General features: G+C 44.5%; 48 protein-coding genes and 1 pseudogene (2 of these 49 only partly in view). 12 read left to right on the top strand and 37 right to left on the bottom strand.

What is annotated here, in order from left to right; translation table 11 throughout:
* From ACIPK1_RS00280 to ACIPK1_RS00330, 11 genes are all read right to left on the bottom strand, one after another.
* A protein-coding gene (locus ACIPK1_RS00280; protein ID WP_400449641.1) for an ABC transporter permease crosses the window boundary here: on the bottom strand, positions 1–136 show its 5' end (the start). 824 nt of this gene lie to the left of the window's left edge; only the first 136 of its 960 coding nucleotides appear in the window; the start codon lies at positions 134–136; its stop codon lies off the left edge, out of view.
* A 72-nt stretch (positions 137–208) separates the two neighbouring features.
* Positions 209–1,789 carry an ABC transporter substrate-binding protein gene (locus ACIPK1_RS00285; RefSeq protein WP_016613557.1) on the bottom strand — a complete coding sequence of 527 codons (1,581 nt, stop codon included), beginning with the start codon at positions 1,787–1,789 and terminating at the stop codon, positions 209–211.
* 50 nt (positions 1,790–1,839) lie between these two features.
* Entirely contained in the window at positions 1,840–2,670 is an 831-nt protein-coding gene (locus ACIPK1_RS00290; RefSeq protein ID WP_005234826.1) for a MetQ/NlpA family ABC transporter substrate-binding protein, read from the bottom strand.
* A 255-nt stretch (positions 2,671–2,925) separates the two neighbouring features.
* The gene (locus ACIPK1_RS00295; RefSeq protein WP_400449644.1) at positions 2,926–4,020 is read right to left on the bottom strand and encodes an aminotransferase class I/II-fold pyridoxal phosphate-dependent enzyme; all 1,095 of its coding nucleotides are present in this window, start codon (positions 4,018–4,020) and stop codon (positions 2,926–2,928) included.
* Positions 4,010–5,209 (bottom strand): MalY/PatB family protein, encoded by a 1,200-nt coding sequence (locus ACIPK1_RS00300; RefSeq protein ID WP_400449646.1) that lies wholly within the window; start codon positions 5,207–5,209, stop codon positions 4,010–4,012. The genes ACIPK1_RS00295 and ACIPK1_RS00300 overlap by 11 nt, the downstream gene beginning before the upstream one ends.
* Positions 5,199–6,167, bottom strand: a complete 969-nt coding sequence (gene metA, locus ACIPK1_RS00305) for a homoserine O-succinyltransferase (protein ID WP_244732169.1) — start codon at positions 6,165–6,167, stop codon at positions 5,199–5,201. Before metA ends, ACIPK1_RS00300 begins: the two co-directional genes overlap by 11 nt.
* A 399-nt stretch (positions 6,168–6,566) precedes the next feature.
* Positions 6,567–7,337 (bottom strand): C39 family peptidase, encoded by a 771-nt coding sequence (locus ACIPK1_RS00310; protein WP_005234818.1) that lies wholly within the window; start codon positions 7,335–7,337, stop codon positions 6,567–6,569.
* Between the two features lie 138 nt (positions 7,338–7,475).
* Positions 7,476–8,087 (bottom strand): hypothetical protein, encoded by a 612-nt coding sequence (locus ACIPK1_RS00315; RefSeq protein WP_005225537.1) that lies wholly within the window; start codon positions 8,085–8,087, stop codon positions 7,476–7,478.
* Positions 8,088–8,205: 118 nt separating this feature from the next.
* Positions 8,206–9,093, bottom strand: a complete 888-nt coding sequence (gene rsmA, locus ACIPK1_RS00320; protein ID WP_008378923.1) for a 16S rRNA (adenine(1518)-N(6)/adenine(1519)-N(6))-dimethyltransferase RsmA — start codon at positions 9,091–9,093, stop codon at positions 8,206–8,208.
* Positions 9,090–9,662, bottom strand: coding sequence for a ribonuclease M5 (rnmV, locus tag ACIPK1_RS00325; protein WP_005234813.1), 573 nt, complete (start codon positions 9,660–9,662; stop codon positions 9,090–9,092). Before rnmV ends, rsmA begins: the two co-directional genes overlap by 4 nt.
* Positions 9,655–10,425 (bottom strand): TatD family hydrolase, encoded by a 771-nt coding sequence (locus tag ACIPK1_RS00330; protein ID WP_061054395.1) that lies wholly within the window; start codon positions 10,423–10,425, stop codon positions 9,655–9,657. Before ACIPK1_RS00330 ends, rnmV begins: the two co-directional genes overlap by 8 nt.
* Positions 10,426–10,610: 185 nt before the next feature.
* Here ACIPK1_RS00330 and ACIPK1_RS00335 point away from each other — a divergent pair, with 185 nt between their 5' ends.
* The 3 genes from ACIPK1_RS00335 (at position 10,611) to ACIPK1_RS00345 (ending at position 12,669) form a co-directional block, all read left to right on the top strand.
* Positions 10,611–11,327, top strand: coding sequence for a hypothetical protein (locus tag ACIPK1_RS00335; RefSeq protein WP_005234809.1), 717 nt, complete (start codon positions 10,611–10,613; stop codon positions 11,325–11,327).
* 173 nt (positions 11,328–11,500) lie between these two features.
* On the top strand, positions 11,501–12,361 hold the full coding sequence (locus tag ACIPK1_RS00340; protein ID WP_005234806.1) for a metallophosphoesterase: 861 nt from the start codon (positions 11,501–11,503) through the stop codon (positions 12,359–12,361).
* A 134-nt stretch (positions 12,362–12,495) separates the two neighbouring features.
* Positions 12,496–12,669 (top strand): hypothetical protein, encoded by a 174-nt coding sequence (locus ACIPK1_RS00345; protein WP_005234804.1) that lies wholly within the window; start codon positions 12,496–12,498, stop codon positions 12,667–12,669.
* Positions 12,670–12,696: 27 nt separating this feature from the next.
* On the opposite strand, the gene ACIPK1_RS00350 is transcribed toward ACIPK1_RS00345, so the two are convergent.
* From ACIPK1_RS00350 to ACIPK1_RS00360, 3 genes and pseudogenes are all read right to left on the bottom strand, one after another.
* Positions 12,697–13,572, bottom strand: coding sequence for a metal ABC transporter substrate-binding protein (locus ACIPK1_RS00350; RefSeq protein ID WP_050790983.1), 876 nt, complete (start codon positions 13,570–13,572; stop codon positions 12,697–12,699).
* Between the two features lie 129 nt (positions 13,573–13,701).
* Positions 13,702–14,454, bottom strand: a pseudogene (locus ACIPK1_RS00355) (iron chelate uptake ABC transporter family permease subunit); the annotation flags it as partial.
* A gap of 1 nt (position 14,455) precedes the next feature.
* Positions 14,456–15,178: a metal ABC transporter ATP-binding protein gene (locus ACIPK1_RS00360; protein ID WP_005234801.1), complete on the bottom strand. Its 723-nt coding sequence runs from the start codon at positions 15,176–15,178 to the stop codon at positions 14,456–14,458.
* A 572-nt stretch (positions 15,179–15,750) separates the two neighbouring features.
* Between ACIPK1_RS00360 and ACIPK1_RS00365 the strand changes: the two genes are divergently transcribed.
* The gene (locus ACIPK1_RS00365; RefSeq protein ID WP_008378933.1) at positions 15,751–17,265 is read left to right on the top strand and encodes a flavocytochrome c; all 1,515 of its coding nucleotides are present in this window, start codon (positions 15,751–15,753) and stop codon (positions 17,263–17,265) included.
* Between the two features lie 91 nt (positions 17,266–17,356).
* Here the strand turns inward: ACIPK1_RS00365 and ACIPK1_RS00370 are convergent, their stop codons facing one another.
* The 4 genes from ACIPK1_RS00370 to ACIPK1_RS00385 all read right to left on the bottom strand — a co-directional run bounded on the left by ACIPK1_RS00370 (position 17,357) and on the right by ACIPK1_RS00385 (position 22,926).
* On the bottom strand, positions 17,357–19,414 hold the full coding sequence (locus tag ACIPK1_RS00370) for a beta-galactosidase (RefSeq protein WP_016621566.1): 2,058 nt from the start codon (positions 19,412–19,414) through the stop codon (positions 17,357–17,359).
* A gap of 9 nt (positions 19,415–19,423) precedes the next feature.
* Complete coding sequence (locus ACIPK1_RS00375; protein ID WP_016621567.1) at positions 19,424–20,278, bottom strand: sugar ABC transporter permease; 855 nt, start codon at positions 20,276–20,278, stop codon at positions 19,424–19,426.
* A 1-nt stretch (position 20,279) separates the two neighbouring features.
* Positions 20,280–21,515 carry a carbohydrate ABC transporter permease gene (locus ACIPK1_RS00380; protein WP_016613570.1) on the bottom strand — a complete coding sequence of 412 codons (1,236 nt, stop codon included), beginning with the start codon at positions 21,513–21,515 and terminating at the stop codon, positions 20,280–20,282.
* A 139-nt stretch (positions 21,516–21,654) separates the two neighbouring features.
* The gene (locus ACIPK1_RS00385; protein WP_081343845.1) at positions 21,655–22,926 is read right to left on the bottom strand and encodes an extracellular solute-binding protein; all 1,272 of its coding nucleotides are present in this window, start codon (positions 22,924–22,926) and stop codon (positions 21,655–21,657) included.
* 254 nt (positions 22,927–23,180) lie between these two features.
* Here ACIPK1_RS00385 and ACIPK1_RS00390 point away from each other — a divergent pair, with 254 nt between their 5' ends.
* Positions 23,181–24,179, top strand: a complete 999-nt coding sequence (locus ACIPK1_RS00390) for a LacI family DNA-binding transcriptional regulator (protein WP_400449651.1) — start codon at positions 23,181–23,183, stop codon at positions 24,177–24,179.
* A gap of 82 nt (positions 24,180–24,261) precedes the next feature.
* Here the strand turns inward: ACIPK1_RS00390 and ACIPK1_RS00395 are convergent, their stop codons facing one another.
* The 17 genes from ACIPK1_RS00395 to ACIPK1_RS00475 form a co-directional block, all read right to left on the bottom strand.
* Positions 24,262–24,783: a GNAT family N-acetyltransferase gene (locus ACIPK1_RS00395; protein ID WP_074535022.1), complete on the bottom strand. Its 522-nt coding sequence runs from the start codon at positions 24,781–24,783 to the stop codon at positions 24,262–24,264.
* Positions 24,784–24,800: 17 nt separating this feature from the next.
* Positions 24,801–25,562: a YibE/F family protein gene (locus tag ACIPK1_RS00400; RefSeq protein ID WP_121261909.1), complete on the bottom strand. Its 762-nt coding sequence runs from the start codon at positions 25,560–25,562 to the stop codon at positions 24,801–24,803.
* On the bottom strand, positions 25,559–26,590 hold the full coding sequence (locus ACIPK1_RS00405; protein WP_400449653.1) for a YibE/F family protein: 1,032 nt from the start codon (positions 26,588–26,590) through the stop codon (positions 25,559–25,561). Before ACIPK1_RS00405 ends, ACIPK1_RS00400 begins: the two co-directional genes overlap by 4 nt.
* Before the next feature lie 170 nt (positions 26,591–26,760).
* Positions 26,761–27,720: a D-2-hydroxyacid dehydrogenase gene (locus ACIPK1_RS00410; RefSeq protein WP_400449655.1), complete on the bottom strand. Its 960-nt coding sequence runs from the start codon at positions 27,718–27,720 to the stop codon at positions 26,761–26,763.
* A complete protein-coding gene (locus ACIPK1_RS00415) occupies positions 27,717–29,048 on the bottom strand; it encodes an APC family permease (RefSeq protein WP_008378950.1) in 1,332 nt (443 codons plus the stop codon). The genes ACIPK1_RS00410 and ACIPK1_RS00415 overlap by 4 nt, the downstream gene beginning before the upstream one ends.
* 123 nt (positions 29,049–29,171) lie before the next feature.
* Complete coding sequence (locus ACIPK1_RS00420) at positions 29,172–30,392, bottom strand: MFS transporter (RefSeq protein ID WP_400449656.1); 1,221 nt, start codon at positions 30,390–30,392, stop codon at positions 29,172–29,174.
* A 187-nt stretch (positions 30,393–30,579) separates the two neighbouring features.
* Positions 30,580–31,179: a YitT family protein gene (locus ACIPK1_RS00425; RefSeq protein WP_005234774.1), complete on the bottom strand. Its 600-nt coding sequence runs from the start codon at positions 31,177–31,179 to the stop codon at positions 30,580–30,582.
* Between the two features lie 107 nt (positions 31,180–31,286).
* Positions 31,287–32,771: a response regulator gene (locus tag ACIPK1_RS00430; RefSeq protein WP_400449658.1), complete on the bottom strand. Its 1,485-nt coding sequence runs from the start codon at positions 32,769–32,771 to the stop codon at positions 31,287–31,289.
* The gene (locus ACIPK1_RS00435; RefSeq protein ID WP_400449660.1) at positions 32,764–34,512 is read right to left on the bottom strand and encodes a sensor histidine kinase; all 1,749 of its coding nucleotides are present in this window, start codon (positions 34,510–34,512) and stop codon (positions 32,764–32,766) included. The genes ACIPK1_RS00430 and ACIPK1_RS00435 overlap by 8 nt, the downstream gene beginning before the upstream one ends.
* Entirely contained in the window at positions 34,505–35,125 is a 621-nt protein-coding gene (locus ACIPK1_RS00440) for a DUF624 domain-containing protein (RefSeq protein WP_008378954.1), read from the bottom strand. Before ACIPK1_RS00440 ends, ACIPK1_RS00435 begins: the two co-directional genes overlap by 8 nt.
* A 274-nt stretch (positions 35,126–35,399) precedes the next feature.
* Complete coding sequence (locus ACIPK1_RS00445) at positions 35,400–36,869, bottom strand: ABC transporter substrate-binding protein (protein WP_400449661.1); 1,470 nt, start codon at positions 36,867–36,869, stop codon at positions 35,400–35,402.
* A gap of 27 nt (positions 36,870–36,896) precedes the next feature.
* Positions 36,897–37,817, bottom strand: a complete 921-nt coding sequence (locus tag ACIPK1_RS00450; protein ID WP_005225516.1) for a carbohydrate ABC transporter permease — start codon at positions 37,815–37,817, stop codon at positions 36,897–36,899.
* A gap of 13 nt (positions 37,818–37,830) precedes the next feature.
* Positions 37,831–38,712, bottom strand: a complete 882-nt coding sequence (locus ACIPK1_RS00455) for a sugar ABC transporter permease (protein WP_086294872.1) — start codon at positions 38,710–38,712, stop codon at positions 37,831–37,833.
* A gap of 240 nt (positions 38,713–38,952) precedes the next feature.
* The gene (locus tag ACIPK1_RS00460) at positions 38,953–40,344 is read right to left on the bottom strand and encodes a glycoside hydrolase family 1 protein (RefSeq protein ID WP_400449663.1); all 1,392 of its coding nucleotides are present in this window, start codon (positions 40,342–40,344) and stop codon (positions 38,953–38,955) included.
* Positions 40,337–41,212, bottom strand: coding sequence for an ROK family protein (locus ACIPK1_RS00465; RefSeq protein WP_005234751.1), 876 nt, complete (start codon positions 41,210–41,212; stop codon positions 40,337–40,339). The genes ACIPK1_RS00460 and ACIPK1_RS00465 overlap by 8 nt, the downstream gene beginning before the upstream one ends.
* A 3-nt stretch (positions 41,213–41,215) precedes the next feature.
* A complete protein-coding gene (locus tag ACIPK1_RS00470) occupies positions 41,216–43,894 on the bottom strand; it encodes an alpha-mannosidase (RefSeq protein ID WP_400449665.1) in 2,679 nt (892 codons plus the stop codon).
* A gap of 73 nt (positions 43,895–43,967) precedes the next feature.
* Positions 43,968–45,257, bottom strand: a complete 1,290-nt coding sequence (locus ACIPK1_RS00475) for a glycoside hydrolase family 125 protein (RefSeq protein WP_400449667.1) — start codon at positions 45,255–45,257, stop codon at positions 43,968–43,970.
* Between the two features lie 155 nt (positions 45,258–45,412).
* Between ACIPK1_RS00475 and ACIPK1_RS00480 the strand changes: the two genes are divergently transcribed.
* A complete protein-coding gene (locus ACIPK1_RS00480) occupies positions 45,413–46,465 on the top strand; it encodes a GntR family transcriptional regulator (protein WP_400449669.1) in 1,053 nt (350 codons plus the stop codon).
* Positions 46,466–46,470: 5 nt separating this feature from the next.
* The gene (locus tag ACIPK1_RS00485) at positions 46,471–48,621 is read left to right on the top strand and encodes a GH92 family glycosyl hydrolase (RefSeq protein ID WP_087664951.1); all 2,151 of its coding nucleotides are present in this window, start codon (positions 46,471–46,473) and stop codon (positions 48,619–48,621) included.
* 85 nt (positions 48,622–48,706) lie between these two features.
* Here ACIPK1_RS00485 and ACIPK1_RS00490 read toward each other — a convergent pair whose 3' ends face one another.
* Positions 48,707–49,513, bottom strand: coding sequence for a Cof-type HAD-IIB family hydrolase (locus tag ACIPK1_RS00490; protein WP_042890481.1), 807 nt, complete (start codon positions 49,511–49,513; stop codon positions 48,707–48,709).
* 172 nt (positions 49,514–49,685) lie between these two features.
* On the opposite strand from ACIPK1_RS00490, the gene ACIPK1_RS00495 reads away from it, so the two are divergent.
* The 5 genes from ACIPK1_RS00495 (at position 49,686) to ACIPK1_RS00515 (ending at position 56,872) form a co-directional block, all read left to right on the top strand.
* Positions 49,686–50,681, top strand: a complete 996-nt coding sequence (locus tag ACIPK1_RS00495) for an ROK family protein (protein WP_400449673.1) — start codon at positions 49,686–49,688, stop codon at positions 50,679–50,681.
* 37 nt (positions 50,682–50,718) lie between these two features.
* Positions 50,719–52,560, top strand: coding sequence for an FAD/NAD(P)-binding protein (locus tag ACIPK1_RS00500; RefSeq protein WP_400449675.1), 1,842 nt, complete (start codon positions 50,719–50,721; stop codon positions 52,558–52,560).
* A gap of 192 nt (positions 52,561–52,752) precedes the next feature.
* Complete coding sequence (locus tag ACIPK1_RS00505) at positions 52,753–53,691, top strand: MoxR family ATPase (protein WP_005234736.1); 939 nt, start codon at positions 52,753–52,755, stop codon at positions 53,689–53,691.
* 2 nt (positions 53,692–53,693) lie between these two features.
* Positions 53,694–54,737 carry a DUF58 domain-containing protein gene (locus tag ACIPK1_RS00510; RefSeq protein ID WP_005234735.1) on the top strand — a complete coding sequence of 348 codons (1,044 nt, stop codon included), beginning with the start codon at positions 53,694–53,696 and terminating at the stop codon, positions 54,735–54,737.
* Positions 54,734–56,872, top strand: coding sequence for a transglutaminase family protein (locus ACIPK1_RS00515; protein WP_400449677.1), 2,139 nt, complete (start codon positions 54,734–54,736; stop codon positions 56,870–56,872). Before ACIPK1_RS00510 ends, ACIPK1_RS00515 begins: the two co-directional genes overlap by 4 nt.
* A 58-nt stretch (positions 56,873–56,930) precedes the next feature.
* Here the strand turns inward: ACIPK1_RS00515 and ACIPK1_RS00520 are convergent, their stop codons facing one another.
* Positions 56,931–57,671: the 3' end of a cation-translocating P-type ATPase gene (locus tag ACIPK1_RS00520; RefSeq protein ID WP_016613591.1), read on the bottom strand. Its footprint extends 1,911 nt past the window's final position; only the last 741 of its 2,652 coding nucleotides appear in the window; its start codon lies beyond the right edge, outside the window; the stop codon is at positions 56,931–56,933.

Below are 57,671 nucleotides of genomic sequence, written 5' to 3' on the forward strand. Positions count from 1 at the left end.
CTTGCGACATATTGGGTGTCGTGATGGAGTCGATCACATCATACGGTGCGATATGTATAAGTGAAAAAACGATAAAAGAGATCACAAACAGCAAAGGGATTGCTTGCAATACTCGTTTTGCAATGTATCGAAACATAACTGACCTACTTTCTTTTTCATAGAAAAAAGCTGTGATAAAAAAGATTCCTCTTTATCACAGCCAATGGATTTACTTGATTGTCAATTTAGACATATCTTCGAATGTATAGATTGGGATCAAACCTGCATCTTCTACATTACCAATTCGGTTATTGACCGCTAGGATTTTCTTGTTGTCAACGATTGGGTAAATGATCGCTTCGTCAGCAATGGCCTTTTGCAAATCATCATACAATGCTTCACGTTTGTCCGTGTCTAATTCAACTGCTGCTTGGGCAAACAAATTGTCAATGGTTTCGCTATTGCTTTGGAAGTAGTTGGCACTACCGCCAGTTTCAAATAGACTGCCGTATAAGTCAGGGTCATTTCCCATGATATACCCGCCAAGGAATAAGTTGTACTTCGTTGAATCAGGTTTCTTCAACTCGGTAAAGATCGCTGTACCATCGCCACCTTCAAGTGTAACCGTTATGCCTGCTTGTTGCAATTGTTGTTGGATCAACGTAGCTTGGATCGTTTGGGCTGGATCGGTTGAGTTGAAAGCCAAATTCAATGACAAATCAGTCACACCAGCTTCTTGTAAAAGTTCTTTTGCTTTTTCAGCATTCGTCTCATATTTTTCAACATCATCAGTGACGTATGGGTTGTTCGGTGGCAAGAATGAATATGGTGTTGCATAATACTCTTCATCTAAATATGCTGCTTGATTTAATTCATCTTTGTTCAACGCATAGAGAACTGCTTGTCGAACTTTCACATCTTGCAAAGCATCTGAGTGAGTGTTCAAGCCTAGATAACCAACACGGTTTTCAGTATAAGGATAAACAGAGATCTGCTCATCATCTAAGTCTTCAATATCTGAAGGCAAGACAACGGCTGCATCCACTTCCCCTTTTTGCAAAGCGACTTTCGCAGTATCGGTACTTTCGATGATGCGCAACGTCACATTTTGAATCGAAGGCTTGCCGCCATAATAGTTTTCATTGGCTTCAAAAGTAAAGTACTCACCACGTTTGTATTCTTTCAGTTGATACGGACCAGTGCCGACTGGTTTTTCAGGCAGTTCACTGACAGAGAAGTCGGTAACATCTTTAAAGATATGCTCGGGAATGATGTATGTTTCGGTTGCAATATTGCTGATCGCTGCCGCACTCGGTGTCGGCAACACGAATTTGACGGTGTATTCATCCACTTTTTCGATCGCGATTGGTTGGTCGTCGACCCAAAGGGAATCGGCATTGCCATTTTCTTTTTTGACTTTTTGTTCATATGTGAAAACAACGTCATCGGCGGTAAAGTCTTCGCCATCTGACCATTTCACATCTTGTTTCAAATGTACTGTCAATGAAAGGCCGTCTTCAGCTGGTTCCACTGATTCTGCCAACGCATTTTGTGTTGTTCCGTCTGCTTCCACTGTAACTAGTGGAGAATAGATCATGTTTGTCACTGTCAATCCCCAACGATCACTGGTGTTGATCGGGTTAGTGGACGATGGGTCCCCGCTGATCGCATAAGTGAATGTTGAATCATCCCCAGCTCCAGCTGCACTACTGGTTGACGTTTCTTCTGTATTTGATCCACCGCAGGCTGCTAGAACAAATCCTAGTCCAACGACGGCAACACTTGCTAAACCTTTTTTCCAATTTATCATTTTTCCATCCTACTTCCTGTTCCTATATAGTAATAGTCGTTTTTAACTTTCTATTCCCATACAGGTATACTAGATTTCTTTGTTACTTCCTCGATGATTGCTTTTACTTCATCGGTCTGATAATATCGAACGACCGTTTGGTAAACGTCATTGTCTGCTTCGTCTGCTCGCGCAGCGATCACATTATAATAAGGCTTGGAGGAATCAGCCACAGGTTCTAAGAAAATCGCATCTTCTGTAGGAACCAAACCAGCATCGACGGCCATGCCATTATTGATCAAAGAAATGTCGACATCGGTCATTGCCCGAGCAGTTTGATTGGAGTCAAGTAGCTCAAATTTCAGGGCTTTGGGATTGTCAATGACATCACTGGTTGTTGGCAGTAAACCTTTTGATTCATCCAAAGTGATCAAACCGGCGGTCTGTAAGAGTAATAGTGCACGGCTCTCATTTGAGACATCATTGGGTAAAGCCACCGTAGCACCATCTGCCAATTCGTTGACATCGGTGATTTTATCGGAATAAATACCAAGTGGGTTTAATGTCGTATAGGCAATCGTCGTGTTGGAATAACCACTTTCTTCGTTGACATTGTCCATAAAAATCTCCGTCAATGCTGCGTGAAGGTCAATTGAGCCATCCTCAAGCGCCACGATTGGCTGACGATAATCGGTGAATTTCACCAATTGCAAGTCGATATTTTCGTTTTCCTTCAATTCTTCCTGCACATGTTCCCAGGCTTCGTTTTGCTCACCCACGACACCCAATTTGACAACGGTGGCTTCCTCATCTGCTTGACTGCTGCCGCAAGCGGCGAAGCTGAACAATGCCAGCAATCCAAGAGCCCCTGTTGCCAATCCCTTTACTACGTTTCTTTTCATCCCTTTTTCCCCTTTTGTTCCCTCCTCAGATCAATCGTCCCGTTTTCTTGACGTATTGCTCAACTAGACCAATTTCACCTCTGTTTCTCAAAACAAATTGTTTTTTCAAAGGAGAAATGGCAAATGCCTGTTGCCGTCAACCGAAAACATCGGACTCACTATTCATATGTAGTGTAACTTTATCCTATACAACTAAAACTGTCAATAAAATTACTCTACAAAAGTAAGTTTTTAACTAGCTGATCTGTGGTCGGGTTATTTGAATATCTTCAGTGCATTTTCTAAGTCATCGATCAAATCTTTACTACTTTCGATCCCAATGGAGATCCGTAAAAGATCCGGCGTCAATCCATAAGATTCTCGTACCTCTTGAGGAATATCGGCGTGAGTCTGTGTCGTTGGATACGTGATAAGACTTTCCACACCACCTAGGCTTTCTGCAAAGGTAAAAACCTTTAATGCCGCTAAGAAGCCGCTGATTTTGGTTTCATCAAGCACCCGAATACTGATCATCGCGCCGGCATTCGGGTACAGCACCTCTTTGATCGCCGGATGGGCTCGTAAAAAACGGCCGACTTCCTTGGCGTTGGCTTCCTGTCGTTCAAAGCGCAACGGCAGCGTCTTTAAACTTCGGATAAATAACCACGTATCAAAGCTGCTCAAAGTCGGGCCTGAAGTATTGGCTAAATAATTCAAACGCTCCCCTACTTGCGCATCTTTGGCGATCACGACACCAGCCAAAATATCATTGTGGCCAGATAAGAATTTGGTGCCTGAATGGATCACTAGATCCGCGCCTTCTTCTAATGGCAACTGCCGTAACGGCGTCAAAAAGGTATTATCCACGATCAATAGTGCCCCATGATTGTGAGCAAGCTTGGCGGTTTCAGCAATATCCGTCACGGTCATCAAAGGATTCGTTGGGGTCTCTAAGAAGACAGCCGTTACCTCGTCAGTTAATTTTTCACTTAATTCGGCTAAAGTACTGAAGGTATCGAAAAAGGCCCGCTGGCTATTTTCCAGTTCCGCAAAATAGCGAAAGCTACCGCCGTACAAGTCACGAGAAACCAAAAAGCGGCTGCCGCTGGCAAATAAATCAAAAATCAAAGCGATCGCACTCATGCCAGAGCTGGTCACTACTGCCCGAGCCCCTTTTTCTAATTCGGCAAGGCCTGCTTCTAAAATATCCCGGGTCGGATTTTTGGTCCTAGTATAATCATAGCCGGTACTTTGCCCCAATTCAGGATGTGCAAAGGTCGTGGAAAGATAAATTGGCGGGCTGATCGCCCCGGTTTGCTGATCCGAATGATTGCCTAATTGGGCCAGAAAAGTTGCTGTATCAATGGTCATGTCGTTCCTCCTTTTTGATTGCCTCAATCAAACGATCAAGGGCTTTTTGAATGATCGTTGGTGTTGTCGCAAGATTCAGACGAATCATGCCCTGACCGTCTTGTGAAAACCATTCCCCATAGTCGACTGCCAGACCGGCAGTATCTTGGATCACGTGCTTGGTTCGTTCTTTGGCGATGACTTGCCGCAGATCGACCCAGAGAAGATAGGTTCCTTCTAATGGCAGGAGCTCAATTTTGGGAAATGCTTCTTGCAGTTGCTGGCGGACCATTTGTTCATTGGCAGCAATCACCATAAGCAGGTCATCTAGCCATTGATCCCCCGATTCATACGCGGCTTTCGCAGCCACCAATCCCAAACGATTGACTTCCGTCTGCTTGTATTGTCGGCACCAAGCCTGATAGGCTCTGCGCATCTCTAAATCAGGAATCCAAACATGAGAGAGTAACAATCCTGCTAAGTTGAAGGTTTTTGAGGGCGAATCCAGAACGATCAGCTTCTCAAAGCCGAACCCCTGTGCCACTGTCACGGCTGAAACAAATTGCTGCTCACCGAGTATCAGTTCACGATGGATCTCGTCGGCGATCACGACAACCTCATGTTTTTGGCAAATGGCCAATAACTGATGCAGTTCTTTCTCTTGCCATACCCGCCCTACTGGATTGTGGGGGGAGCAGAGAATAAATAGTTTCACTTTTTCTTCAATGATTTTGGCTTCAAAAGCAGCAAAATCGATTTGATAGGAATTCTTCACCTTTTGCAAGGGTGCTTCTATCAAGCGCCTTTTCGTCTCTTTGATGCTGTCAAAAAAGGGATAATAGACGGGCGGTTGGATCAAGATGCCATCGTCAGGTTCTGTGAAACAATGAAGCAAATCAACCAAAGATTGGACGACCCCTGTGGAAAACGAGAGCCATTTTTCTTCGAATTTCGTCCCCCAGTGGCGATCTTGCCAAGCTTGATAGGCTAAAAAATAGCCTGAGGGGGGAATCGCATAGCCAAAGGTTCCTTGAGCAACCAGTTGCTGCAAGGCTTCTTCCACTGCCTTTGGCGCCGCAAAATCCATATCAGCTACCCATAAAGGCAAAAGCTTTTCTCCTTGGAACCGTTGATCCACAAGATCCCATTTTAAAGAATTGGTGCCTTTTCGCTGCCTGGCATAGTGGGAGAGAAAATGCTCAATCGTCATTGATACTCACCCGACCTTCTGGCTCACTGCCAATTCGGTAACCTTCTTTCGTTGGCATGACGGACAGGTCATACGGCGTTCGCAAATAGGTTTCATTGATCCAATTGCTGAAAAACAAAGAGGCATGTCCCCGCCAACGGTTGGTGATTTTTCCCCCTAAGCGGTCATAAGCAAAGTAATTTTTGGGCAACGCGGTATCTAAGCCCCGTTCCATGTCTCGCAAGTACTCTTCATTCAAGGTCGCTGAATGGTATTCAAAATGTCCTAGCAAGAAGGCATTTTTATGATCTTCTGATACGAAGATGGAAGGCCCTGTTTCAACGCCCGCTGCCAATATTTCTAAAGGCGCTTGGGCCAGCTGGACATCATCGATGCCAGTATAGCGCGAATGCGGTGTATAAAAGACGTCGTCAAAGCCCCGAACCAGTGGATGAAAATGCGTGACTGTTTGTTCGAAGACACCGAACAATTTGCTTTGGTACAACACTTTGTCGATACCGTAATGGTAATAAAGCCCCGCTTGTGCCCCCCAGCAAATATGTAGGACTGAAGTGCAATTCGTCTGACTCCAATCCATGATTTTTTGTAGTTCTTGCCAATAGTCAATGGCTTCGAATGCCATTTTTTCAACTGGGGCTCCGGTGATGATCAAGCCATCGAATCGTTGCGGCTGGATCACTGAAAATTCTTGATAAAACTTTTCCATGTGATCGACAGAGGTGTTTTTGCTTTCGTGGTATTTCATTTTTAGTAAAGTCACCTCAATTTGCAGTGGACTTTGGGAAAGTAAACGCAACAACTGATTTTCTGTAGCGATCTTTTTCGGCATCAAATTGACGATCGCGATTTTCAAGGGACGGATCTCTTGCTTCGCCGCTTTATGCTGCAGTAAGGCAAAGACATTTTCTTTTTGCAGGACCGCTGCAGCGGGTAATTCTTTGGGAATAATGATTGGCATTGATTCAACCCCTTACAGATAAATTTCTTGTTGAAGAGAAAGCGAACAGTTTCGGCTGTGAAAAACAAAAAAAGCCGCCCTTTTATCCTTATGGATAAAAGGGACGACTTGATGCGCGTTACCACCCTAATTCGTGCTATTCTCACAAATAACACCTCAACAGTACACTATGATACTTGGCGCTGTAACGGGCGCATGCCGTTTTGCTGGCGTGAACCAACAAAAAAACTCAGAGCTCATCTTCACTGATCACCGCATGTCTCCTTTTTCACCAACCGGAGTCTCTGTACCTTTGTTGATCTGCTACTCTTCTCTTCAACGTTATCGAATTCTTTGTTTAATTTTAAAAAATTATAATTGTTTTTTCATTTACTGTCAACGGCAAGTTGAGACTTTTTCTTAGATTTCTTCTAAATATAAGTATTGCTGACCCATTTTTTCATAGATCGCTGCTAAGTCTTCTTTGCTGACTTCGCGATCCTTATGCCCATAAGGGTCGTTGACATACATCGTATCACCATCGATGCCAGTGATCACTACCGAATGGATCAATGCAGTCACAAGGATTTCGCCATTTTGGGTATTCCATTGAAAGAAATCAGCATCGGTAGGTACTTGTAATTCTAACGTCGCGATCATCCAAACTGGTTTCCCAGATTGCAGGACTTTGACGATCTCATCAAAACTTTTGTCTCGTCCACTAACGACTTCATATTGCTCTTTTACAATACTTTCGGCGACATCAGTGATCGGTTCTACGTCAACACCCATCGCGCTATCGCCGCCATAGATGTTTCCAACAAAGCCTTCTCGCGGATCTCCATGGTGATTATAATCCTCATAAAGTGGGACATACACTAATTCTTCTGCCAATTGATTTTTATTGGTATCAAATCCGTAAAAATTCAAGAGCATCGATAAAGCCGTTACTTCACAACCATTTCCTAACGTAACTTCATCGAATTGATTTTCTAACGGAACATCCAATTGAATAACGTCACTGTATTCAGGCTCTGATGTTTGTTCTTCATCCGAAAGTGCTAGTGTCAATTCATCCTCTATCTTTTCAAAGGGGGACTGCCCATTCTTACTGTCATAAAAAATCAGCAGAAAGAAGAGCATCAAGACGAACATACCTAAAAGTAACCGTTTTAACTTTTTCTTCTTCATCTACTTCCTCCTCTTTTATATTATAACTTATTTCTGTTTATTATTTCACTATAATAAACGTTTTAAGAAGGAGTATTTTCTTAATCTGAATACAAAAAAATAGACCCGTTTACGCAGCGGGTCTATTCAAACTGGCGCTTATGCCGCTTTCTTCTGTTTCTGAATAAAGCGTCCTTTTGCTTTTGAAAACGAACGAATATCAAATTGTTTGCTTAAGGCACCTGCAACAAAATAAGCCAAATTGAAATCGATCAAGCTATGGATCAAGCCACCGATCCCCATCAAAACGAACAAGAAATAGTAGAAATTGCCATCGAATGCTGTCCCTGGTACATTTCCTGTGAAGTAAAAGGCGGCAACGACTGCCATTTCAACGGCAGAATGAATCAGTCCGATAATCAAGTTAAAGCTCTGAAATTTGATATTCAATAAAGAGGGTTTGCCATTTTTCAGTAAAATATCTGGGTGCTTCTGTAAATAAAAGGCACCGATGACTGCAAAAACAACATGGGACAATGCCCGTAATGCAATGATTGGTGGTAGTGTTAAGAAAAAGCCAAAGGTCGTTCCTAAAGCTACAGCGATCGCCATCGCTGGTGAAAAGAACATCGCCACAAATACGGGAACATGGCTAGCTAAGGTAAAAGATGCAGGTCCGATGACGATTTTGGGCATTACCATGGGAATGACGATCCCCATGCCGATTAACAATGCAGCGATCGTTAAATGGCGGATGGAATGATTTTTCATTTATACTCTCTCCTTCAATGTGTCATGACAGTTCTGTCTTGCTTATTCTACTGGTATTTCCACAAGGTGTCAAGACACAAAAAAACGAATGTTTATTCAACATCCGTTTTTATAGAAGTTATCCTTTGCGCGCTTGCATTTCATTGCTTAATTTGGCAAATTCCGCTAACGACAGCGTTTCTCCACGACGTTTCGGATCGATCCCACTTGCTTCTAAACTGTCTGCCAACCACTGTTTGGTTTCTTCATCTTTTCCATAGCTATTTTGCAAATTGTTCCAAAGGGTTTTACGACGCAACTGAAAGGCTGCTTTCGTTAATTTAAAGAACTCTTTTTCATCGGTGACTGCGACCGCTGGTTGTGGACGGCGCGTCAATTTCAAAATAGCCGAATCAACATTCGGTTGGGGTACAAAAACGGTTTTCGGGACGATGAATGCCAGTTTTGCTTCCATGTAGTATTGCACAGCGATCGACAACGAGCCATAGGCTTTGGTCCCGGGAACTGCTGAGATTCGATCAGCCACTTCTTTTTGCATCATCACGACCATTTCATCTACTGGTACCTGAGACTCTAAAAAGTGCATCATGATAGGCGTAGTAATATAATAAGGCAGATTTGCGACAACTTTTAATGAAGCAGCCGTATCGCTGAATTCTGACCGAATGGTCGTTGATAGGTCTGCTTGCAAGACATCTTGATGAATGATCTTTACGTTTGCGTAAGGCTGCATCGTATCAGCTAATACAGGGATCAACCGATCATCAATTTCAAACGCCAACACTTGCTTGGCATGTTTTGCCAACTGTTCGGTCAGCGCACCGATTCCAGGTCCAACCTCAATGACGTTTGTCGTTTCGTCGATGCCTGCTGTTTCTACGATTTTCCGTAAAATATTCGGTTCTGTTAAGAAGTTTTGTCCTAAACTTTTTTTAAAGGTAAAGCCATGTTTCGCTAAAATCTCTTTGGTTCTTGAGGGGGTTGCTATATCCCGTTCTTCCTTCACAATTCTTCCTCCACTGTTTTCATAGCTTCTGCCAACTCTGCATCGGTGATACGAAACATTGCCAGCCGCTTCTCTAATTGTTTGCCGTTCGTATAGCCGATGCGTAAAAGATCTCCTAGCCGCTCTCGTTTCTCTTTTGCTCCAGCGCCTGCGATCAAGCCATACGCTAATAACTGTTGGCGATCAATGGTTCCTTCACTGACTTCATTTGAAGCAATCGGGGTTACGACTTTTCGCAAGGCTTCTTTCAATGCTTCATGGCTGGCGTGTTCCACGCCCAAACTGCCTTTGCTTTTCGGTGCTGCCTGACTGCGCGGTAAAAAGGCATGCTTGGCATCCGGAACCACTTCCATAATGATTTTGCGGATCTTTTCTCCCGAAAAATCGGGATCGGTAAACACGATGACCCCTCGTGTCTCTTGGGCATGCTCGATTTGATCAAGGATCGTATCATCGATCGCTGAACCGATCGTTTCGATCGTATCTACTTCGAACACTTCTTGCAATCGACGGGTGTCGTCTTTGCCTTCGACGACAATGATTTCTTCGATTTTCGGTTTATCAGTCATTGATCCTAAACAAGCGGTGGGCATTTTTTGTCGTGTAGGCCGCAACATCAGCGACCGCTTCTTGCCGCAGCTCCGCGATTTTATCCACCACATAATGGGTATAGCCGGGTTCATTGCGTTTGCCGCGATAAGGAACAGGGGCTAAATACGGCGCGTCAGTCTCAACGAGTAGCCGATCTTGTGGTACGACTAGTGCAGCTTTTTGTACCTCCGTGGCCTTTTTGAAGGTCACGACACCACTAAAGGAAATGTACATTCCTAGATCCAAGAACTTTTTCGCCCATTCTCCGTCTCCACTAAAGCTGTGCATAATACCACCGATTGTTTGGACTTTTTCATCCTTTAAGATCGCATAGGTATCTTCTAAGGCTTCACGGGTATGAATACTGATGGGCAGCTGATGTTCACGAGCGATTGCCATTTGCCGACGAAAGACCTTTTCTTGAACTTCTTTCGGATCTTCCATCCAATGGTAGTCTAAACCGATTTCACCTAGGGCAACGACTTTTGGTCGTTCCAAGCGCTCTTGCAAATAGGTTTCTACGTGTGGGGTATAAGAACCAGCTTCGGTGGGATGCCAACCGATAATGCTGTAAATGCCAGGATATTCTTTGCTTAATGCTAACGATTTTTCAATCGTTGGCTGATCGAAACCGACGACCGCCATCTCCGTTACTCCTAGTTCATGCGCACGGGCGACGGTTTCGGGAATGTCTTCGTTAAACTGTTCTGCATTCAAATGTGTATGAGAATCAAAAATCATGAAATCTCCTCCTTAGTCCTTCTATACTCTAGCATATTTTGACGGTTTAAGAAACGAATCCTCTCCGCTTTTTTCAGCAGTTTAAGAAAACTTTCAGCAAGCAAAAAAAATCCGCCCAAAGTTGGAGGACGCCGAAGCTGATTTTCTCTATACTGAGGGTAACGAAATCGTATGGAGGTGGAAATATGGAACGATCAAAAATTGATCCCGGCCGCTTTTTTTCTGGCCAAAAAGCAGCAACTAAAGGCACGTTAAAAAATCAATATCACTACTATCGGCAGCAAAATGCCCATCAAGCATTCAATAGCGATTTTCAGCGAAATTTCCAGCAAGATTTCCCCAATTTTGCTACATGGCTAAAACTGCAGCAGCAGACGCCACAAAAGAATCAAACAGCGACTTTTTCTCACTGGTTATTGGTTGGTTTCTTCGGACTTTTGACGGCAGCAAGTTTTTCGCAACAGCTCTTATTCCTACTTTTTGTCTTTGTCATAGCTGCTCTCGTCAAAGGCCCAGGCATGATCTTATGGGGCATCGTTTATTCCTTCTTAGTTAGTCTGTTTCCTCCATTGGGTATCGTTCTTTCTGGCTTGTTTTTCTTACTGACCTTGCGTCAATTAACCAAAAATGTCACTTTCGTTTTGACTGCATTGTACTTTTACGGCTATCCGTTTGTCATCACAGCCCTCCAGCACTTCACGAATTGGGACCCGCAATGGCTGTGGGTCGGGAGTATCGGTTTTGCCTTGATCAGTGGCCATTTTGTCTTACAGCAAAACTATCCCTTTGCTTCAAGTAAAAGTCTCGCATGGGCGATCATCTCTGTCCCTTATGATTGTGTCATGGCTTTGATCCCTGTCAAACACAAGGCACGCTTCAAACGATTGGTGAAAATCAAATAATTGCGATCTAGGATACAAAAGATAGGCTGTTGCAGCTTCTTTTGTATCTTTTTTAATGGAAAAATCAAGCGAAATACGATGGATATTTTTTGTTATTTTTGCTTCCGTATGATTGCTTTTTTTGTAAGAATCTACTATGCTAGAAACTAGCAAATCAAAAAAGGAGCCACGCCATGTACACCCTCATTCTTATTGCATTCCTCCTTACGGGCTTGCTAGTTTACTCCTTTATTATTGAACCGCATCTTCTCAAACAACGGCATTATCTCATAAAAAAAGACAAGCGCACCGTCTTAGATATTTCAAAAGCTTATGACCTTTACCAAGCAGAAAGCAATATCGTGATTGCCCATATCAGTGATCTCCATTTTTCTCGTTGGTTTAAACCAAGACGAATGAATCGCATCATTCGATCAACGATCCAAAACAAGCCGGATCTGATCATCATCACGGGGGATCTGATCGATAATTATAAAAAATGGCCGCATCGTTCAACCAAGCGACTGATCGAAAAGCTGAAAAAATTGCAAGCGCCTCTGGGTAAGATCGCAGTTATGGGGAACCATGACCATTTGAATGACGGTCATTACTTTGTTAAGGAAATATACCAGCATGCAGGGTTTACCTTACTTGATAATGAGTCGGTTTTTGGTTCTGATGACAAGACGTCGATGAATATTGTCGGTATCGATATAGAAAGTCCGAAAGTCAGTTTTACCTATGAAGCAACCTTAGCAGAATGGCAGCTGCTTTTGCTCCATGAACCCGATTATGTTTCTCGGATCACCAATCTGCCAAACTACGACTTGATTCTTTCTGGCCATAGCCATGGCGGGCAGATTCGCTTGCCTTTTTATTATGCGAAAACAAAGGGCGCGTTGAAATATACCGATGGGCTCTACCTTTTAGGAAATGAGACCTTATTGAGTGTTTCCAGTGGGGTCGGTATGACCAAGATTCCCGCCCGACTCGGCGTCCCGCCAGAGATCCTTTATTACCATTTAGAACCGCAACAGCAATTGAACGTTTCTTAACTGTTCATCGTTGTAATTGGGAAAAAATCAGCAAATCGTTTCAGCAAACGTTCGATTCGCTGATTTTCTTTTTGCCCCTATCGTGTTAAAATATACCAAATAAATACTTTTAAACAATTAGGAGGAACCAAAAAATGGTCATCTCAGGAACACTCTGGTTTTTGATCGCCTTCTTTGCTTATACAGCCTATGTTTACGGTCAGGGGTTGTACTTTCCTGTCATCGCATTTCTTGCTGCCTTGATGGGCTGCGGATTTTATCTCTTTGCTTTTCTCCAGCACAAAAATACGACGAAAAAACATCCTTAGCCAGAACGAGCTAAGGATGTTTTTGTATTATTGATTCAAGCCTTGATAAATCGTCTCGAGATTCCACTTCATCATGTTATAGTAGCTGTCGCCTTCTTCTCCCGGTTCTGCAATCGAATCGGTAAAGACGGTTCCGAAAATCGGAATGCCCGCATCACGAGAAACACTTTGCATTGGACGAGTATTGACGCTGCTTTCGACAAACAAGGAAGCGACGGCTGAGTTTTGCAGCTGATCCACTAAGTTTTTGATTTGCGCAGGGGTACCTTCTTCTTCGGTATTGATTTCCCAAATATAGGCAGACGGTACACCATAGGCTTTAGAGAAGTATTTGAAGGCTCCCTCACTGGTGACGATCAATTTCTTCTCTTCAGGAATCGATTGGAAGTTTTCCTTCGCTTGCTGATCCAGTTCTTCTAATGAAGCCAAGTAGCGTTCAAGGTTTTCTTCATAGAAAGAGCGATTGTCAGGGTCCTTTTCACTCAGGCGTTGAGCGATGTTACGGGCATAGATCATGCCGTTTTCTAGATTTAACCATGCATGAGGATCGGCTTTGCTGTGGTCTTCATCATCAGATAAATAAAGCACATCCACGCCATCACTGACGGCAAAGTAATCTTCATTTTCTACCTTATTGGCATTGTTCATCAATTTGGTAAACCAGCCATTGCCGCCAGTTTCTAGATTCAAGCCGTTATAAAGGATAAGATCAGCATCGGTCGCTTTTCGAACATCTTCCACTAAAGGTTCATATTCATGGGGATCACGCCCCACTGGTACGATACTGTGAAGATCGATTCGATCACCGGCAATGTTTTCCGTAATATCAGCAATGATCGAATTGGTCGCTACTACTGAAAGTTTCCCTTCTGTTTGGTCCATCTGTCCGTTTTGCTGTGCCAAAAAGAAGCCACCGGCTACAGCTGCCGTTGCTAAAACCGCTGTCGCTGACCAGCGCTTGACTGGACTGGTCTTTTGTTTTGGTGAGAACAAGAAACCGATCACGAAAAAGGCTCCTGCGGTCAAAACGATACTTGATCCTGCGGCAATATTAAAGCTGTACCCGATAAACAAGCCGATAAATGAGGCGAGACCACCTAAAACCCCTGCGATGATCATCATATGCTTCAATTGTTTTGTATATAAATAAGCCGTTGCTGCTGGAGTGACTAATAAAGCCACGATCAAGATCGTTCCGACGCTTTGCATCGCTGTCACTGAAACCAAAGTTAATAAGAACATCAATAAGTAGTGATAGGCTTGCACTTTCATCCCAAAAGCCTTTGCCATCATCGGATCAAAAGACGTGATCAACAGTGGACGGAAGAAAAGGATGATCACTGCCAGCACAAGGATAGCGATAGCGATCGTCAGCCATTTGTCGCTATCTTGTACCGCTAGCACATTCCCAAACAAAATGTGAAACAAATCAGTCGAACTGTTTGCTACCCCAATCAAGATAACCCCTAAAGCTAGAAACGAACTAAAGGTGATACCGATCGCCGTATCACTTTTGATCAGGCTGTTATTGGCGATATAGGTAATAATCATGGAAGCCAAGATCCCAAAGAAGATCGCCCCGACAAAAAAATGAACGCCGAAGATATAAGACAAGGCTACCCCTGGTAAGACCGCATGAGAGATTGCATCCCCCATCAAGGACATCCCTCGTAAGATAATAAAACAACCGATCACCCCTGCGACGATTCCGATCGCGACTGCCGTGATCAAGGCATTTTGCAAGAAATGATAGTTACTTAAACTGGTAAAAAAGCTTGTCAACATGTTAAACGCCTCCTTTCACGATGATCGCATCGCCAAATGTTTGCTTCAAATTGCTTTCGGTAAAGACTTCACTCACTGGGCCCGCAGCGATCAGGGTTTGATTGAGAAAAACCAAGTAATCAAAGTATTCGGTGATTTTCCCCAGATCATGATGAACGATAAAAATCGTCTTTCCGGCATCTCGCAAGTTACGCAACAGGCCGACGATGATCGCTTCACTGGTGGCATCGATCCCTACAAAGGGCTCATCGAGGAAGATATAGTTAGCATCTTGCACCAACGTTCGAGCAATCAAGACCCGCTGAAACTGCCCACCGGACAATTCCCCAATCTGACGCTCCGCAAAGGATTCCATTTCTACCGCTGCCAGAGCGGCTGTCACTTTCTGCCAATCGTTGGCCGACATTCTTTGGAACATGCGCATCTTAGGATACAAGCCTAAAGATACGACTTCTTTGACTGTGATCGGAAACGTGTAATCAACCGCAGTCTTTTGTTCGACATAGGCAATTTCCTTTTGAAAGTCTTTTAACGCTTTTTTGTTGACACTCATGTTCCCACTGGAAGGGATCAACTTCAACGCCGCTTTGATCAGCGTTGACTTCCCTGCGCCATTTGGTCCGATGATCCCTACGATCGCTGGTTTCTCTACTTGAAACGACAAATCCGAGATCACTTGATGATTGCCATCATAGGCTGCGGATATTTCTGAAAAAGTAATCATTATTTTCACTCCATTTCCATAGTTAAGGATAGTTTATTTATTTTTTAGGTAGACCTAACTTATTTTTATTATACAAGAAAGGATTGGTTTTGCAAGACAGTTCTCTTGATTTTTTTAAGAAACACCTCAGTTTCTTGGCAATGACTCTTGAAAACTAAGGTTCTATCTTTATTTATTGAGTAAAAATTGGTGCCCACAAACACGGATGCCATCAATTTCTTTCTATCTTTTGATCGCAAAGCGTTTGATTTATTCTTAATAAAAGAGATCATTCCTCGGCACCTCAGTGACGTACGTTTTTCAATAACAGAAGAGAGGCTAATCAAAGCCTCTTTGCTTTCTCCCTTTATGATTAATACCAAACAAATCAAAGAATCAATAATTCTTCTATTTCCATAAATTTACGAATTCACTCTTTTTTATGATGACCAAGAAACCCTTTTACCTCGACTAAAACGCTTTATAAATTAAACTTTTCTAATTATTATGTGATTTTTCGAACAAAACCTAAAAATAACATGACAACTATGTTAGTCTTTGATTTGGAAAAAGTTTTAGGAGGAATAAAAACAATGAAGAAAATTTTCCAAACACTATTAGTCCTAACCTCGTTAGCAACTTTGAGTGCTTGTGGCGCTGATTCACAAACAAGCAGCAGCACAAGTACTGGTTCATCTGCTAATGAAGAAACAGATGCAACTTCAGCTGCATCTGGTCAAGAATACACAGACCCTAGCGAACTTGCAGACAGCTACGATGTCGTGATTGTCGGTGCGGGTGGCGCTGGAATGGCCGCTGCGATCCAAGCAAAGGAAGCTGGCGCAAACCCAGTTATTTTAGAAAAAATGCCAATTTCTGGTGGGAATACATTGAAATCTTCTGCAGGAATGAACGCTTCAGAAACCAAATTCCAAGAAGCAGAAGGCATTGAAGATTCAAACGATCTATTCTATGAAGAAACATTAGCTGGCGGTCACAACACCAATGATGAAGAATTGTTGCGCTACTTTGTGGATCATTCAGCAGAAGCGATCGATTGGTTAGATTCCATGGGTATCACTTTAGACAACTTAACAACGACTGGCGGGATGAGTGAAAAAAGAACGCACCGTCCATCTGATGGTTCCGCGGTTGGGGAATACTTAGTTGATGGCTTGATGCGCAACATCCATGAATTGGAAATCCCAATTTTTGTAAATGCCGATGTCAAAGAAATCAATGAAGAAGATGGTCAAGTCAACGGGGTGACCGTTGAAGTAGAAGGAAACGAACAAACCATTGATGCCAAAGCAGTTGTCGTTACAACAGGCGGTTTCGGTGCCAATTTCGACATGATCACCGAGTACAAACCAGAATTGGCAGACTACGTGACAACGAACCAAGAGGGTTCGACTGGTGATGGAATCAAAATGATCGAAGCGTTAGGCGGACAAACGGTTGATTTAGAGCAAATCCAAATCCACCCAACAGTGGATCAGTCTAAATCACTGTTGATCACTGAAGCTGTCCGTGGAGAAGGCGCGATCTTGGTCAATCAAGAAGGCGAACGGTTCTTCAATGAAATGGAAACACGAGACAAAGTCTCTGAAGCGATTATTGCCCTACCTGAAAAATCGGCAACGTTAGTTTTTGATGCAGGTGTCAAAGAACGCGTAACAGCCATTGATTTTTACGAGCAACAAGGGTTAGTCAAATCCGCTGACACGATTGAAGAATTGGCAAAAGAATTGGACATGCCAGAAGCAGCGCTTGCTGAAACGATCGCTACCTGGAACAGCAGTGTAGCTGCTGGTGAAGACGAAGCCTTTGGACGCAGCACAGCAATGGACAACGATTTGTCAACAGGACCTTACTATGCCATTGCCATCGCTCCTGGTATCCACCACACGATGGGCGGCGTGAAGATCAACACCAACACAGAAGTGATCGCTACGGATAACGAGATCATTCCAGGTCTTTTTGCAGCCGGTGAAGTAACTGGTGGGTTGCATGGTGAAAACCGAATTGGCGGTAATGCCGTTGCCGATATCATCATCTTCGGACGCCAAGCAGGAACAAAAGCTGCCGAATTTGCGCAAGAAAATTAAAACACTCTCTATAAAAAAGAAGTACTTACGCTTTTCATCAGCGTTAGTACTTCTTTTTTCTCATATAATTGACACAATAGTTTTATTGATCTTATGCTGTCACTTTGATGATCTGCACCTCATAAGGCGCCAACTGAAGAAGTTGGTTTGTCGTTTTTCCTGTAAGCAAGTCGATTCCTGAAGTTGCTACCTCTACTTCTTGATTTTCTTCGGAAAAATTCATCACAAAATAATAGGTAGTCGGAGCGAGCTGCTCTTGCTGACTTTCTCTACTTTGAATCGACACGTTCGTTGAACCTTGGCGGACCCACTCATTTTGTAAGCGAAGCTGTTGTGTTACTTCTTGATAGAAGTCTTCCAAAAAGGCTTGATCCGTCCGTCCCCCGAGATAGTAGGCACTTCCTTCACCATAATCATTTACGGTCACTGCAGCTTGACCTTGATAAAAATCTGCACCGTACACCCCTAACGTTTGGGCGGTGTTTGTTTGGACAATACTACAATAATCATGAATTTGGTACTGCTGCTCCTTCATTAAAAGCAGATTTTTTTGTTTCGGATATAACGTATCGATTTCTTTCACAGACACACCAAACAGTTCTTCTAACTCTTGGGGCCAGCCCCCTAAATAGGTCAAGTCCGTTTCATTCACGATCCCCGTCAAATAAGTGGAAACCAGTGTCCCGCCATTTTTCGTATACTGTTGAAATTTTTTCATAGTTTCTTTTGGTAAGAGGTAAAGCATCGGAGCGATGATCAATTGGTAAGCATCAAAGTCATGGTCTTTCGTGATGACATCAACCGCGATGTCATGATCCCAAAAATAGCGATAATGCTCTTGCAACGTTTGTGGGTAGCGTTTGCTCTCCAAACCAAAACCTTGCGCATCATTGAGCGCCCAATTGTTATCCCAATCATAGATGATCGCCACTTTGGCTTTTTTGTGCAATCCTTTGATTTCTTTGATTTCTTCTAAGGCTTTCCCCACTTCTGCTACATCTTGAAAAACACGATTTTGCTCGTCGTTGTCATGGTCCACGACGGCCCCATGGAACTTCTCAGACGAGCCTCGAGATTTCCGCCATTGGAAATAAAGATTACTGTCTGAACCGTGAGCAATAAATTGCATAGAAGACAAAAGATGCATCCCGGGACGTTTCGTGCGATTGACTGGATGCCAATTCACACCACTAGGGGTTGATTCCATGATCAAAAATGGTTGCTTTTTCAAGCTACGATATTGATCATTGATAAACCCAACCTTACTTGCCAAATCAGCTGTCGTTCCCCAATCATTATGCCAAGCAGGATAACAGTCCCAACTAATGACATCCACATGCTGGGCAAATTTTCCATAATCAAGACTATAAAAGGGAATCAAATCACGGGTATCTGCCATGAAATTCGTTGTGATCGGCACATCTGGAGACAAACGACGAATGTCTTTGATCTCATGTTCATAGAAATCAATAGTCTGATCGGTTACAAAACGATGCCAGTCTAGATTTAGTCCATGAACTTGCATTTCGCCGATCGGTGAAGGAGATTCGATTTGCGACCAATCGGTGATGGTATGGCTCCAGAACGGTCCCCACCAGGCCTCATTCAAGGCTGCTAGCGTTTGGTACTTCTGCTTGACCCACTGACGAAAGTTTTCTTGGCAAATAGGACAATGACAATCTCCAGAATACTCATTGGAAATATGCCACATCAATAGTGCTGGGTGATCGTGGTAGCGTTCAGCTAATTTCCGATTGATGATCGCCACTTTCTCACGATAGATTGGCGAAGAAAAGCAGTGATTGTGTCGCCCACCGTGTAACATTTTTTCCCGTTTTTCATTGGTCCGGAGAACTTCAGGGTATGCTTTAGACAACCAGGCAGGACGCGCGCCGCTTGGCGTCGCTAAAATGACGTTACTGTTTCGTTCGGCAAGCTCATCCATGATTTTGTCTAACCATTCAAATTGAAACACCCCTTCTGCTGGCTCTAAGGCACTCCAAGCAAAAATACCAAGGGAAAATGTATTAGCATGAGCTTTTTCCATTAGTTCTAAATCTTTGGCTAAGATCTCGGGATAATTTAGCCACTGGTCAGGATTATAATCCCCACCATGTAAAAAGCGTTCTTCTAAGTTATATCTTGTCATCTTCTCTTCCTATCCTTTTGTGCCGCCAGCGGTCAAACCGGAGACAAAATGTTTTTGTAATGCAATAAAGACGAGCGCGATCGGAATACTGATCAAAATGGCCCCTGCCGCAAAAGTCGTATAGCTGGCACCCATTTTATCCGTGACTAATTTGTATAACCCGATGGGTAATGTATAGTACTCAGGATTACGTAAAATCACTGAAGACAGGGCAAAGTCTCCCAGTGGTCCGGTGAAACCATTCATGGCAACCACTGCCAGCATTGGTCGAGATAATGGAATCAAAATTTGCCAGAATATTCGCGTATTGCTTGCGCCATCTATCTTGGCACTCTCGTCTAAATCTAACGGGATCGAGTCAAAATATCCTTTCAATAAGTACGTGTTCATGGGAATCTGACCCCCAACGTAAATCAAGATCAGCAACCAATGACTATTGATCAAGCCGAGCATTTGCGCCAGTACAAAAATTGCGATCAAGGCAGAGAACTGCGGGATCATTTGTAGTAGTAAGAACAGCATCAATCCATTTTTACGGCCTGTAAAACGAAACCGTGAAAAGGAATAAGCCGTCATGGAGACAAAGATCAGTGACAGGAACATAGTGCATACACTGATTTTCAATGAATTCAAATACCATTGACTATAATATAGCGAGTTGTCGCCAGCAAACAATTTCGTGTAGTGACTTAATGTCGGACTCGTCGGAATCAGACTCGTACTTATTAAACTGTTCCCAGGATTAAAACTAGCACCGATCGTCCATAGTAAAGGGTAGACGATCACCACTACCGTAAAAATCAGTACGAGATATGTCAAGGATAGGCGGACAAATTTTTGTTTTTTCATACTTGCTGCCTTCATGTTATCCAACCTCCTTGAATGAATTTGTTCGACGGAATTGCCATAAAGCAATCGCGATTACGACGATCGATAAGAGAATCGTCAATGCTGCTGCTAGTGCATATTGACTATTTTGCATCGTGAGCTTATAGATCCATGAAACCAAAATATCGGTACCACCAGCGGTCGAACCAGGAACTGCCGGCCCACCAGAATTAAACAGATAAATGATATTGAAATTGTTGAAGTTAAACGTATATTGCGTAATCAAAATTGGTGCCATTGCATAAAGCAGTAATGGCAATGTGATTCGTCGGAATTTTTGCATAGCTGAAGCACCATCGATGGTCGCCGCCTCATACAAATCATCAGGAATGGATTGCAGCGTCCCTGTAGTCACGATAAAAATATACGGAAAGCCTAGCCAGCCTTGAATCAGTAACAAAGCTAAACGGGTCCAATTCGCACTCGTTAGCCAAGGAATCGGTGAAATCTGGAAGAAATTCAAAATCGTATTATTGATCGCACCAAAGGAATCATTGAACATTCCTGAAAATACCAAGATCGTAACAAATCCCGGAACTGCCCATGGGAGGATCAAAATCGTTCGAAAGAACTTTTTGAATCGTAGTTCTTTTTGATGCACCAGCACCGCTAAAAATATTCCGATAGAAACTTGTAACGTTGAGGCGATCAAGGTCCAGATAACTGTCCAGCCTAGAACATTGAAGAAGGTACTACGCCAAATATCGACAGTAAAAATCTTCTTAAAGGTCTCTAATCCCACCCAATCTGCTAAATTGGCAGGTGCAGAATGATACAGATCATAGTTCGTAAAAGCTAACGCGATACTAAAGAGAATCGGAAAAATAACAGAAAACACGAGTAAGAAAAATGCTGGGCTACTCATTAAATAAGGATAGCCTTCTCTTAATAGTGCCTGGTAGCTTTCACGGATAGAGTTGACTGGTAGCTCATTGTCTCTTAATTCGCCGTTTTTATAGGCATCACGGATGTTTAAATAATAGAACAACAGACCAAAACCGATGACGATCAAGGCAACTAATCCTTCTGCTAATAAAAAGATGGAATTGTCTCTCGGCACTTCCACGCCTAATGTCACGATGCCCCAAAGTCCCATATTAAATAAATCTTTAAAGACGACAAGATACATAGCAAAAAAGAAGAAAAATAAAGCGCCTTTGATTTTTTGCCGATTATAAAATTGACCGAATCCTGGTATTATCGAGAATAGCATTGCTCGTTTTGCATACGACTGCGTGTTTTTCACATTTTCGCCCCCTGTAAGAAAAAGCCGCTGACAAACGTTTCGTTCGGCATTACTTGATTCCTAGTGCTGAATCACCATCCGAAACGTTTGTCCTCGTAACGACTTTTTAGTTTTGAATTGCTGCAATGGCTGATTTGATCTGATCGACTGCCTGTGGTAGAGCTGTTTTCGGTTCAGCCTTTCCAGTAGCAATGGTTTGCAATGCGGCATCCATTGGTTCCCATACTGAATTCATTTCAGTGATCCCTGGTGTTAGTTCTGCGTGTTGGGACTGAGCGGCGATGGCTGCAGCACTTTCACTTTCTTGAACTGATGGATCATCTGCCAAAGAAGCAACCGCTGGTACTTCTTGTGTTTTTTCATAACGGACTTTTGAATTCTCCTCATTGCTGATAAATTTCACGAACGCTTCAGCTAATTCAGGGTTTTGGGAATAGCTACTTACGTTGTAGCTTTTGACACCGATAAAGGAGCCCATATGTTCACCATTCCCTAATAATGGCAATTCTTTCACACCATAGTCGATGCCCGCTTCTTTATAAGGAGACAAGTTCCATGGTCCCGAGACGACAGCTGCAGCTTTTCCTTCCGTAAATAAAGAGTCCAACACATTGATTCCTTGTTCACCGACCAATCCGGATGGAAAAACACCTGCATCATAAAACTGTTGGATATAGTCCGCTCCTTCGATCGCACCTTCATTAGCTAATCCAATATCTTCAGGGTCATAGGATCCATCGGCATTCTCGCCAAAAACATAACCGCCATAACCGCTCAATACACCTTGTGCGTAATAAATTTGATCCCATAATGCCAGTAACCCATAACTGTCAGCACCTAAGACAGACTTGGAATACTCCAGCCACTCATCCGTTGTCTGTGGCAAGTCTTCTTCGGAAATTAGTTCTTTGTTATAATACAAAATTTGTGTTTCAACCGCTTTTGGTAAGCCGTAAACTTTGCCGTCAACGATTTGCGATTGCATTGCTGATTCTGTATACAGATCTTGTAGCGTTTGATCGACTGTTAATTCTTTCAACAACCCTTCGGTAACGGCTGTACCGATTTGATCGCCAGGAATCGTGATGACATCCGCACCTGTACCAGCGGGGCCATCCAATCGTAAATCTTCGATCTGTCCACCATAGGCTTTTTCGACCACTTTGATCGTCACATCGTGTTCTTCTTCAAATTGTTTGACTGCCTCTTCAATCCCAGTTGATTTTGCTTGGTCTTCCCAGACCAATAGATCATAGTCCTTACCGCTGCCACTATTTGCTGCAGTACTATCTGTCCCTTCGCTTTGTGGACCGCAAGCACCTAATCCTAAAGCTGCTACACTTAAAAAAAGAACTCGAGACATTTTTTTCATCATCATTTCTCCACCTTTTCTTTATTTTGCAAACGCTATCTTCTCGTTTATAATAAATTATTTTACTTAATATGTAAATAGTTTTACTAAATTTATTTCTTTAACAGAGTAAACAAACGGGTTAAATCAAGGTTTTTCAAACAAACATTTTTTTGAAACACCTCCACGCTCTGAAATTTCACTATTCAGTAAATATATTTAGTAAATTCATTTACTTGGTAAAGTTGTTAGCGTATACTAGAAGAAAGAGGTGAAGAAGATTGGTTACAATAAAAAAAATTGCCGAGCAATCAGGCTTTTCACAAGCGACTGTTTCCCGATTATTGAAAGGCGACGAATCGTTGTCGATCGCAGCCGATACGCGTCAAAAAATTATTCATACCGCTTTATCACTAGGTTATGATCGCTCAAAAATAAAAACAACACTAGAAAAAATCGCCGTCCTTTTCTGGCTGACAGAACAAGAAGAGCTTCAAGATGTCTATTTTCGACAATTGCGTATCTCTTTAGAAAAATATGCGAAAATCAACAATTTGGAAATTCAACTAATCACCCATGAAGATGATGTTTTAGAAACACTGCAAGAAGTCGCCGGATTTATTGGGATTGGCTCTTTCACTGAGAATGAAACGCAGCAGTTCAAATCCGTTTGCCCCTATGGCGTCCTTTTGGAAATCAACCCCTGTCCAGAACTGTTCGATACGGTCAAACCTGATACTGATCGAATGACGCAACTGGCGATCGATCTATTTTTAACAAAAGGATACCGAAAGATCGGTTTTATTGGTGGTGCTTATCTAAATCCTGATACCCAACGTGCAGAAATGGATAGTCGCGAGGTCATCTTCCGTCAAACGTTGGCTCGTCGAGATGCGTTCGATGAGGCGTTCCTGTTTACTGGTGGCAATTTTTCCGTTGAAACCGGCTATCGTTTGGCGAAAAAAATGGTGGAATCCCTTGGTGACAATTTGCCAGAGGCGCTCTTTGTGGCTTCTGACACCGTCGCAGTTGGTGTGCTCCAAGCGTTAAATGAACGATCTATCATCATTCCTGATCGCTTGGAATTAATCAGTATCAATGACAATGAGATCGCAAAATTTGTGGCTCCCCCACTAACAACGTTTAACATCGATGTGGAGGAAATCGCCAAAACCGCGATCGATTTATTGGTGGATCAGATCGTTCATCCTCGAACAATCACCAAAACAGTCCTTTTAGGGGCTGAACTCATCGAACGAAAAAGCTTTACGCAAGCATAAAAAACGCCCCTAGAAAGTTAGAAAAAGCTAACTTCCTAGGGGCATTTCATTGTCTAAATCGAAAAAAGCATTCTTTCGTTTTTCACATCTCTTTCGCCACAGCATACACAAGATGCGGCATGTCCACTTGTCGATAGTGTTTAACAAAGCGATCCACCAGCTTCATTCCATTGCGCAATGCCACATTTATGGAGGCTTGATTGGTCTCACGAATGATCGAATAAACAATGGCGGCATTCAGCGTTGCAAACGCATAGTCTTTACAGGCCTGGGCGGCTTCTGTGGCAAACCCATGATGCCAGAAGTTCTTTTGAAACAAGTACCCAATTTCTAAAACGGCTTCTCCCTTGACGTCTTGCCATGTCAACCCGCATTGACCGATCGCTTGCCCGGATGCTTTCTCAATCACTAGCCACAAGCCAATGTGATCGTTTTGATAGTGTTGCAGCTGTTTGTCGATCCAACCAGTGACTTCTTGCTCACTGAAGGGTCCTTCATAGGCAATCATAACTTCTGGATCTTGCAAAATCTTTTCAATCGCTGGTCGATCGTCATGACTCATTTCTCGCAACACTAATCGCTTAGTTTCAATTAGTGGTTCCATGGTGGTTGCGCTCCTTCCTATTCCATTCGGTTCCTTTTCCAAAAATACCAACTCGCTGACCATGCGGTGATGGGTAAAATAATCACCGCTGCCAGACCCGTGATCAAACAAACGATCAATTCTGAGACGAACGCCTTTGAATTGATCATTTCACCAAAGGAGATCGACAAATCTTGAAACCACGCAATCAACGCCAGATTACTTCCCATAAAGGCAAACAATAAGGTATTGATCGTCGAAGACAATACGTCTGATACCACTGTCATACTACTTTTACTTAATGCCTTGATTGAGACTTGCGGGTTTGCTTGAAAAAGTTCATAGGTCGCAGTGCTGATCGCCATACTCCCATCTGCCACCGCCCCCGAAAAACTCATCAAAATGATCGCAGTCATCAATGCCTTAAAATCGATGGCTACATCAAAGGAATACATCGCCAACTCATCGAGTTCCTCTGCCGAAAACCCATGAAGATTCATTGCAGAGAGCACAAGAGGAAATAATAGTAGAAAAAGCCCTAGAAAGACCAACACACAGACAAAGGCAATTTTGGTTTTCTGATTGACGCCGTTCACGAAAAACAAGGTGATCGCCGCCACGGCTAAAAAGGCAACACAAGCCGCTGGTAAAATCGGTGCCCCTCGGTCAATCAGGACCAGTAGCGCTAGAAAGACGGCCACATTCATAAACAGACCTGTGACTTGAAACAGCCCTTCGATCCGAAAAACAGCGAAAGTCAGCAAGAGAAAAAGCAAGATCAACACAAACAAAACAGTCATTTTGCTTTCCTCCTATGCACTTCAAAACAAAGGAGCGTCAACGGTACCGATAAAACCAACGCAAAGCCGCCGCATACTGTACGCACTATTTCTAAAGAAAGATGCATCTGCAATGCTTGCGAAAGCAGCCAGCCATTGGCTAGGTAAAACAATAGCGCTGGCATACTCCCACTTAAATAGGCAAACAACAAGACATTGATCATCGAAGAAGTCGTATCTTGCGCGATGGACCGACCGATCGCTAATCGTTCCTTGCGGCTCGTCTGGGGATTGATGCGTTGGATCTCATCTAAACTGGCAATCAGCATGACGATATTGTCCATGCTGGCACCGATTGCGCCAATCAGCAGACTTCCTAGATAGACACTGCGATACGGACGGGTCAGAAACGACATTTCCTCATAGCGCAACCCATGATCTTGCAAAAGATCCATGGCGAATCGACAGAGAAAAAACGCCAAGAGAACGCTGGCTAAGGAGGCAATGATTTTGCGGCTGTCGATCGTGCGAAAGCCATAAGAAATCCCCATCGTCATAACCAACGAGACGATCGTAAAAACGATCATCAAAAAGACCAATGAAAAGGAGCTGTTGCCTTTGTGAAACCAAAGAAAAAGGAGCAGCAAGCCAGTATTCACAAAGATACTAAGCAAAGCCCGTAAGCCTTTTTTGCCACCAATTGCGACTACTGCCATCAGGAATAAGGCAAGGAAGAAAAAGAGATACCCATCCCGTTTTTGTGTTTGTACCTTCCAGCCATCCCCTTCTTTTTGCAAAAGCAGCTGTTGTCCGGTCTGATACAACGGATGAATCGCACCGTTGGGGGTGTATTGCGTAGTGACTGTCCGCAGTGCCCCAGCTTCTTCTCCGTTGCGAAGGATCCCTTGAATCTGCTGCTGGTCGGCGGTGACTTGAACCGTTTGTACTTCTATGATCGGCTGTGTATAAAAGCGACTGCTTTGGGTTTGGATCAGCCAGCTCAAGACCAGCAAGCTAACAAAGGCCGCTAGATAATAATACTTTTTCAAGACCGTCTCCTTTCTTTTTCAGCAAAAAAAGACTTAGACAAACCACCAGTCCTACGACCGACCACCTTATGAGGCTAGATGACTGGTCGAAATGGTTACTGTGTTGGCGAGACTAACTGCTTTATACTAGTCGCCTGCTTTGTCAAAGTCCTTTTAAATGCTCGTTTTGCTTACACGACATTTTGCGCTGTACCTGCTTTAAAGCCGCTTAGGTTCGCCACAGCGATCCCCATCAAACGACGTCGCGTTTCGACTGGCGCCCAAGCGATATGCGGCGTCAAATAGCAATTTGGTGCTTGCAACAAGGGATTGTCCGCTGCAATCGGTTCTTTCGAGACGACATCTGCCGCCAAGGCTGCAATCTGCCCGGTTTTCAGCGCTTCAGCAACTGCTGCTTCATCAATCAAGCCGCCACGCGAGGTATTGATCAGGATCGCAGAAGGTTTCATTTGTGCCAAAGCTGTGCGATCGATCATTTTTTCTGTCTCAGGAAACTGTGGAACATGAAGGCTAATGATATCTGCTTCTTGATACAGTTCCGCCAACGACACTTGTTTTGCCCAAGTAGCTTGTGCTGGTTTTGGTCGATGATTAAAGTAGATTACTTTCAATTGAAACGCATGTGCGATCGTGGCAACTGCTTGAGCGATCGCACCATATCCAATCAGCCCAATCGTTTTGCCTGCCAATTCCATCAATGGTGTCTGCCAATAAGAAAAATCTTTGCTGGTTTGCCAGTCACCCTGATGCACGGAACGATTATGGTGTCCCACTTGGTTCGTCACTTCCAGCAGCAAAGCAAAGGTCGCTTGTGCCACTGCATTGGTACTATAGCTAGGAATATTGGTCACGGTGATTCCTTGTTCCTTCGCTGCTGCCAAATCAACGACATTGTATCCAGTTGCTAATACCCCAATGTAGGTCAATTGCGGACATGCTTTGAGCACATCAGCGGTGATCGGCGTTTTATTTGTCAAAATCGCTTCGGCATCACCGATTCGATCAATTATTTCTTGTTTATCTGTATATGAGGTACGATCATACACCGTCACCTCTCCTAATTCTTCAAACCCTTGCCAAGCCAAATCCCCTGGATTCAACGCATAGCCATCAAGTACAACGATCTTCATTCTTTCGCCCCTCTCGCTTTTCCTTTTGCTTTTCCATAAAAAACGGGAATTCCTAGTAACGTCACGCCGATTCCCACGACTGCTAACCACGTGTCAGTGATCAAGGTCATGATCAAGATAAAACAGCCACCTAAAATCGCAATCAAGGGAATGATTGGATAGAAGGGAACTTTATACGGACGCTTCATCTGCGGTTCTGTTTTTCGCAAACGAAAAACTCCTACAAACAATAATACACTAAAGAACCACATAACAAAAACCAGCATATCGGTCAAAAGATCAAAGGTGCCTAAAAGCATCATGATACAAGCGATCCCTAATTGTAAAAAGGCCGCCGCATAGGGTGCATTGGTGGTTTTGCTTAGGGTCGCAAAGGTCTTACTGAAAGGAATCTCATCTTCCAACGCCATCGCATATGGGACCCGCAAGCCAGTCATTGTATAGCCGTTCAATGCGCCATAAACAGAGATCAAGATACCGATCGTGACCAGTTTTCCGCCAAAACTGCCGAACAAGGCCATCGCAGTTTCTGAGGCACTGTTCAAATTACCAGCGATTTGATCGATCGGCAATGTTTTTAAAAACGCAACATTGATCAACACGTACACCAAGGTGACAAAACTCAACCCAAAGATGATGGCTTTAGGCAAATCTTTTTCGGGTCGCTTCATTTCTCCAGCGACATTGCCGACCCCCATCCAGCCATCATAAGCAAAAAGGGTTGCTAAGAGGGCACTACTGATACCAGCTGCAAGGGAGCCTTGAGTATTGGAAGAAAAATCCACCAATGAGACCGATACTTGACCTGGTGTCATCAGGCCAGCCACGATAATCACCGCAATCGGAATCAGCTTGACTGCTAAGGTGACGGACTGGACTTGAGCTGCAGCTTTTGTTCCCAAAAGATTAATCAAGGTCACACTCGTTCCGGTCAAAATCGATAAAGGAAGCAAATAATTGCTAGGTAGATGAAATAAGTTCAAACATTGTGTTGCGAAAATAATACTTAAAGCCGCCACGTTCGCTGGAAAGTAAATGATACTTTGTGCCCAGCCTAATAAAAAGGAGGGTAATTTCCCATAAATTCTTTCGATATATCGAATAGGTCCGCCGGTCTCAGGAATCGCCGTCGCTAACTCTGCCACGGTCAAGCCGCCGCAAATCGTTAGAAAGCCGGCAAGCAGCCAAACCAACAAGGTCAATCCAGTCGATTGGGTCTGCTGGACCACAGCCGCTGCTTTGAAAAACACGCCGGCGCCAATCACCGTTCCCATTACTGTCGATAATGCCCCAAAAAAACTGATTTCTTTTTTCAATTGACTTTTCACAACATCACTTCCTTTTTAAATGAATAAGTCAAAGTATAGCGGATAGAAACTATCTTGACTAGAGGAATTTCAGAAAACAAAAAGCAAATACCATGAAAAGACGGCATTTGCTCCAAAATTTTTTTATTCTTTTGTGGATTCTTGAAAAACCAGCAACGGAAGCTGTCGTTTTTTGTGCATTTGTTGAACCAAATAAATTCCTGCCAGCAAGATGATCGGGAAAATGATCGCACCTAAAATCCCAACCTGCAGCTGTTGTCCCGACCATTCGACGATGCTACCGACGACAGCGGGTCCGATTGAACATCCTAGATCTCCCGCTAATGCCAAATAAGCAAATAGCGCCGTCCCGCCGTTGCGAATGTATTGCGCAGAAAGACTAAAGACCCCCGGCCACATGATCCCTACGGCAAAACCGCTTAAGCCGCAGCCAAGGAACCCGATCAATGGCAATGAAGCAAAGCCGATCATCATATACGCCAGTAGGCAAAGCAAAACACTCAAAAACATAAAGCGTTTCAAATCGATTCGTTCTCCAAATTTGCCGTAAAGCAAGCGGGAGATCCCCATCATCAAGGCAAAAACCATCGGTCCTGCCAAATCGCCTAGTGTCTTACTAACACCTAAGCCCTGTTCAGCAAAGGTTGATGCCCATTGGCTGACTGCTTGTTCGCTGGCTCCAGCACAGACCATCATCACCAGAAACAGCCAAAAGCTTTTCAAGGAAAAGAGCTGCCGAGTGGTCAACCCTCGTTCTCCTTCGGCAACGATTGGCGCCAACGGGACTTTGGTAAAGAAATACAAATTGACCAACGGGATCAGCGCCCAGATGATCGCCAAAATTGGCCACTGTTGAATACCGAATACCATGAAGAACGCCGTTGAGAACAAAACGACCCCCACGTACCCCCAGCAATAAAACGAGTGCAGCATGCTCATCGTTTTTTCCTTATGTTCCGTTGGACAGGCTTCGACGATGGGACTGACTAAGACTTCCAGCAAGCCACCGCCAATGGCATACAACAAAACCGCTGCTAACAATCCGCTAAACGGGGTCGGAAACCATAAGGGAAAAACGGCTAGACCAATCAAGCCGATCGCTGCAAAAAAATGCGCGGCTACGATCGACACTCGATAGCCGATGCGGTCTACAAAAAAGATTGCTGCAAAATCGACGGCTAACTGGGTCAAAAAGTTAAAACTAACCAGCAAAGTAATCTGGCTGATCGGTAGCTGGTATTGGCTTTGAAAGGTCAAAAATAATAAGGGGGCAAAATTATTGATGACGGCTTGAACGATGTACCCTACAAAGCAAGCCGCAATCGTCGAACGATAACTTTTCATTTTCACTTCTCCTTTACTCGTCTTATCAGTATACCAAGTCCAATAAGACAGTAACCATGGAGAAAACACTTTTTTTACCCAGAGAATCTTAAGGAAATCAGGATTTTTCTTCCCTCAGATAATTCCCTTAAATGGAAGCAGCAAAAAAGCTGTCCTTACAGACAGCTTTTCCGACTTATTTTCAAGGCTAGGCGTTTTTCCTTCGGGCAGCGATGGTTTTCATGGTGGCTTCAAAGATTGGGCCAATAAAGACGATACACAAGAGAGTACCTAACCCCACACTGGCGCCTAACGCAAAACCGATCAAGACCATCGCAGCATCCAAGCCGATACGGATCGTTTTTTGGGTCAATTTGCTTCGTTTGTAGATCAAGGCCGTCAAGGCTTCTAACGCCGCTGAACCTTTGTTGGAAGAAACGTAAATGCCGGCGCCGATGCCAAATAAGATCGGTGCAGCGAAAATAGCGATCCACGGGTAGAAAGGCAAATGAATTGATACTTTGTCCATCACTGGTTCAAAGATCCCAATCAACAAGCCTAAGCCGATCCCGTTGATAAAACTGCCAATGCCTAATTCGGCACGATCAAAGACTGCAACGATCAACAAAACAACAATGTTAAAACACAAACTGGCTATCCAAAAGGGGACATCGATAAAATTCAAAATTCCTAACAAAAACGTACTGATCGTATCATATCCTTGATGGGCAGTGATCAATAAGGATATGGCTAACGCAATCAGCCCGGTACCTATCAAAACTTGTGCAAATTTTTTGGTTTCTTTCACAACATCACGCTCTCTTCTTTATTTTTCCTCTCTTAGTTTACCGTGAAAGCGTCACAATTACTATCATTTAATCACAAAAACCGGATTTTTTTTGAAGAAATCTAAATTCAATCAAGGGATTCATAATGCTGTTCATAGGTATCGCGAAACTCTTTGGGGGTCAAGCCATTTAACTTCTTAAACATCTTCGAAAAATAGTTGGTATTGTTGTAACCAATACGATCGCCGATCTCACTGATCGTGGCTTTCGAATGAAGCAGCAGCTGTTGGGCTTGCTTGATGCGCACCAGATTGACGTACTGATTAAAGCTCATTTCCGTTTCTTTCTTAAAGAGTTGCCCCAAATAAACAACGCTAACGTGCAGTTCTTCTGCCGCTGATTTGACCGTCAAATCATGGGTGTAGCCTTCTTCAATCAGCTGGATCGTCTTTTGAACGATCTCTGAATAACGTTTTTGCGGCGGCTGCGATTTGGCCAGCTCCAACACATCATCAAAAAGTTGCCGCAAATCTGCCAATGTATTGGACTCGCGAATCCGTGCCAAAATCTGCTCATGGTTTTCTTGGGAAAGCACCGGCAGTTGCCGATAAATATCATTGAACAACAAAAAAGAAACATAGCGAACATGTTCAGGGTCTGCTTGGGTTTGTTCCAAAATAGCGAACATTTTATCTAGCTCATGTTGGATTGTTTTAACATCCCCGATGGTCAGCGCTTTGTTAAAAGATAGAAACGGTAGTTCTTCGTTTCGCTCTAATATATCCACGTGGATCGTCTGTTCTTGTAAAAACAGATCTGGATAGAAGGCTTGCAACGATTGAACCTGCTTGATTTTCTCATAGGCTTTATACAAATTCTCCCACTCGTTGATGGTTTCGCTCATGATCAACTGCCAGTCTTTACTATCAAGCTGCTGGGCTAGTGCTTTTAAGTCAGCGTTGATTTGCTGTCTTGGTCCGGCTGCGGTAATGATCACTTGGTTTTCATCTAATCGCCCTGGTAAGATCAATGGCTGATCGTGTTGCTGAAAAAACGTCGTGATTTTTTGTAAGATCTCGGCAGTCCCATTGAACTGCAAAACGGTAAAGGGGGCTGCTAGCGGCACCCTCTGTTGCGCCAGCAAATGGAGGTACTCGCTTTCATTCAATTCATCATTCAACCAAAGCAGCAGGCTTGATTCTTGATAAAGTTCTTTTTCTGCCAACAGTTTTTGCTGCTCCTCTAACTCAGCTGCAATCGCTTGAACACTGCTACGCAGTTCTTCTTTGTTAACAGGTTTGACAAGATAATTACGTACACCTAACGCCATGCCTTGTTTGACAAAGGCAAACTCTTGATAACCAGATAGAATGATCGAAAAAAATCGATTCCCAAACGCTTGCGCTTGGCGGATCATATCGATGCCGTTCATTTCTGGCATCCGAATATCCGTGATCAGCAAATCAACGGAATGTTCTTGTAGATACTCTAGGGCCTCACTAGCACTTTTCGCTGTATGCACCACCTCAAAGCCCAGCTCTTGCCAAGGCAAGATCATTTGCAGCCCTTGCAAGATCATATATTCATCATCAACGAACATTGCTTTATACATCTGCCTCATGCCCCCTTTGCAAATTGTTTTCATCTAGACGGATCTTGACCGTAAACCCAGCGGCTGCTTGAGACGTAACGTCCATTTGATAAGCGCCATTGAACATGCCCCGCAACCGTTCGTGAACATTTTTGATCCCGATTGAGGTTTGGGCTCCGATCTCCTGATTTTGCAATTCTTCATGAATCATTTCTAACTGCTGCGGATCTGCGCCTTTGCCGTTGTCTTTGACTTCAATCACGATTTGACCGGCTTCTTTATAAGCTTTGATACTGATGGCGTTATCATTGCGCTGATAATCGATGCCGTGAACAAAATAGTTTTCGACAAGTGGCTGCAGTGTGAACTTCGGCAATTCCAACTGTTCTAATGCCGGATCGATGGTTACATGATAGGCGATCTTATCTGGGTAGCGCATCTGAAACAAGTAGACATATTTTTCACAAAAATCGATTTCTTCTTTTAAGGTCTTCGTCTTTTCTTGCGTCGTGTTGTTCCGCAATAGTGCCGAAAAAGCATAGACGACATCCGCCAGCTCTTCTTGGTTGCGGCTCAAGGCATACATTCGAATGTATTCTAATGTGTTATAGAGAAAATGCGGATTGATCTGGGCTTGCAGCGCCCGCATGTCGGCATCCCGTTGTTTGATCTCTAGCGTGTAAATATCTTTGATGTACTCGTTGATACTGTAGGTCATTTGATTGATGGCTTCTGCGATTTCTTTCAGCTCTTGTTGGACATTGGCGGTATCGATCCGTTTGTCAAAATTCCCTTGGCTGACTTCTTTCGTCGCATAGACGATCTGCTGTACTTGCGATGTATAGCGCTTAAAGGTGCGATGAAGCACCCATAGGACTAATAAGAGAATCCCGATCCCGAAACTAAAGATCCAGATGGCACTAGAAAAAATATCACGCCAGATCACCCTTTTTGACAACAAAACCAGGGACACTTCTCCGCTGACAGTGGTTTGTTTTTTGATATAAAAGTCTTTCGAAAGAGTGTCGTGAATGGTTCCGTGAGCAACCGCCTGATCTATTTTAGCTAAAGTTTCCTTGCTGAGGTTCGTGGCATCCTTGTAAAGGCGCTGACCATTTGAGGTAAACAAAAAACTGTTGATTCCATGAACTTGGTTGTCTTCTTGTCGATTGGCTAAAACATCGTCTGAACGAAAGATCACGTAGACTTGTCCTAAGGGCTGGGCATAATTACTTGGTTGGGCGATCGAACGAACAAAAAACAGACGATTTTTTAAATCAATCTGTTTGCCGCTGTGTTTTTCTCCATAAGGTGTATCCGGCGTTGCCACTAATGTCTCATTGCTTTCATCCAATTGAATGATGATCTCTTCGATACTAGGATGATTACGAATCAAACGATAGAGAATATTGGGCAAGTAAACACTTTGTCCCGTCTGGCGAAAAATATCATTACTATAGGAAAAATAATCTGGCAATGAAAGCTGCAAATAGTTGCGTAATGATTCAAAGGCGGTATCTGAACTAGTAAATTCGCCAAGTACCGTTGAAACAACGGTATTTTGATCTTGCACGTAAGCATCCAGCTGCAAGCTTGTGCTCTCCACTAAACGTTCACTCGTAGTAAAACGATCCGCTCCGGTATAAGCGGTCAGGACCAACATAATAATGATGGAGATGATCACCAAGAGTACACTGTACAGCTGCATCAACTGATTGATCAAAAAATCGTGTTTGAACAAACGAAAACGCCACTTAGTCATGTGCCAAATCCCGATCAATGACGTTTTTTTCCTGACTGATCGCCACATGGCACCATAAAATCAGTAAGCTGAAGGTTCCAAAGAGCAAGAGCCCTTTCATCATCCAAGTAAAAACTAGAATACTAGCGATCCCAACCAGCAATTTTAGAAAGGTCGCCATATGAAGAAACAGACACACAAAAGACAATTTCAGGTTATTCCACAAGGATATCTCATAAGACGTGTCAAAAACCACACTTAACAGGTACAGTAAAACACTCAATCCACTGACAACAACTAAAACAAAAGAGATCATCAACCAAATCAAGCCTTGGATCTGGGTAGCTAAATACAGGTTATACACTAAGAACCCTGTCAGTAGGAAGAACAGATAAAACTGCTTATTGGCCTTGACAAAGACGTTGCGCCAAATGCGCCATGCGCTACGAAAACTTTGATTCTCATAATTTAGTCCATCTTCGTGGATCAAAGCACTGATGGTATGAAACGCTGGACCAATCCCTAAGATTCCCCCACCGGCAAGCGTCAATACGACAAAAAACAAATTCAACTTCACGATCGCCCAAATCAAGCGAAAGCCCTTGACCAACCCGCTATTTGCTGTTTCTTCCATTTAAAATTCCTCCCTTATTTGTTCCCTACCGAAAATGTAGCATGATTTCAGCTTCCTACTCAAGCTACCTGAGAATCTTTTAATGCTATGTACGTTTTAGATGCAACATGCTTGCTGTTTGAACGTTAAAAACAAAAGTAACGTTTTTTATCAAAGATTTTGCTATTTACTTTACAAGAAAAAGCAGCCAAAAGCTAGACGTGGGAACCATTGGTCCTGATGCGTTTAGCCTCCGGCTTGCTTGATCTATTGATTTATGAGAACTACCTGTTGCTTATTCTTGGCTTGCGCGGTACTCATCAAATTGTTTTTGCATTTCATCGCGGACCTTCTCCCAGCCAGCGGTTTTTAATTCTTCGTTTAGTTTCGGAACATTTTCTTCTGGATCGATCGTTCCGGTTGCTAAACTTGCTTTGTAACGGTTCATGACATTGGCGATATTCGTGATTTCTGTTTTCACGTTATCAGTCTTGAAGTTGAACCCTAAGATTGGTGATGCTTCCGCGTTAGCAATGTTTTCATCACGCTCTTTGATCATATCGTCTGTGATGGATTCTTGTGTGTAAAGGATCATGTTGTTTCCAGTGTTCCAAGCAGCCATCCGGGTATTTGGCAAGTAGCCATCAAGGAGACGGATTTTGTTGTCTTGGCCTTCGATTTTTTCCCATGCTTCGCCTTCGACACCCCAAACCAATCCATTCAACAATTCAGGATCGCTGTTCAACAAGCCCAACACTTCCACTGCTTTTTCTTTGTTTTTCGAAACATTCGCTACGACAAAGTTTGCCATTTGCGCTTGTCCGGTTGATTTTAATTGTTTCGTGATTGGACGTGAAACCAATTCATGACCTGCGGCATTGCTTAAGATCGTATCGCCGTAATCCATTGGTCCTTGGGTTTCTTCACGCATGAACCATGTGTTGCCTTCTAATGGGTAACCAGTTGTATTGGTGGCTGCATCGGTTGGGATCAAGCCTTCGTTGTACCATTTGTGCATCAATTTCAAGTTTTCCATTTGTTCATCATCTTCGTATTGATTGATGATCTTCGTTGTATCGCCATCCAATTTGACAGCAAATGGGTAATCTTTCCCAATCACATAATCATAGTTTCCAGAAACATTAAAGGTTTGTCCGATCGCAAACGGTGCGATGTTTGGTTCTTCTTCTTTGAACTTCTTCAACACGTCTTCGGCATCTGCATAAGATTCGATCCCGCTGATATCCAAATCATATTTGTCTAAATATTGTTTATTGAAGGTCAAGACTTGTTGGGCATAAATATTGCCGTTGACTGGAAAGGCATATAATTTTCCGTCGATCGTATTGCCTTTGATATAAGATTCGTCTAATTGATCATACGCTTCTTTGGCATATTTTGGTGCTAACTCCGTCAAATCTGCATACGCGCCTTTTTGCGCATTGGCAACATAGTTTGAGGCAAAAGAAATATCGTAGTTTTCACCCGATGAAATGATGGTGCTCATTTTTTGATCCCAGTCTCCCCAGCCGATGTACTGCAGATCGATGCGAGCGTTGGTTTTATCTTCAATGCGTTTATTAGCGATCTCCATTAATTGATCAAAGTTTTCTGGCTTGTCCCCGACTTGATACATCAATAAAGTCGTTACGCCGTCTGCATTGTTCTCTGAATCGGATGTTGCGCCGTTCGACCCACAGGCAGCCATTCCCAAAGTTGCCGCTGCGGCCATCCCAGCAAAAGCTGTTTTTTTCCACAAATTCATTTTTGTTTCCTCCCTATACTTATTTGATTATTCTTTGACGCCACCAATTGTCAGACCACCGACAAAATACCGTTGGAAGAATGGATAGGTGATCGCAATCGGTAAGGTTGCAACAACAACGATTGCCATGCGAGCAGTTTCGCTTGGCAAAGCGGCCAAACCGCCTTGGATCTGGGCAGCCATGCCGGAGCTTTTGGCTAGATAGTCCAAGTTGCTTTGAATCCGCATCAAAAGTGCTTGTAACGGCACTAAAGAGTCTTTTTGAATATACAACAATGCATTGAACCAGTCGTTCCAATAGCCAAGAGCGGCAAATAGACTGATCGTTGCGATCCCTGGAACCGCTAACGGCAACACGATGGACAGAAAAATCTTCATTTCGCTGGCACCGTCGATCCGCGCAGATTCTATAATACTATCTGGTACCGTCTTTTTAAAGAAGGTCCGCATAACAAGGATATTAAAAGGCCCTAAGGCAAGGGGTAAGATCAATGCCCAAATCGTGTCTTTCAATTGGATCAAGTTGACCATCACTAAGTAATTGGCAACCATCCCTGGCGCAAATAACATGGTGATCAAAGCGAAGATCGTAAAGAACCGACGGAATGGAAAATTTGAGCGAGAGATGACATAGGCATATAGCGAAGTCATCGTTGCATTGACGAAGGTACCAAAAACAGTGATAAAAATAGATACGCCAAATGCTTGGAAAATTTTGCTGCTCATTTGTCCGCTAAACAGGTAGGTATATGCTGCGAACGAAAATTCTTGTGGCCAAAAGCGATAGCCGTTTTCTGCCAAAGAGGTTTCACTGGTCAATGAGATCGCGATCACAAAGAGAAACGGCAAGACACAGGAAATCGCGAACAGACCGATCACGATATTAAAAATCAGGTTGACCGTTGGGTTAAAGGAGCGGATCTCGACTTTCGTTACTTTTTTCTTCATTTATCCATCCTCCTTAGAATAATGCTGAATCTGGTTCTAGTTTACGAACAACCAAATTCGCTGTTAGTAATAATAATGCCCCAACCACTGATTGATAAAGGCCGGCAGCTGCGGTCATCCCGAAGTCGCCTGTGGCAGTCAGTCCATTATAAATGTACGTATCTAAAACGGAGGTGACTTGGTACAACGCCCCAGAGTTTCGTGGGACTTGATAGAAAAGTCCGAAGTCGGCACGGAAGATCCCACCGATGTTCAAAATCAACAAGACGGAAATCATTGGAATCAGTTGTGGCAACGTCACATTTTTAATCTGCTGCCATTTGCTGGCGCCATCGACCATCGCGGCTTCGTAATACGTTTGATCGATCCCGACCACTGACGCATAATAGATGATGCTGTTGTAGCCTAAGCTCTTCCAGACATTCATAAAGACGAAAATAAACGGCCACCATTTCGGATCAGCATACCAGTTGATTCCTTCACCGCCCATACCCGTGATCCATTGGTTGATGATCCCTTTGTCTGGACTCAAAAAGGCATAGACAAAGTACGAAATAACCACCCAAGAAAGGAAGTACGGCAACAGGGACATCGTGTGATAAACTTTTACCAAACGCTTATTGCGTAGCTCACTCATTATAATGGCAAAGGCAATCGCAAAGAATAGGTTGAATGCTAAAAATACGATATTGTAGAGTAACGTATTTCTAGTGATCAGCCAAGCATCATTGGATGCAAATAAAAATTTAAAGTTATCAAAGCCGACCCACGGGCTTTGTTTCAAACTGGCAAAAAAGCCGTCTGGTGAAATGTGGAAATCTTTGAACGCCACCACATTTGCGAATACAGGTATATAGAAAAAAAAGATAAACCAGACAACACCTGGCAAAGCCATCAATATTAACGCTTTGTATTGCCAGACATTCCTCCAAAACCCCTTTTTCTTCACATCTCATCATCTCCTTCATGCTACTAGAATAACGCTTTCATCCCTAAAAAATAAGGAACAAACTAAAGATAAAATGAAACAAATTAAAGGTCTTTGTTTATATTTTGTTTTTATTCTCTAAAAACCAGAAAAACGTCCTACCTTTTGCAAGATAGGACGCTTCATTGATTTGTTTTTTATGAATGTTCAGTCGACAAAGCCGTTTTGCTGAATCACTTCGCGGAACCACTCACCTGACTTTTTGATGGTGCGTTTTTGGGTAGCCAAATCAACGGCAATAAACCCGTAACGATTTTTGAATTCATTCAGCCAAGACCAATTGTCCATGCAGGTCCACATGTGATACCCGCGGCACTGGCTGCCTTCTTGGATCGCTTGGTGTACATACCGCAAATGATCTTTGATAAAGGTGATGCGGTACTCATCTTGGATCTGACCGCTGGCATCGATAAAGCGTGTTTCATCTTCGACTCCCATGCCGTTTTCTGAAATATAACAGGGGATATTGCCGTAGTTGTCTCGTAGGTTGATCAAGGTATCATAAATGCCTCGCTCATAAATCTCCCAGCCTCGATGGGGATTGATTTTCTTTTCTGGCCAATCATAAACATCGAAGTAATCTTCTGGCATTGGAGTGTCCGCTGTTTTGGCAGAACGCTTTTGCTGCACCCGCCGCGGCTGATAATAGTTGACCCCCAAGAGATCGACCGTGTTTTCTTTAATGATCTGCAAATCTTCGGCTCTGGTTTCTGGCATGATCGCCAACTCGTTTAAGACAGAGATCAATTCTTCAGGAAAGGTGCCTTTGACCGCTGGATCTAAGAAGGATCGGTTAAAAAAGGCATCTGCCAGTTGCGCCGCTTGGACATCTTTTTCATCGTTCGGATCTTTCGGATAAGTCGGTGTCAAATTCAAGATGATGCCGATTTCGCCTGGTTGCTGAGACTGACGGAAGCGTTGGATCGCTAAGGCGCTGGCGAGTGCTTCATGGTAGCCAACTTGCACCGCGTGAGCCAAATTGATTTCTGCTGGGTAATGCTGCTGATACAAATACCCCATCTCCACTGGCACGATCGGTTCATTTTGCGTGAACCAACGGCGGACTTGATCACCGAACAATTCAAAACACAAAGCGGCATAATCTGCAAATGCTGTGACAGTCTCGCGATTGAGCCAGCCGCCTTCTTTTTGCAGTGCCATCGGCATATCAAAATGATACAAATTGATGAAGGGCTCGATGCCATGATCGATCAAAGTGGCGAAGTACTCGCGATAAAACGTCACCGCTTGTTGATTGACCGCCCCTCTTCCTTCTGGCAGCAAGCGACTCCACTGGATCGAGGTTCGAAAAGAATTAAAACCGATCTCTTTCATCAGCGCCACATCTTCTGGGTAACGCTGTAGCAGCTGGACGGTATCTTTGGGTCCCCGTTTTTGATAAAAACGTTCTGGCTCCGTTGCGTACCAATAGTCCCAAATCGAATCGCCTTTGCCATCATCGGCCGTTCGTCCTTCAGTTTGCGGACCGCTGGCAGCGGCTCCCCACCAAAAATCTTTAGGAAAATGCAGGTTAGTCATGGGCAGTCACCTGCTCTTTGCCTAACAAGAGACAGCCGATAATGCCACTTTTGTTCGGCAAGCCCCAAGTGACGATGTAGTCTTCCACTGGTGGTGTCTCCATATAGCCTGCCATTTGTTTCAGGAAGGCTTGTTGGATTTGAGCGAGTAAATGCGGCTGATTCATGACCCCACCGCCTAAAATGATTATCTCAGGTGCTAAAGTTAACGTGATATTGACCAGCGCTTGCCCAAGATAAAAGGCCTGCAACCCCCAAATCTCGTGCGCTTGCGGCAAGTCTTGTCCTTTGATCCCCGTACGTCCTTCCAAAGAAGGCCCTGCGGCTAATCCTTCCAAACAGTCGCCGTGATACGGGCATGTACCAGCATACATATCTTCACTGTGGCGTTTGACATAGGTATGACCGATTTCTGGATGACCGATCCCTTCGAAAATCTTTCCTTCACGAACGACCCCGGCGCCAATGCCGGTCCCTACCGTCAAATAGACACAGCTGTCTTTGCCTTGTGCCGCTCCTTGGCGTAATTCTCCATAAGCGGCAGCATTGACATCTGTTGTCCAAGCAAATGCTGTCTCTGGGTAGCGCTTCTTCAACGCACCGAGAAAATCGAACTGCTGCCAGCCCTGTTTCGGCGTGGCTAGTATGTGGCCATAGGTCGCTTGGGTTGGATCGATCCCGATCGGACCAAAGGAACCGACCCCTAATGACACGAGATCGTAGGGATCGAAAAAGGCAAAGATCGCCGCTAACGTTTCCTCTGGCGTTGTCGTTGGGATCGACTCTTGGGCGATGATCGTCAGCTGTTCATCGGCAACGGCACAAATCATTTTTGTGCCGCCGGCTTCAATTCCTCCGTAAACCATCATTTCTCACTCCTTTACTCCAATGGTTCGAATTTCATATGGGTGTAATTGCTCATTGACGGACGATGCTTGTTCTTCCTCTAATAGGTTCAACAGACAGAGTGTCGCCTGCTCTTTTTGCACATGAAAGGCAGTGGCTTGATCCGCCAAATTATAGCCCCGCAAAACGATCTGCTGGTCTTGGCGATTGCGTTTTAAGGCGGTGATAGCTACCGTCGTTCCATGAGCTTCCATGTATTGGTTGCTGCTGGCTAGCTTGCCTTGATGCTTGTCGGTCTGGCTTGCCGTCCAAGGAACTTGGGCAGCTTGTGCTTGGCGATACGTTTCATAACGTTCTTCAGGAGCCCCATGACAGGCTACGCCATATTCAAAGGTGTGGCTGCCTAAGCATTGCGCTTCTGGTGTTGGGAAGTAGCCCCAATCGCCTAGCTCTCCCGTACAGCGCAACAAGGTCAAGCAGATCTGATCCTTCACGATTTCATATTCGTTCAAACCAAAATTAGAAACCGTCATGCCGCCTGTTTCATCATGCAAGTTGACAAAGGCGTGTTGATGCTGCGGATTCGTTGGGTTTTCCCAATGACTGGAAACCTGATTCGGCCGTTTTACGACTTCATAAATGCTGTCAGCTTCATGGAAATCCGTGATGATCCCTGTTGGGAATAAAACCCGCAGTCGGTGATCTTTGCTTTGGTTGTTGACGGTGGTTTTAAATGCCAGGCGGTTGCTGGTTCGTTCTAAGCGAATCTCCGTCTCGATCTTGAAAGCAACCAATTCTTGACTCCGCTGTGCTTTACGGAAACGGAAATCGACGACAGCTTTTTGTTCTTCTAACAAACGGTCATCTGCTGAAACAGGAATCTGTAATTCTTGTGTCAGTCGCACAATTCCCACCAGCGGATCGTTTTGTTCGATCGTCACCTGATGCGGAAATTGCGTCGATAAGATTGCTTGATCCCCTTCTGGTTGTTTGAAGATGTACTCATTGGCGATATCCCCCACATCCTCGAAAACCAGTAAATTGCGATACGTTTTTTGGGTTGCTTTGTCTGTAATCGTCAAGCTGCCGTTTTCAGTAATGACGGCTTCCAAATGTGCGTTGGCAAGTTTACGCCCTCCTTCTGAAACGATCGGTGCGCTCTCTACTGGCGTAGCGGCTTTTTCCACTAGGGCAAAGGTCTGCCATGAAAATTCCGGCAACTGGTTTGCTTCTACTTGAACCGTGACAAAGCGTTTCATGAAAGGAATCCGAAAGGCATCTTTAGGCAATTCATAGTCAAAAAGGACCTCTTCTTCACTGATGATCGCAGCAACAGGTTTCCCCTGTTCATCGATCACCGAATAAGAACCTTTTGGCTTCGCCAATAATTCGTGGTAAAGCTTGCTTGGCAATCCTTCACGGAATGTTTTACGCTCAAGTTCGATCACGACTTCCACTAAACCAGAACAGGTGCTGCCAGTGGTGTTGAAGACCACAAAGGGACGACTCTCCTCAGGAAACCTGCTCGTGTCGATGGCGGCTACTAAATTGCGTAACGCTTCATCTGCCACGAACTTACCAATTTCATTGGCTTTTTCAAAGCGCGGCATCATTTCTCGGTGTACTTCGTCCACTGAACAGCCGCAGATACTGTCGTGAGGATGATTTTGCATCAGTGTTTTCCACGCATGATCCAACATATCGTGAGGATAGCTGCCGCTTGCTTCATAAGCCATAGTTGCTAATGGTTCAGCGACATTTTCTAATTGGCGGGAAACCTTTGTATTCCATTGTTTCAGATAGACTCGGGAAGAGGCGGTATTGGCTAGAGTATACCAACCATCGGTTTCTTGACTGGTCAATTCACCTGTGACAGTTCCTAGGTCATCTGGCAGATCTGCTTGCACCGCTTCAAGGTATTCGGTAAAGCTGGCGTGTTTGAATTCATACTCTGGGAAAAGCTCGTTAGCTGTACGAATCGCTGCCGAAATGTCTTTTTGGACAGGTTGATGATCGACCCCATTCATCATTAAGTAATGATTGGTGGCACCAAATTTCTCTACATCTTGCAGTTTTTGTGTCCAAAAAGCTTTGGCTTCTGCTTTATCCACTGGAATCTCATTGCCATTGGAGTACCAGTTGGCAAAAAGTAGACCAAAGATTTGACTGCCATCTGGACCTTCCCAATGCATTTCAGAATATTGGGAAGTAAATTGATCATCGGGTAAAACTTCGTTGTCAAAGCCGATTGGTTTGACGCCACGCCCAAATGCAGCACTTTCAAGATTGGCTTGCAGCATCATTTGCGGGGTTTGCCCCATATTGCCGAAAGTATCTGGGAAATACCCCAACATAACAGGGGTGCCCCACTTTTTGCTTTCTGCCATTCCAATCAGCATATTACGGGTGTTTGATTCAGCACTGATCAAAAAGTCATCTTGCAAAATATAAAACGGACCGATCTGTAATTTCCCTTGTTTGATGGCCGCTTTGACCGCTTCGCGTTTTTCAGGTCGCACTTCTAAATAGTCATCCAAGATGATCGTCTGCCCATCTAGATGGAAGCTGTGGAACTCAGGGTCATTTTCAATTAACTCTAAAAGATCATCCATCAATTCAACTAGCCGCATGTGATGCTGTTCGTAAGGCATGTACCATTCCCGATCCCAGTGGCTGTGAGAGATGATATAAACTTGTTTCTTCATTGATTTTTACTCCTCGCTGTTTGCGTCGTTGGACTGCTTTTTGTGTCACTCGAACGGTCGTGGGTCGTGCTGCTTATTTTTCCACTCGGATATCGAAATAATCCATGACCAATTCACAAAACATCATGTTCGCCCAAGAGAACCATTCTCTCGTGTATTGCGAAGGATCATCGACATCGAACCCTTCATGCATCAAATTTGTACCCGCATCTGTCGCCACTAACTGATCCAAAATTCGTTTCTTTTCTTCTTTGTCAGTGGTGGTCATGCCTTCCATTGCCATGGCGATCGGCCACACATAATTTTCTGGCGTATGAGAGCTGCCAATGCCTTTAGCGTATTTGCCTTCATAGAAATACGGATTTTCACTGCTTAACAACGTTTTACGGGTCTGAAGATAAAGGGGATCTTCCATACTGCCATACCCCAAGTAAGGGGCGGCGATCAAATTCGGCACGTTGCTGTCATCCATCAGTGTGCCATTGCCGAATCCATCCACTTCATACGCGTAGACTTCTTCGCCAGCTTGATTTTTGGTCAACCCGTATGCTTTAATCCCTGCTTCGATCTCTGCTTGCAATTTTTTCGCTTGTGCCACGATCGCTGTGTCTTTTAAAACCGTCGTAAAGATTTCTTGGATATAGCCTAAGACCACCACCGCAAACATATTGGAGGGAATCAAATAGCCGTATTTGCAGGCATCATCACTTGGTCGAAAACCTGACCAAGTCAAGCCAACGGGTTTCACCGGCGCGCCTTTGCCGTCATGAGTCAAGGTATCTTCTTTTCGCCAGGTATCCCGTTCAAAGCGATACGGGGATTCCTCATGGTTTTGTTCTGTTACAAACACCTCCAAGGCTTTTTTGATGCCTGTTACAAAATCATCATTGAACTGATCTGTTCTGCCTGTGTTTTTATATAGCAGATAGGCCAGTTGGATCGGATAACACAAAGAATCGATCTCATATTTGCGTTCCCAGATCCAATCGTTCATTTCTGTATCGTCTGTTTGGTGGCCAGCGCCATTGGCTGATTCGTTAAAGGCATTTGCGTAAGGATCGATCGTAATATAGTAGAATTGCTTCTTGACCAACCCGCTGATCATACTTGCTAAGTCTTCATCTTCTTTGGCGATCACTAAATACGGACGAACTTGCGCAGTGGAATCTCGCAGCCACATGGCTGGAATATCCCCCGTCAGTAAAAAGGTCGTGCCATCCTCATGACGCTTGACCGTCGTTAATAGTGTATTGGCAAAAGCTGCATTAAAATTTTTCGCCCAATCGGCATGCGTTTCTCCGCATAGATCCGTAATCGTTTCCATAAATGTTGCTACTGAAGTTGGTATTTCTTTATAAACCATTCCATCACCTTCCCTGATTTGATATATCAATTTACGAACCTAGTATATCATGAATCATGTGAATGTCTAGCGCTTTTTCAAAATAATTAAAGGGTTTTCATTTTTATCGGTTTATGGTATGCTAACAAATATGATATATCAAGAGGGGTTTTCTTATGAAACAACCATTATATAAAAAAATTTACGCGGAGCTTCACGAAGCCATCGTTGAAGGGCGATTAGCTCCGGGCAGTCGTGTCCCTACTGAAAAAGAACTATCTGAACAATACCAAGTCAGTCGGATCACCTCTAAAAGAGCCTTGACGGAACTGGAACAAAATCAGCTGATCTATCGCGTGCAAGGCAGCGGCAGCTTTGTCCGAGAATTGAAGGAAAAAAAAGCGACTGGACGAATTTTGTTTGTCTTGCCCTTTGCCAATGATCTCTCTTTAGGAAACTTTACCGAAGGCATTTACCCCGTGATGCAAGAACACGGCTTTGAACTTTTGATGACACCAGTGGATTATTTGGAAAAAACGACGGCAGCTGAGCTGATGCAAGAATTCGACGGCCTGATCTATTACGCCAGCAATACGTTTTCTTACTATGACTTGCTGTTCGAATGTGCTGAAAAACACTTTCCTATCGTGACCTTAGATAAAAAGCTGCATGAGTTTGATTTTCCAGCGGTCATGCCAGATAACTTTCAAGGTGGACAGCTAGCTACGGAGCATTTACTTGCGTTGGGGCATCAACGGATCGCTTATATTTTTGGTGATACCCACCATCCACAATCCGTCCGTCAGCGTTATCTAGGTTACATCGATGCGCTGAAAAAAAACCAAAGAACCTTTCGCACCAAGCTAGACGACGCTACTGCCAGTATCGCAAATGCGCTTGCCTACCTGGAAGAACATCAGGTCACGGCAGCCGTCTGTGAAAATGACTTGATCGCCATCGAATTGATGCGTGCACTGCGTCAAGCAGATTTGCACGTCCCTGCCAACATTTCCCTGGTTGGTTTCGATAATATCCAAGCCGCTGCCCTCGTTGATCCAGCACTAACGACCATCGGGCAGAATTTTGCGGAGATGGGGCGCTTGGCAGGAAACCAAGTGATTGAGAAAATCAACGCTGCGAAGGCAGCACCCCCAGTACCAACGGAGACGACCACCCATTTAGTGGCTGTTTCTTTGATCAAAAGAGAATCAACCCAATTAAAGGAGTGAACCAAGTGAACGTATCAATGATCGACACACGACACGGAACAGACAACCAATATAGTTTTTCCCATGGCAACTGCCTGCCTTATACAGGGGTTCCTTTTGGCATGAACTACTTTGCCCCGCAAACCAGCGATCAACGAGGCAGTTGGTGGTTTCATCCAGAAGATCGAACCTTTCAGGGCTTTCGCATCACCCATCAGCCTAGCCCTTGGATGGGTGATTTCAGCCATCTGACGATGCTGCCGATAAACGGCACGCTTTCTGAAAATACCCTTTTCCATGCGCAAAGCTCGTATCGTCCGGAAGAAAGCACCTTTAATCCAGCCTTTCTTAAAATCAAGACGCAGCGGTATTTAACAACAACGACGTTGATTCCCAGTATGTATGGCGGTGTGCTGTCTATTGAAAACTGCGGGGATCAGCCGGGTCTTGGCTTGTCACTGCCGGGTGACTATGTCTTAGAACAGTTGGATGAACAGACAGTGGCTGGTCAACTGATCGTATTTTCAGGATGCGAAGACGAAAGCTTCACCATCCATTTCGTCTATCGTTTTGAAACACCCATCACGGCGATCGAAGGTGCCTTGACAGGCAAAGAAGCCTTCGTCGTTCTCCGCTTTGATGATTGCCAAACACAGACGATCCGTTTTGCAACCTCGTTTCTCAGTCGCGAACAAGCTTGTTTGAACTTGCAGCGGGAACAGCAATGGGCTCCTGCCGATTATCTGGCTTCTGTCCAACAGCAATGGAATCATTTTTTGCAAAAAATCGAGATCGAGCATCACGATCAAGCACAAGTTTCTACTTTTTATCATAATTTTTATCGCTTATTCTTGTTTCCTCAAACCTTCTTCGAAATCGATCAAGAGGGTTGCAAAGTGCACTGGGATACCTTGGCAAAAGCGATCAAACCAGGACCACTGTACACAAACAACGGCTTTTGGGATACGTATAAAACTGTCTACCCGCTCTTTTCACTCTTGGCTGTCGAACAATTGGAAGACATGCTGGAAGGCTTTTTGAACAGTTATCGCGAAAGCGGCTTTTTACCAAAATGGCTATCACCTGATGAGCGGGGGTTGATGCCCGGGACGCTGATCGATGCCGTGATCGCTGATGCCGCAGTAAAAGGTATCCGTCCCGATTTGATGCCCAAATTTTTAGCAGCGATGAAAAAAGGTGCCACCGTCCAAAGTGAAAATCCCAATTATGGTCGGCGCGGCACGACGGACTATTTGACTTACGGGTATGTGCCATTGACGCATCATGAATCGGTCAATCACACCCTTGATTATTGTTACAGTGATTTTTGTATCTCACAAGTCGCGCAACAGCTGGGTGACGAGCAAGCAGACTATTATCAGCAGCAATCGCAAAATTACCGCAACATTTTCGATCAGGAGACCGGCTTTATGCGGGCAAAAGACCCAGATGGCGCTTTTCGTCCAGAGTTTAGTGACACACGCTGGGGCTTGGATTATGCAGAAGGCAGTGCGTGGCAAAGTAGTTTTGCTGTTTACCATGATTTCGCTGGCTTGATCACTGCACACGGCGGCAAAGCGGCCTTTGAAGCAAAACTGATTGACTTGTGCAATCAAGAACCTCGCTATACGACAGAAGGTTACGGGTTCGAGATCCATGAAATGAGTGAGATGGCCGCACTCGATTTTGGTCAGCTGGCGATCTCCAATCAGCCAAGCTTCCACTATCCGTATCTATTCAGCTATTTGGGCAAACCAGAAATGGCACAGCCCTTGATCAAGCAGCTACTGACACAGTGCTTCAATGACTCACCAAAAGGCTTTCCTGGCGATGAAGACAACGGCAGCATGGCTGGTTGGTACATCTTCAATGCCTTGGGCTTTTATCCAGTCACACCGGGGACAGGCGAATATGTCATTGGCATGCCCTTATTTGATCAAGCAACACTGCATCTTGCTTCAGGCAAAGACTTAGTGATCAAGAGCACGCCCAATGCGCCGCAACAGCTCTTCGTGGATAAAATTACATTGAACGAAGAACCCTTCGAGCGATTATTTTTCACCCACCAAGAATTGACTGCCGGTGGTACATTGAACTTCCAGCTAGGTATCGTCCCTCGCAGCAAAGAGTGGTCAGCCGATGCCTATCCTTATAGCGTCAGTCAACCACATGCATAACGAAAAAACCGCTCCTTAGCAACAGGCAGCAGTCTACTTTCAGTCAATTGAAAGTGCACGCTGTCCCTGCCAGGGAGCGATTTTTTTATTGTTTCATTTGTAGCGGTAACAGACGTTCGATAGTTTTCAGCACGCCATTTTCATCGTTTGATTTGGTCACAAACGCTGCCGCTGCCTTGACTTCCTCAAAGGCATTGCTCATGGCGAAACTAAACGTGCCAGCTGCCATCAACTCCAAATCGTTCAAGCCATCGCCGAAAACCATTGTCTCCTCGGGTGTGACGTGCAGCAATTCTTGCAAGTGTGCCACAGTCGTTCCTTTGTGGACGCCTTGATTGGTGATATCGATCCAAGCGGCTTCCGAAGCCACGATGTACGCTTCATTGGTAAATTCGCTTAACTGTTGGACATGCTCAAAACAACGTAGTTTGGGATCAAAAATAGTGAGCTTCACAAAATCTTCTGTGATAGTTTGATAATCCGCCACCGTTTTGACCACCCGATAAGAGCCACGCACTTTCTGCGCATCCGCTTCATTGGTTGTGTCAGCAATGTACGCCGCAGTCGGTGTACAAGCGATGATCACATGATCTTGCGCAATCGCAGCGAGCTTCGCAATGATCCGCCGCCCTAATTCGTTTGGCAGCAGCGATTCAAAGATGTACTCTCCTTGATGTTTGATGCGGGTCGCGCTATCCCCAAGAATCCAAACATCCGCTGCTGCTTCACCAAACAGTTCTTCCACTCGTTCACACTGTTTGCCGGTACACGCAGCAAAAGCAACACCCGCTTCTTTCATTTGTTGGCTGACTTGTTCATAATAAGGCCGATCAAAACTGCCTTGGCTGTTCAAAAATGTACCGTCTAAATCTGTGATGACTAATTTGATCATACGTTTCTCTTCCCCTCTACCTCGTGTCCTCTTCATTCCAAATCACTTAATTAACGTTATTAATTAAGTATACTTATTTTCAAGTTTTCCGTCAAGTCAGTCTTTTAAAAACTTTACATCGTTTCATCCCGTCGGTATACTTAATTAAATCACTTCATTAAGGAGAACATTTATGGCTTCTACCACCCATACCATTCGCCAGCAAAACAAACAGCTGGTTTTAAAAACTTTGTTTCAAAACGGGGCATTATTCGCCTCCGATTTAGTGAAGAAAACCGGCATCAGCATGGTCACCACTAACTCATTATTAAAAGAATTGTTAACAGAGGGGGAAATCACGAAAGGTCCGCTGGAGCAAAAAGAGCTAGGACGACCAGCAGTGACCTATCAGCTAAATCAAGACCGAGGTCATTCTCTTTTGCTTAGCTTTATCGATCACGATGGCTCCTTGGCTCTTTGGTCCATGCTGATCGACCGCAAGGGGAAGGTTTTGGCAAAACACGACCAGCCCTTTCCTGATGTTGCCCCTCATCGCTTTCAAGAATGTGTAACGAACGAGCTGGCATTATTTCCTTCTGTGGAACAGATCGCCCTCTTTTTACCAGGAAAAATCAGTGGAGGAACCGTGACTTCCAGCTGGTATGAAAAATTTAACGGCTGGCAGCTGGCAGCCCTCGTGGCAGAGGTCACTGCACTGCCCTTCTACTGTCAAAACGATGCCCATATTTTAACGATCGGCTATTGCATCGCCCAACAGATCTCCTTGCAGCAAACCATCGTTGGCATGTACAATCCTGAAAAAAGCATGCCCGGTATCACGCTCCTAGTCAATGGTGCGCTTTTAGAAGGAAAAGATGCCCTAGCGGGAGAGGCAAAATTTTTACCCGGCTACTTGGATCAAGGTGCACCGCAAGACCGCACGGCTTTGGTCCAGCGCCTGACAAGCATACTGCCATTTTACAATGCAGCTTTTGCCCCCCACTGTATCATTTTAGCCAGCAGTGATGCAGTAAAAACCGATCTCCTAGACGCGATCAAAAAAAATCCATTGCTGCAGCAACAACCCAATCAGCCCGCTTTCCATTATATCGATGCTATCGATGAAGCCATGGTGCTAGGCATGCACTGGCTGATTTTCCGCAAGACACCTTTTGACTTAGCCCGTTGATGACACAAAGACCATAGAATAATTGAGGTGGTGTGATATGAAAATAGCGATCATTGGTGCTGGTCCTCGTGGACTTTCACTTTCAGAACGGCTGATTGCTCATAGCAAACAAAACAAACAAGCCATCGACTTGCTGCTGTTTGATCCTTTTCTTCCTGGGGCAGTTTGGCGCACGGACCAATCGGCAGATTTGCTATTGAATTCTGTGACCAGCCAAGTCACCCTTTTCACGGATGACACATTAAGCACCGGCGGCCCCGTGGTCAAAGGACCTACCTTGTACGAATGGGCAGTGACAGAAGGGAAACATTTCGCAGCCATCCATGCCCCTGAGCTCGTTGCGGAATGCACAGCACTTGATTCACTTGATCCTAACGGGCATTGCTCGCGGGCGTTATATGGACTCTATCAACAGTGGTTTTATCAGCAGTTGTTAATAGAGCTACCTGAATCCATTACCGTCAACCATCTGTCAGATAGTGTCAGCTCTTTGACCCCTCTTTCCAAAAATCGCTACCAGTTGACGACGGCTCACCAAACATTCCTTGTTGATGCCGTCGTCTTAGCTACAGGACATTCACAAGCCCAACTGTCATCAGGGGAACAACAATTGGCGGCTGCCGCAGAAAATAATGGCTGGTTTTATGCACCGCCAGCCAATGCGGCAGATACGGATCTAACGGCTGTGAAAGCTGGCGAACCTGTGATTTTACGGGGACTAGGACTTGCCTTTTACGATTACGTCACCCGCTTGACCAGTGGTCGGGGCGGAACCTTCGTCAAAGTCAATGAATCCCTCGTCTATCAACCTTCTGGTGAAGAACCGCAAATCATCGCCGGTTCTCGTCGGGGTGTCCCGTATCATCCTCGTGGCCGCAATCAAAAAACACCAACGCAGCAGCGAAAGCCCGTTTTTTTGACCCCTGAACGCCTAGCTGCTTGGCAAGCAGCCAAAACGGTTGCTGGCAAGACACTGCTCTTCTATTTAAAGAAAGAGGCAGAACTCGTCTATTATCAGACGCTGCTTTTAGAAAAACAGCGGCTTGACAAAGATCAGCTTGACGCTTTTACCACCGCCTTTGTTGCCACGGAAGGATCTGAAGACTTGCTAAAAAAATGGCAGCTTCCTAAGAGGGAATGGTGGTCATGGCACCAACTAGCCGATCCCTTTGCTCAGAAAGAGCAGCAGTCCTTGCAAGACTTTTTCATTGCGCTATTACGTACCCAAATCCAAGATGCCGAAAAAGGCAATCTAGCGGGACCTATCAGCAGTGCCTTGGAAGTCTTCAAAGATCTGCGTGACCCGATTCGGTTTGTTCTCGATCATCAGCTAATGCCAGCAAAAGACCTGAAAACACTCTTTTGGCAGTCTTTCGTTCCCTTTAACAGCTTTTTATCGATCGGTCCGCCGGTTCAACGACTGCAGGAACTGGTCGCCTTGTTGGAAGCCGGAGTGGTGACCTTACTAGGTCCTGACATGACTGTTGAGATCGAGGAGGCTTATTGTACGTATTCAAAGCGATTTCCCGACACACGCTATCACGCGACGCAACTAATTGAGGCTCGCATTCCATCGACAGCGATTCGTCGAACCAACAATTCCTTGTTGCGGCAACTGCTAAACGATCGGATCATTCACCCGCACCGGTTGACGATACCCAATGAGGTGCCTTTTGAGACGGGTGCTATCGCCATCGATCCTGAGACCAATCAGGTCCTTGGACCAGATGAACGCCCCTACACTGCCCTCTATTGTTTCGGGATTCCCACAGAAGGCATCCACTGGTTGACGGCTGCCACTGCTCAGCCAGGAACCGATGCTTGGAATTTACGGCAGGCGGACCAGATCGCCGCTGACCTCTTACACCACATCTTCTAGTCGCTTCTTTTCTATCAAACGCAAACTTCCGACGAACCGCTTCGGAAGTTTTTTGCTTTTCTTCCGCAAACCCGCAGGCAGGATTTTCCTTTTTTTGAATATTCTTGAAATTTTCTTTAATTGTTACACGAAAATTGCGACAGTCCTAGAAAACCGTTACAATAGAAGAAAAGAACGCAAGGAGGTTGTTTCATGACCGCTGAATTACAAAAAATTGATGCCTTGATCGCAGAAGTAGAAAAAGTGATTTTAGGCAAACGAGATGTGATCCAATTTACCGTGGCTGCGCTGCTTGCTGGTGGACACGTTTTATTCGAAGATATCCCCGGTGTTGGGAAAACGATGTTGGTCAAATCATTAGCCAAAGCCATTCAAAGTGACTACAAACGGGTACAGTTTACCCCAGACCTTTTGCCTAACGATGTGTTAGGTGTGTCGATTTTTAATTCCCAAAGCCACCAGTTCGAGTTTCGTCCCGGCCCGATCTTCACCTCCGTCCTCTTGGCAGATGAGATCAACCGAACCACACCAAGGACGCAAGCCTCGCTCTTAGAAGCCATGTCAGAAAATCATGTCACCATCGACAATCAAACGTACCCATTGAGTCCCCACTTTTTTGTGTTAGCTACCCAAAACCCAATCGAATATGAAGGAACGTATCCTTTGCCTGAAGCCCAATTGGATCGTTTTTTGTTCCGCCTGCATATCGGTTACCCAGATTTTCAAGATGAGCTCGCCCTCTTGACTGGAAAACGACAGCAAAGCTTGGATCAGATCCAAACCATTTTACATGCTGATGAAGTGACCGCTTTGAAAGCGATGGTGGACGACGTGTATGTCGATGAGCGGGTCGCCCGTTACGCATTGCAGCTGGTTCAAGCGAGCCGCCAGCATAATGCCATTGACCTTGGTATCAGTCCTCGTGGTGGGATCGCCTTCTTAAAAGGGGCAAAAGCGTTAGCGTTGACGGAAGGACGGACCTTTGTCACGCCGCAAGACTTACAGCGAATTTTACCAGCAGTCTTCGGTCATCGTTTATTACTGAAAGGCGGCGTTCATGCTAGCGCGGAGACCCTTTCAGATTTGATGAAACAGATGATCCAACGGGTGCCTGTCCCTACGAGGAAATAGCGATGAAGAAAAAAAAGCTTGAACGCGTGCTGCGCCTCCTGTTGTTTAGCGCTGCCTATTTTTTGCTGCTGGCTTACTGTGTGATCTTTAATAATAATGCCGGTTGGAGCCTCTGGTTTTTACTGACTCTGTTATTGTTGCTTGACGCAGTATTCTTGCTGCCCTCCCTCAAGAAGGTCCAAATCGTTTTAGAAGAATCGATCCAAGCTGAAACACAGACAGCGATCACCTTACCGCTGCAAGTCTTCAAGTATCGCCCGACGCTGCTGCCGCTGGTCGATTTCACCTTGCAGTTTGACGATCGTTTCAAGAATAGTCATCACAGCGCCTTTTATCGAGGCAATCTGATTCGGCTCCATCTGCCTTGGACCCCAAAGGAGCGCGGCAGCTATGAAGAATTGCCCGTTCAATTGTACAGCCATGATCTCTTTGGCTTTTTTGAAAAAAGCTACGCTGCAGGTGCGAAACAATCGATTTTGATCCTACCGAAATTGAAGCTAGAAGCCGTTGCCCTATTGCCATTTTTTAAACAGCAAGTCCGCAGCCAAACCCACGGGGAACCCAATTTTTCTATTCGACAGTTCCGTCAATACCAGTTAGGGGATTCATTAAAAAATATCGATTGGAAATTATCCAGCAAACAACAGGAATTGATCTATCGCGAACGAGAATACGAAGAAGAACAAGACATCTTTCTGCTCTTTTGGGGAGAAGATCATCCTGCTTTTGAAGAGACCTTGACACTGTTTTATTCGATCCACCATTTCTCACAAAATCAACGACTTTTTCAGCCGCTCTTGATTGGTGACGGATTGACTTCCCCTTACCAAACGGATGCCGCTGCCTATGCCCAGATCCTTCCCTTCGAGAAAGTTCCTGAAGGAGTACCGCTCTTGACTGGCAGCCATCTTATCTTCATTACCCCGGTTTTCACCCCACAACTGGAAAACTACCTCAGTCAGTTGGAAGCAAAAAACAGCTGCCAAGTGTTTACCTACGCTGATTTAATGAGGCAGTTGAATGAACTTGAGGAGGTGGTAGGATGAGATTTATTAAGAAAGCACTGATTGGTCTTTTGACCTTTCTCAGTCTATCACTGGTGATCTTGCCGTTTATCGCAGTTTATGACCTTGGCAATCAGTTCACCCTTTTAACTTATGCCTTTAGTGTCTGTTTGATTTTGACCATCGTGCCGAAAGTCCGTTACAGTTTGCCTTTGCTGGCAGCCGCTTGGCTGATCGTCTTGTATCGGATCTTTCCTTATGGGACTGCCTTTTCTTTTGATTGGCTACTGCGTTTTTGGCTAGACCTGCACCGTGCCTTTCAAGAGATCCTCAGTGGTGAGGTCGGCTATATCACCGAACTGGCGGCGGTGACATTGATCGTTAGTTGGGTCTTGTTTTTAGCGATCTTACCGATTGCTTATCAACGCTTTTTCTTGATTTACGGTACCATGATCGGCTACTTGCTGACAGTCGTGATTTTTAATCAATTTGATTTGACGTGGCATTTGATCGGTATTTTTCTTTGCGCGCTGGCTTCTTCCATGATCCAGCGCAGCGCCTTTCAATCCAGTCAAACGATCGCCCCTTGGTTTGGCGTGATGCTATTGATTGGTGGCTTAGCCGTCACTGCTGTCTACTTGCCGCAGACGAGCGTGCGGGATCAGTTGGCAGCCCGTTCCACGCCTATACGGACAAATCTGAATCAGCTGGGTTTTTATCAATTTATTGAAGAACATGGCACCCCCACTGGTTCTCGCACGGGTTTCAGTGAAAATGATCGTCAATTAGGCGGACCACTACTTGATGATGCGACGATTTTATTTGAAGCGCAACAAGAAACCCCGCATTACTGGCGGGTGGAAAGCAAAGACTTTTATTCTGGTAAAGGCTGGATCAGTACGAGCCGCGAAGACGTTCGCTTGGAAGCAGACGATGTCACCATCGCTGACCAGAGCTATCAACAAACCTATCCTGAGAATGAACAAGTGCGGATCCAATTTCAAAACCATGGAGACTATGTCCCATTGCCCTATGGGCGCAGCACGTTGTCCCTTGAAAACGGTGCTCGCGGTTTTCAAATCAGCGATGCCATCCAGCGGGTCGATCTCATTGATCCACTCCCCGACACCACCTTGACCTTCGATTGGGACCATCCAGATTTTGCCGCAGAAAATCTCCAAAATCTGCCTTTGATCTATCCGGATTCTCCGATCGATTATATCCAGTTACCCGATTCTTTGCCGCAGCGGGTACGAGATCTCGCCGCTGAGATCACCACTGACAGCAACAGTCTGTTTGATCAAGTCACGGCGGTTGAAAGCTATTTGAAAGATCCACTCGTATTCCGCTATTCCAAGACCGATGCCGTCGTGCCTGCAGAAGAGCAAGATTACGTTGATCAATTTTTATTTGAATCACAAGTCGGCTACTGCGACAATTTTTCCACGGCAATGGTCGTGCTACTACGGAGTTTAGAGATCCCTGCTCGCTGGGCTAAAGGCTTTTCTCCTGGATCCCCCGTGACAGAAAACGGCATCACTACTTATACTGTCCGTAACTTGAATGCCCACTCATGGGTGGAAGTCTACTTTGACGGATACGGCTGGGTGCCTTTTGAACCGACACCTAGTTTCCAAAATCCAGATCGTCCCGTGTTGACGCAAGAATCTACTAGCTCCGAAGAAACACCGACCGCTAGCAGCGAGACAACACCAACGAGCAATACGGAAACAGAAAGTAGTGAAACCACGACCAGCAGTTCTGCAACAGCCGCGGTTACCGATGATGTTTGGTTGACTGAGGAGCTGAAACAAACGCTGCGTAATGGCTTCTTTGGAGGCTTAGCTCTCCTAGGACTTGGCCTGCTTTTCTATTTCCGCCATTCGTTTTTCCGTATTCATTTATGGTTGATCTGCCGCTTTAACAAACAGCCACTAGTTGCTGCCTATCCTTTGTTTTTAAGGCAAACGACGAAAGTTTTGTACCGTAACGAGGCGGAGCCGTTGATTGATTATGCCCAACGACTCGAAGCATTCTATCCACTGTTTCATGGTGATTTTATCCGCTTGACGCAGCAATACGAAGCCTACCTTTACAGCCAAGAACAGCCGGCTGGTCAAGAAGCCTTCTTGAAGCAAGTCGCTGCCCAAATCAGTCAGCTGAAAAAAATCAACTAAGCAGTGAGGAGAAACGACAAAAAAACGTATCGATCAAAGGATCGATACGTTTTTTGCTTTAGGCGTTTCCTTGACGTTTTTGAACGGCAATAATAATCAGTTTTGTGATTTCCATCAAAACAACTGCCACAGCAGCCATTGCGATACATAGACCGACATGTCCTAAAGTGAAGGTTGCTGGAATCGCAAAGACTTCACGGATGCCAGGAATCAAGGTAATGCTGTATAGTCCACCACAAACGACGATCGCCAACCACACCATTTTATTGGCAAAAAGGCCAGCTTGCCAAGCAGTCTCGGTATTTGAGCGTGCTGGCAATGTTTGCAATGTCCGGCTCCAGATAAGTGTTGAGAAGGCCATCGCTACACCTAACTCAGGTGATTGGCTCATCCCTAACCATTGTGCCAAAATCACGACAGCGGCAATCAAAATACCGCGATACGTTACTGAGATCAAAGTTTTTCCAGTGAAGATACCTGCATTTGGATCTCTAGGCTGTCGTTGCATGATGGTTGGTTCGGCTTTTTCCATTCCCAGAGCAATTGCTGGTAATGAGTCGTTGACTAAGTTGATAAAGAGTAGCTGCAAGGCAGTAAATGGATTGTCCCAACCCATCACTAAGGCAAAGACGATCGCAATGATCGCACCTAAGTTTCCAGCAAACAAATACGAAATGGCTTTTTTGATGTTGTCAAAGACGTTTCGGCCAACTTCTACGGCACGAATGATCGAGGCAAAGTTATCATCCGTCAAGACCATCGCCGCTGCATCTTTGGCAACGTCCGTTCCGGTTCCCAT

Origin of the sequence: Enterococcus sp. NPDC086594 (assembly GCF_044746145.1) — a bacterium.
In the GTDB taxonomy this organism is placed as follows: Bacteria; Bacillota; Bacilli; order Lactobacillales; family Enterococcaceae; genus Enterococcus_D; species Enterococcus_D entomosocium.

Coding starts and splice junctions, on each gene's coding strand:
- ACIPK1_RS00290 (WP_005234826.1), bottom strand. CDS start 2,670: ATGAAAAGAAACGTAGTAAAGGGATTGGCAACAGGGGCTCTTGGATTG.
- ACIPK1_RS00385 (WP_081343845.1), bottom strand. CDS start 22,926: ATGATGATGAAAAAAATGTCTCGAGTTCTTTTTTTAAGTGTAGCAGCT.
- ACIPK1_RS00430 (WP_400449658.1), bottom strand. CDS start 32,771: ATGTATAAAGCAATGTTCGTTGATGATGAATATATGATCTTGCAAGGG.
- ACIPK1_RS00380 (WP_016613570.1), bottom strand. CDS start 21,515: ATGCTATTCTCGATAATACCAGGATTCGGTCAATTTTATAATCGGCAA.
- ACIPK1_RS00470 (WP_400449665.1), bottom strand. CDS start 43,894: ATGAAGAAACAAGTTTATATCATCTCTCACAGCCACTGGGATCGGGAA.
- ACIPK1_RS00395 (WP_074535022.1), bottom strand. CDS start 24,783: ATGGAACCACTAATTGAAACTAAGCGATTAGTGTTGCGAGAAATGAGT.
- ACIPK1_RS00480 (WP_400449669.1), top strand. CDS start 45,413: ATGAAACAACCATTATATAAAAAAATTTACGCGGAGCTTCACGAAGCC.
- ACIPK1_RS00340 (WP_005234806.1), top strand. CDS start 11,501: ATGTACACCCTCATTCTTATTGCATTCCTCCTTACGGGCTTGCTAGTT.
- ACIPK1_RS00400 (WP_121261909.1), bottom strand. CDS start 25,562: ATGACTGTTTTGTTTGTGTTGATCTTGCTTTTTCTCTTGCTGACTTTC.
- ACIPK1_RS00505 (WP_005234736.1), top strand. CDS start 52,753: ATGACCGCTGAATTACAAAAAATTGATGCCTTGATCGCAGAAGTAGAA.
- ACIPK1_RS00440 (WP_008378954.1), bottom strand. CDS start 35,125: ATGGAAGAAACAGCAAATAGCGGGTTGGTCAAGGGCTTTCGCTTGATT.
- ACIPK1_RS00460 (WP_400449663.1), bottom strand. CDS start 40,344: ATGACTAACCTGCATTTTCCTAAAGATTTTTGGTGGGGAGCCGCTGCC.
- rnmV (WP_005234813.1), bottom strand. CDS start 9,662: ATGACTGATAAACCGAAAATCGAAGAAATCATTGTCGTCGAAGGCAAA.
- ACIPK1_RS00475 (WP_400449667.1), bottom strand. CDS start 45,257: ATGGTTTATAAAGAAATACCAACTTCAGTAGCAACATTTATGGAAACG.
- ACIPK1_RS00510 (WP_005234735.1), top strand. CDS start 53,694: ATGAAGAAAAAAAAGCTTGAACGCGTGCTGCGCCTCCTGTTGTTTAGC.
- ACIPK1_RS00450 (WP_005225516.1), bottom strand. CDS start 37,817: ATGAAGAAAAAAGTAACGAAAGTCGAGATCCGCTCCTTTAACCCAACG.
- ACIPK1_RS00345 (WP_005234804.1), top strand. CDS start 12,496: ATGGTCATCTCAGGAACACTCTGGTTTTTGATCGCCTTCTTTGCTTAT.
- ACIPK1_RS00515 (WP_400449677.1), top strand. CDS start 54,734: ATGAGATTTATTAAGAAAGCACTGATTGGTCTTTTGACCTTTCTCAGT.
- ACIPK1_RS00335 (WP_005234809.1), top strand. CDS start 10,611: ATGGAACGATCAAAAATTGATCCCGGCCGCTTTTTTTCTGGCCAAAAA.
- ACIPK1_RS00295 (WP_400449644.1), bottom strand. CDS start 4,020: ATGACCATTGATACAGCAACTTTTCTGGCCCAATTAGGCAATCATTCG.
- ACIPK1_RS00365 (WP_008378933.1), top strand. CDS start 15,751: ATGAAGAAAATTTTCCAAACACTATTAGTCCTAACCTCGTTAGCAACT.
- ACIPK1_RS00455 (WP_086294872.1), bottom strand. CDS start 38,712: ATGGCTTTGCCAGGTGTTGTCTGGTTTATCTTTTTTTTCTATATACCT.
- ACIPK1_RS00370 (WP_016621566.1), bottom strand. CDS start 19,414: ATGACAAGATATAACTTAGAAGAACGCTTTTTACATGGTGGGGATTAT.
- ACIPK1_RS00420 (WP_400449656.1), bottom strand. CDS start 30,392: ATGAAAAGTTATCGTTCGACGATTGCGGCTTGCTTTGTAGGGTACATC.
- ACIPK1_RS00495 (WP_400449673.1), top strand. CDS start 49,686: ATGGCTTCTACCACCCATACCATTCGCCAGCAAAACAAACAGCTGGTT.
- ACIPK1_RS00285 (WP_016613557.1), bottom strand. CDS start 1,789: ATGATAAATTGGAAAAAAGGTTTAGCAAGTGTTGCCGTCGTTGGACTA.
- ACIPK1_RS00310 (WP_005234818.1), bottom strand. CDS start 7,337: ATGAAGAAGAAAAAGTTAAAACGGTTACTTTTAGGTATGTTCGTCTTG.
- ACIPK1_RS00445 (WP_400449661.1), bottom strand. CDS start 36,869: ATGAATTTGTGGAAAAAAACAGCTTTTGCTGGGATGGCCGCAGCGGCA.
- ACIPK1_RS00360 (WP_005234801.1), bottom strand. CDS start 15,178: ATGATTACTTTTTCAGAAATATCCGCAGCCTATGATGGCAATCATCAA.
- ACIPK1_RS00300 (WP_400449646.1), bottom strand. CDS start 5,209: ATGACGATTGAGCATTTTCTCTCCCACTATGCCAGGCAGCGAAAAGGC.
- ACIPK1_RS00375 (WP_016621567.1), bottom strand. CDS start 20,278: ATGAAGGCAGCAAGTATGAAAAAACAAAAATTTGTCCGCCTATCCTTG.
- ACIPK1_RS00465 (WP_005234751.1), bottom strand. CDS start 41,212: ATGATGGTTTACGGAGGAATTGAAGCCGGCGGCACAAAAATGATTTGT.
- ACIPK1_RS00435 (WP_400449660.1), bottom strand. CDS start 34,512: ATGACTAAGTGGCGTTTTCGTTTGTTCAAACACGATTTTTTGATCAAT.
- metA (WP_244732169.1), bottom strand. CDS start 6,167: ATGCCAATCATTATTCCCAAAGAATTACCCGCTGCAGCGGTCCTGCAA.
- ACIPK1_RS00410 (WP_400449655.1), bottom strand. CDS start 27,720: ATGAAGATCGTTGTACTTGATGGCTATGCGTTGAATCCAGGGGATTTG.
- ACIPK1_RS00315 (WP_005225537.1), bottom strand. CDS start 8,087: ATGAAAAATCATTCCATCCGCCATTTAACGATCGCTGCATTGTTAATC.
- ACIPK1_RS00490 (WP_042890481.1), bottom strand. CDS start 49,513: ATGATCAAATTAGTCATCACAGATTTAGACGGTACATTTTTGAACAGC.
- ACIPK1_RS00330 (WP_061054395.1), bottom strand. CDS start 10,425: ATGATTTTTGATTCTCATACACATTTGAATGCAGAACAGTTTAACGAA.
- ACIPK1_RS00500 (WP_400449675.1), top strand. CDS start 50,719: ATGAAAATAGCGATCATTGGTGCTGGTCCTCGTGGACTTTCACTTTCA.